Here is a 47,879-nt window from a genome sequence, read left to right as displayed (position 1 = left end):
CCCCCCCCCCCCTGCAGCACCGCACACCCAAGCCATCACCCGCTGCCAAATCGGCTGATATGGGTATCGGTAGATTTGTGCCTATGGCAATCAGCCTGTCGCGCTAGCTCCCTAAGCTGCGGGCAGCCTCGTTGGCCCGGCAGCACGGGCAATGAGGCCTGCTTGCAGGGAGCCATGATCCTTGCGCCACAAGGGAGAGCAACAATGCATCGAAAACAGTTTACCCAGCGCCTACTACTGGCGGGCCTGGTGGGATTGAGCCTGGCTAGCCAGGCCGCGCCCAAGGCGGTACTGATAGGCATGGACGGAACCCAGTACGAAAAATTGCAGGCGCTGAACTTGCCGCACATCAGCCGCTTCTATCAGACCAAGGCCTACACAGGGGGCGTGCAGGGGAGCGGTAGCGAGCAGGCTACTGTCAGCGGGCCGGGCTGGACCACCATGCTCACCGGGGTATGGGCCAACAAGCATGGTGTCACATCCAATGAATCGGGCTTGGCCAACGCCCAGTTCCCCAGTGTGTTCAAGCGCATTCGGCAAGCCAAACCAGGCGCCTACATCGCCAGCATCACCAATTGGGCCAGTATCAACCAGCGCTTCCTGACGCAGGATGTGGCTGGAAACAACTTCAACGCCAGCGGCCTGAGTGACCAGGCCGTGACGGACAAAGCCGTTGAACAGATACGAAACACAGCGGCCGATTTCATCTTCGTGGCACTGGATGATCCGGATCATGCTGGCCATGCCAGCGGCTTTGGTCCGGCCTACAACCAGGCTATACGCGACAGCGATGCCCGCCTGGGCCAGATCATGGCCGCGGTAGAGGCCAAGCGGGCAAGCACCGGTGACGATTGGCTGGTTTTGGTGACGACCGATCACGGCCGCGAGGCCACGCTGGGTTATGGCCATGGCAACCAGACGCTGTCTGAGAAGACCATCTTCATTGCCAGCAACCAGCCTTTGAATGCTGAGTTCAGCCAGCCAGTAGGCAATGTGTCCAATCAGGGCTTTAGCGGGCTGTACGGCTATGCGGCCCATACCTCGATAGCCCCCACCCTATTGCGTCACCTGGGCATAGAGCCACAGCCGCAGTGGCTGCTGGATGGCATACCGCTCAAGGGCGCACTAGGCGTACAGAAGCTGCTTCCAGCATCGACCAACCAAGCGACACTGAATTGGTACAGCACCGCTGGCGGCATGGTGGATATCCAGCGCAATGGCCAGAGCGTGGCAACCGTACCGGCAGCCCAACAGGGTTGGCTGGATAGCGCAGCCCCCATGGGGATGGCCGATTACAACCTGATCTACAACGGCACACCGGCTGCTTTGCGCCTGAATCGGCGGCAGATACAGGCCACGCTGGATTGGGATGCGACCCGCAGCTATTTCTTCCTCGATGATGGTAGCTATGTGCGATACAACCAGGTACTGGACAAGGCCGACAACGGCTACCCGGCCACCACTAGCGACACTAGCTGGCCAGGCTTGGGTAGCTACGCCAGCAAGCTGGTGTCCGGCTTCAGCAAGGATGCTGGGGTGGCCTATCTGTTCCTGAACGACGGCCGATACCTGCGCTACAACAAGATTGCCGACAAGGTCGATAGCGGCTATCCCAAGGCGATCAACGACAGCACCTGGCCCGGCCTGGGCGCCTACGCCACCCAGATTCGCGCCACCTTGCGCTGGAGCGGCAGTACCGTGTATTTCTTCCTGCGCGATGGTCGCTACCTTCGCTACAACCTGACCTTGGACAAGGTTGATGCCGGCTACCCCAAGCCGGTGACCGACGCCTTGTGGCCGGGGCTGGGCGCCTATGCAGGGCAGATCGAGTCGACCATGAAGTGGGATGATACCCGTGCTTATTTCTTCCTCAGCGGCAAGCGTTACATACGCTACAACATCACGCTTGATCGCGCCGAGAGTGGATATCCCAAGGCCGTGAACCAGTCGACCTGGCCAGGCCTGGCCGTGCAGTAGTGGCGCTTGGTACGTCATAGCTGGCCGGCGCACCATGGCAACAACGGGAGCTCAAACGCGCTCCCGTTGTTGCCATTCAAAGGGAAGCACGCTTGCGAAATGCCCACCAGCCTGCCAGCAGGGTAAAGGTCGCCACCAGTACGACCAATATCCAGAATCCACTGGGGTGATCTGCCAGCGGTACACCCCCCACATTCATGCCAAAGAAACCCGCCGTGATATTGATAGGCAGGGCTAGGACGGTGACCATGGTCAGAGTGAACAGCGTGCGATTGCTTTGCTCGCTGAGCTGTGCCGCCAATTCCTCCTGCAGGAGCTTGATGCGCTCCGCTAGCGCAATCAGATCATTCAGCACCAGCGAGAACTCCTCGGTGGATACGCGCAGTGCCTGTATGTCCTGCGCACTCACCCATACAGGTGGATGGTTGAGCAGGCGGAACAATGAGCCGGGCTCTGGAGCCATCAATCGCTGCAGGCGCACCAGCGTACGCCGCATGGCGGCAAGGTCGGCGCGGCTGTCGTGGGTGCGCAGCGCCAGTAGCCTATCCTCTATGCCATCCACCTTGGCACTGGTATCACGCACGATGCGCAGCAAGACATCCGCCTGGTCCTGCAGCAAATGCACCAGCAAAGCCAGTGGCGAGCGGAACACTTCGCCTTGCTTGACGGATGCCTTGAGCTGATCGACCGAGCGCAACGGCTTGGCCCTTGCCGTTACCAGCATGCGGCTGTTGGCGCAGGTCCACATGGTCGCCACATCGGATGAGGCCATGCCAAAGCTGAAGGCGACATCATTGATGACAGCAAGCAGGTAGCTGTCAGCCTGCTCTATGCGGGTGGAGCGGGATCCTTCCCGCAAGGATGCAAAGAAATCGTCGGGCAATCCGAGTTGTGACTGCATCCAGCGCTCGCACGCGGTGTGGGTCAGATTGAAATGCAGCCAGATGAACTCACCACTCTCACCGCCCTGGTGCAGCCATGAGAGCGCCGCCGCCGAATCGATTTCCCGCCCTGGCTCACCAGCCTTGAAGTGGAAACCGCTGACCAGGCCGACCTGATCGGAACCATAGCTGGATGGAGTAATGGACATGGTCAACAGGGTTCCATTTATAGGGTGGACAAACGCCATGCTAGCCAGCGATGCTGACAATAGTGTTGCATCCTGATGCCAAGTACCTTGCCGTCACCTCACTGTAAAAAGCCCGTAACCGTCCACCGCTAGCGTTCTGCCCTTTTGCGCTGCCACCGCCGCCGCGCAGCCACAACGATAAAAGGGAATAGCGAGATGCATCGAGCCAACCAAGCAGATAGGGCCAACCAGGCACATGACCGATCGCGACTGCACCGGCTGTGCCTGCTGGCCGGCCTGGTGGCCGCAGCCTTTGCCCCACCCGCCATTGCAGCGGGTTTTACTGCCGGCAATGTGGTGGTGTACCGCGTGGGTGATGGCAGCAGCAGTTTGGGGAGCACAGGCGCTGCGGTGTTCCTGGACGAATACACGCTAGCCGGTGCCCTGGTACAAAGCCTGCCCTTGCCCACGGCAGCCAATGGCAGCAATCAGCCCCTTAGCGCAGCAGGCAGCGCCAGTTCAGAGGGCCTGCTGAGTCGCTCCAGCAACGGTGAATGCCTGCTGCTGACGGGCTATGCCGCCGTACCAGGCACCACCGGGCTGGCGGCGACGACTTCAGCCAGCGTCCAGCGGGTTGTCGGTGTGGTCGGTAGCGACGGCAGTGTCGATACCCGGTCGGTGCTGGGCACTGGCAGCAGTGGCAGTTTCAGCGCCACCAATCCGCGTGGTGTCGCCAGCGATGATTGCAGCCGCGCCTGGATTACCGGTGGCAAGGATGGTGTGATCTACCTACCGGGCCTGGGGGCTACCCCGACCGTCGTGGCCAATGCGACCACGAATCTGCGCTCGGTGGTGATTGCCGATGGCCAGCTCTTTATCAGCACAGCCTCAGGCAGTGTGCGCATTGCCAGTGTGGGCACTGGCCTGCCCACTGCGGCGGCCAGTGCCATCACCAATCTTGCCGGTATCAGCAGCACCGCCAGCGACCCGGCCTATGTAAATGGCCCCTATGGTTTTGCGCTGCTGGATGCCGACAGCAGCACACCTGGCGTCGATACGCTGTATGTCGCAGACAACGGCGCCAACCTGGTGCGCAGGTTCAGCTTCAGCGCTGGTAGCTGGGTGGCTTCCGGCAGTGTGGCCCTGAGCGGGGTGGTGGGGCTGGCGGCAGGGGTGAACGGCAATACCGCCACCCTGCTGGCCTCCAGCGGCAGCAAGCTGTATAGCCTGAGCGACACCAACGCAGGTGGCGCCAGCGCAAGCTTCAGTACGCCCGCCGTGCTCGCCTCGGCAGCCAGCAATACAGCCTTCCGGGGCGTCGCTTTTGCGCCGGCAGCCACGACTGTCAAGCCCACCGTGCAGTTAAGCGCTTCCACTGCACAAGCCAGTGAGGCAGGCATGACTGTCATTACCCTAAGCGCCACGCTTTCCGCACCGGCCGTACTCGATCAAACCGTGTCCGTGCAGGTAGGCGGCGTTCAGATCGATGCCAGTGACTATGCACTGAGCAGCGCTGTGATAACCGTACCTGCCGGGCAATTGTCGGCAAGCGTCAGTTTCACGGTGCTGGATGACGCGGCTGAAGAAGGCGAGGAAGTGGCCACCCTGACCTTGCAGCATCCCAGCAGCGGGCTGACCCTGGGTGCAGACAAGTCTGTCAGCATCACGATTGCCGACAACGATGATACGACGGCCCCCACGGTCTCCAGCGTAGCCGTGCCTGCTGCGGCTACCTATACGGCAGGCCAGGTACTGCGTTTCACCCTGAACTGGAGCGAGCCTGTCACGATCAATGGCTCGCCCTACCTGCAGCTCGATGTGGGCGGCACGGCCCGTCAAGCCACACTGCTGGACGGTAGCATCAGCAGTACGCATCACTTTGACTATACCGTGGCAGCAGGTGACGTAGATTCTGATGGCCTGGCCTTGCTGAGCCTGAGCGGCAACGCCGCAACCTTGGTGGACGCAGCCGGCAATGCCGCCAACCTGACGCTCCAGCAGATCGGCAGCCTGGCAGGCGTCCAGGTGAACAGCAGCCTGGGCTTGCCTGTGCTGGCGCCGCCAGTTGTGCTGGATGCGACCAGTGAGAGTGCCGAAATCAGTGTCAGTAGCAGTCTGGCCGGCATGGCCTACTACGTGGTTCTGCCAGCCGGTGCAGTACCGCCATCAGCAGCCCAGGTGCTGGCTGGCCAGGATGCCACCGGCGGCAGCGCGCTGCGCGCGGGCCAGCTCGCGGTGGCCAAGGATCAGTCGGCCAAGCTGGTCATCAATGGCCTGGCAGCCGACACGGCCTACAAAGTGTATTTCGTGGTCAATAGCGGGGGGGTCAGCTCTGCCGTCGCGGCGGCTACGCTGGCCACTACGCCTACCATCACCCGCATCCATCAGATACAGGGTGCCGGTGCAGCCTCGCCACTCGCCAACCAGGTGGTGTCGGTGGAGGCCATCGTCACCGGTGTCTTCAAGGGTACTGGCAGCTTGCAGGGCTTCTACCTGCAAGAAGAAGATGCCGACACGGATGCCGACCCTCTGAGTTCCGAAGGCCTGTTTGTCTACACCGGTGCATCGATGCCGGCATTGAGCAAGGGGGACAAGGTCAGGGTGACGGGCAAGGTGGTCGAGTTCAACGGCCTGACTGAGCTGACCAACACGCCTGCGCTGGTGATTTCCGTGTTGGCCCAAGGCCAGGCGCTACCCAAGGCCACCAGCTTGACGCTACCTGTCGCCAATCTCGCCGATTGGGAGCGCTATGAAGGCATGCGGCTGCAGTTCAGCCAGACACTGACCGTCAGCAATAACTTCGAGCTGGGGCAGTATGGCAAGGTCACCCTGTCTAGCGGTGGCCGTCTGCTGCAACCCACAAACGTGCTTGACCCCAACGACGCAGACCCCTCGGGCACCAGCAGCAGTGGCAACAGCAACAAGGCCGCCATCGAGGCCATGGCGAATGCCAATATGCGCCGCGCCATCGTGCTCGATGATGGCTTCAGCAAGCAGTACCCTGACCCGGTACCGTATGTCGAGGCCAGCAGCAGCAGCCTGCGACTGGGCAGTACCGTGAGCCAGCTCAGCGGGGTGCTGCACTACGGCAACAATGTCTATGCCTTACAGCCCAGTGATGGTGCCCCGGCCTTCAACTATGCCGCCCGCCCGGCCGCGCCTGACCTGGCGGGTGCAGACCTGCGGGTAGCGGCAACCAATGTGCTGAACTACTTCACCACGCTGACCGCCACCAACAAGAATGCCCGAGGTGCCGACAGCGCAGCCGAGTTCACCCGTCAGAATGCCAAGATCGTGGCCGAACTGCAGGGTATCAATGCTGACGTACTGGGCCTGATGGAACTGGAGAACATCGACCAGGGCGCGCAGGATGTGCTGCTGGGCAAGTTGAACGCCGCCGTAGGCGCTGGCAGCTATGCCAGGCTTGAGGACGGCATTGCTGCTTATCCGGCCAGCGATGCCATCAAGGTAGGCATGTTCTACAAGCCCGCCGTAGTCCAGCCCGACGGCAAGCCCAGCCTTCTGGCGGATGCCATGTTCGAGCGGCCGTCACTCGCCCAGGTGTTTGTGCACAAGGCCAGTGGCAAGCGCTTCATGGCGGTGATGAATCACCTCAAATCCAAGAGCTGTGGCAGCGCCAAGGGCCTGGATGCCGACCAGGGCGATGGTCAGGGCTGCTATACCGAAAAGCGTCGTGAGCAAGCCAAACGGCTGGCTGCCTGGCTGGTGACGCTGCGGCAGCAAAGTGGCCTGGACGAGGTCATTCTGCTAGGGGATTTCAATGCCTACGCCGAGGAAGACCCCATCGACATACTGCGTGCTGCGGGCTACCAGTTGCAGCATGCGGCGACCGAGTCCTACCAGTTCGGCGGACTGACGGGATCACTGGATCATGCGCTGGCGACACCCGCCCTGGCCAGCAAGATAGTGGGGGTAGCGCACTGGAATGTGAATGCCGATGAGCCTGTCTTCCTGGACTACAACCTCGAGGACAAATCGCCGGCACAACAAGCCGGGCTGTACCAGCCGAATGCTTACCGCTCCTCCGATCATGATCCCGTTATTGTCGGCCTCAAACTGGGCACGGATGTCGCGCCGCCAACACCCAGCAATCCCTTCAATGGCGGTGTTACCGAGCAACCCAACCCTACCAGCCTGCTGGGGGTTACTGGCACCCCAGCGACGGCCGATACCCTGGACAATGCAGGCGCACTGGCCGGACAGGTCGGGATAGCCGACAACGGCAGCCTTGTGGTGCTCTCGCCTCCCAAGGGCCCTGTCGTGTTCAGCCGCAGCGCACCCGACAACATCGTGCTTTCCTTGCCGGCCAAGGCCCCCGTCGCACTTAGTGTAGCCGGTGGCCTGGTCACCCTCGAAACCAACCCGGAATCCGACAGCAGCAAGCGAGACACCTTGCTGGCGACAGCCAGTTTTCCGCGTGACGATGGCTCCGTGCAGCAAGGCGTGCGGCTCTTGCTGGGCCAAGCCTATGCGACCACTGGGTCTATGGGCGCCCTGCTGGGTGGCATGAGCCTGTCCGCCGATGGTGCCGGCCCCCTGCTTACCGTGCAAGCCGGCAGCAGCACTGCAAAGGCAGGCATGCAGCGCAGCGCCGACGGCCAGGCCGCAGTGTCGGCAGAGCACGGCGAGATCAGGCTGAACATGCCTGCATCCGCCAGGACTGCCAGCCTGGATCGGAGCACCAGCACACGCTTGACCATGACGCTGCAAGCGGGTGAAGTGGCGCGTTTTGATGCCCTTGGCAAGCTGACCGGTATCTACCTGGGATCGGTCAGCGGCAGTGCCGGCAAGGTGGGCGATACGTTTGTCCTGCAACGTCCTGCCGGGGTGACAGACTACCCCTGGCAGCTACCTCGGCTGAAGGGCAGCAATCTTCCTGCTCGCACGGGCAGCCTGGTAGATGGCCTGAGCAAGGCACTGGGCGCCAGCATCGTGCAGCGCGCTGACGGGGTGGTGGAGGTCAATGCCGGTACGGAACGCTACCGGGCATTTTTCGCTGATCGCTTCGAGATAGTCCATGGTGCCAGCGACGCTTTCGCAGTTCAGGACGACGGCGGCTATCTGCTCACGGTGGCAGGTGTACGTTACCGCATTTACCCTGCACTGGATGATGTGCCAGGTTTGCTGGCAACCCTGCCCGGAGCCAGCCTGACCGTAGGCCAGACAGGGCTATTGCGTATCTACCACCAGGGCATGAGCTACATGGCCCAACCTGCCCTGACGCTGACTGCCGCCACGCCAGCAGGCGCACCAGCCATTGCCATGGAGAACGGGGGGTTTCAGCTGCTATCGGCCAGCGGTCAGCGCCAGCAGCTGCTGCCCACCTGGTTTGATCGGGCTGAGCTGGCAGCGGCAGCTCGCAAGCTGGGTTGGCAATTGATGCTGTTCGGCGAGACCACTACCCTGCTTGACCCCAGCGGTAAGCGTTGGCAAGCCCGGCCAGATTACGGCTTTGGCTACACCTACCCGGTGCAGGCGACTGATCTGGGGCATGGCTTTCTCCTGAGCCCCCAGCATCAGCTGTTGTTCCGCTTCAGCAATCCCAATTATCTACCTGCCTATCAGCGCTTCGAAATACTGCCCTGAGAAGCAACTTGGATAGCCAGAAAGCACCGGTTTAACCGGTGCTTTCTTGTTTTCCGGCGGTAGGGGTTGCTGCCAACCTCGCACAGTCATCTAGACGTCACGATGACGTAATGCAGACCTCGTAAAGTGCCACGGCTGGTCGACTAACGACCTGCCTTTCCACCCACGAGGAGTTTCCATGCAGGTTCGCCACATTCTGAAGCCGCTTGCCACGCTCGTCGCCTTGCTGGCAGGCGTTGCGCACGCCAATACCACCCTGACTGTCTATACCGCGCTGGAAGCAGACCAGCTCAAAGCCTACCAGGCGCAGTTCGAAGCAGAGAACCCCGATGTCAAAATCAAGTGGGTTCGAGATTCCACCGGCATCATCACCGCCAAGCTGCTGGCCGAAAAAGCGGCCCCACAGGCAGATGTCGTGATGGGCGTGGCGGCCAGTTCCCTGCTGGTACTGGCTCAGGAAGGCATGCTGCAGCCGTATGCGCCCAAGGGCGTGGAAAAGCTCAGCAAGCAATATGTGGATACCGCCAAGGTACCAAGCTGGGTAGGCATGGATGTCTGGGGAGCCACCCTGTGCTTCAACACCGTCGAAGCCGCCAAGCAGGGCATCAAGAAGCCTGAGTCATGGCGTGATCTGCTCAAGCCGGAATACAAGGGCAAGATCGTGATGCCGAATCCAGCCTCCAGCGGCACCGGTTACTTTGATGTCACGGCATGGCTGACCCTGTTTGGCGAGAAGGAAGGCTGGGCCTATATGGACAAGCTGCACGACAACATCGCGCAGTACACCCATTCAGGTTCCAAGCCATGCAAGCAGGCTGCTGCTGGCGAGTTTCCCATCGGTATCTCCTTTGAGTACCGCGCCGCCAAGCTCAAGGAAGGCGGCGCACCGCTTGATCTGGTCTTTCCCAAGGAAGGCCTGGGATGGGATGTGGAAGCGACTGCCATCATGAAGGGGGCCAAGAATCTCGAAGCGGCCCGCAAGCTGGCCGATTGGTCCGCCTCACGCTCGGCCAATGAGCTGTACGAAAAGAACTTCGCTATCGTCGCCTATCCCGGTGTCGCCAAGCCGAATGGCTTTATCCCGGCCAACTATGAGCAACTGCTGGTCAAACAGGATCTGTCCTGGTCTGCCAAGCATCGCGATCGCATCCTCGCTGAATGGACGCGCCGCTACGACGGCAAGTCTGAACCCAAGAAGTAAAGCCGTCTGGCGTGCCATAAGCCAGCAAGCTGGCGCATGGCACGCCGCTATCCCTACCCATCTGCAGCTCACGCCATGTCATTGACCATACCCACCATCGCCTCCCTGTTTGCCAGCCACGGTAGCCAACTCTATGGCGGTGAGGCCATCAGCCAGGCAGAGCATGCATGCCAGGCGGCCTGGCTGGCTGAACAGGCCGGCGAGGACGATGCGCTGATCGCGGCCTGCCTGCTGCATGACCTGGGCCACCTGCTGTTTGAGCAGGGAGAGCAAGACCTGGCGCAAGGCAAGGACGATCTGCACCAGTACAGGCTGCTGCCTTTTCTGCGCCATTGGCTGCCCGACGAGGTCGTGGTGCCCATCGGATTGCATGTGGATGCCAAGCGCTACCTCTGTGCTACCGAGCCCGGCTACCAGGACCGACTGTCCGAAGCATCCAGCCTGAGCCTGGCCTTGCAGGGAGGCGCCATGGATGTGGGGGCGGCCGCACGCTTTGCCGCGCAGCCCCATGCAGGGCGCGCCATTGCGCTACGACGTTATGACGATGCGGCCAAGCGAGTGGGCTGGGTCGTTCCGGATATTGATTATTTCCTGCCACGCCTCGCGGCGCTGGCGAGTGAGTAGGCCATGAAACGCCAGGAGTTTCCTACACCAGCCGAGCAAGGGCACCCGTCTGCCGACTGCTTGCGCTTTACTGGTATTCACAAGCGCTTCGGCAGCTTTAAAGCGCTGGATGGCATAGACCTCAGCATACGCAAGGGAGAATTCCTGTGCCTTCTTGGCCCGTCAGGCTGTGGCAAGACCACCCTGCTGCGCATTCTGGCCGGGCTCGAGACCCAGGATGCCGGCAGCCTCCACATGGCCGGGCGCGACATCAGCCGCCTGCCCCCTGCAGCAAGGGACTACGGCATCGTCTTCCAGTCCTATGCGCTATTTCCCAACCTGACCGTCGCCGGCAACATTGCCTACGGCCTGCGTACAAGCAGGCAGGCGCAAAGTCGCCGTGTCGCCGAGCTGCTGGATCTGGTGGGCTTGCCCGGTTCCGAGTCCAGGTTCCCATCGCAGCTATCCGGCGGGCAGCAGCAGCGCGTGGCATTGGCCCGTGCACTGGCTACCTCACCTAGCCTGCTGCTGCTGGATGAACCGCTCTCGGCGCTGGATGCCCAGGTGCGGGAGCACCTGCGTGCAGAACTGCGCCTGCTGCAGCAAAAACTGGGGGTGACCACCATCATGGTGACCCATGACCAGGAAGAGGCACTTGCCCTGGCGGATACGATTGCGGTCATGCGCCACGGTCGCATTGAGCAGGTAGGTAGCCCCGAGCAGATCTATCGGCAACCCGCCAACCGCTTTGTGGCCGAATTTGTCGGCCATGCCAACTGGCTGCCCGTGCATTGTGACGATATGGGTACGCTAAGGCTGGCTGGCGTACCGCTTGCCAGCAGCTTGGCATTGCCGACAGGCATGGCGCCGGCAGAGGCTACGCTGTTTTGCAGACCAGAGGATGTGCGGGTCGAACCGCACTGGCAACCAGCTACCAACACCCTGATGGCGGTAGTGGAGCGGGTGGATTTCCTCGGTGGCCTGCGCCGGGCCAGCCTGTCGCTTTGCGCAGCGCGCGAGATCGTGCTGGTGGCGGATGTAAGCCCAAACGATGCCGGATTCAGTGCGCTTGTGCCGGGGCAGCGAGTACCCGTCACGCTTCCCGCCGACCGCCTGCGGCTATTCCAGGGGCCGGTTCTATGATGGCCTGGGCTTGGCAACGATTCCACCCTGTGGGGCTGAACATAAGGCGTAGCGCGGATGAGCAACTGGCTGTCGCGCTGGTATGGCTGCTGGCTGCCCTGCTGCTGGTCTTCCTGGCCTGGCCACTGGCCAGCATCCTGATCAAGGCAGTAGAGGCACGTGACGGCAGCTTTGTTGGCCTGGATAACCTGCTAGCCTTGCTGACCGAACCCCGCCTGCTTGAGGCCTCCTGGAACAGCATACGCCTGGCCCTCATGACGCTGGCCCTGGTTCTGCCCATGGCCTTGGCGTTCGCGTTTGCCTTGACCCGCTCGCGCCTATGGGAGCGCCCGGTGTTTCGCCTGATCGCGCTGGCCCCCCTGCTGGCACCGTCCCTGATGCCTGCCATCTCGCTGGTCTACCTGTTTGGCAACCAGGGCGTGCTTAAGGACTGGCTGGGAGACAGCAGCATCTACGGCCCCTTGGGCATCGTCCTGGGCGAGGTGTTTTACACCTTTCCCCATGCACTACTGATACTGGCGACGGCACTATCGGTGGCGGATGCCCGGCTGTACGAAGCGGCCGAGGTGTTAGGTGCCAGCAAGCTACGACGTTTTATGACGGTCACCTTGCCGAATGCTCGCTATGGTCTTCTATCGGCCGGCATGGTGGTATTCACCTTGGTGGTAACGGATTTTGGCGTGCCCAAGGTGATCGGCGGGCAGACCAATGTGCTGGCACTGGAAGCTTACAAGCAGGTCATCGGGCAGCAGAACTTCGGCAAGGGGGCCGTGATCGGCCTGTTGCTGCTCCTGCCGGCTGTCCTCAGCTTTTCGGTGGAGCGCTGGCTGGCGCGCAGCCATGGTGCCGCCATGAGTGGCCGCTCAGTCAGTTACCAGCCAGGTCGCAATCATGTGCGTGATGTACTGCTAGGCGTGTGCTGTAGCGGAATATGCCTGTTTCTCCTGGCCATGCTGGGGGTGGCAATCGCTGCGGCCTTCATGAAGCTTTGGCCCTATGACCTCAGCTTTACGCTTGATCATTTCGACTTTGATCAGGTCGATGGCGGTGGCTGGCTGGCGTTTTACAACAGCCTGAAGCTGGCCGCATTGACTACCCTGGTCGGCACCGCCGTGGTGTTTTTCACCGCCTACCTGATTAGCAAAACCCCGGCACCCCGTTTGCCCGCCAACCTGATACGTAGCCTGGTGTTGCTGCCGATGGCAGTGCCGGGCCTGGTCCTGGGGCTGGGTTACATCTTCTGCTTCAATGACCCCGCCCATCCTCTGCACGGACTCTACGGCAGCATGACCATTCTGGTGGCGGCCACGGTGGCGCACTTCTACACCACCGCCCACCTCACCGTTGCGACGTCATTGCGGCAGATTGATGCGGAGATCGAGGCTGTGGCGCGCAGCCTGCGTCGCCCCTGGTGGACTGCCTGCCTGAGGGTCACGCTGCCTATCAGCCTGCCTGCCTTGCTCGATGTCGCGCGCTATCTGTTTGTCTCCAGCATGACTACCGTCAGTTGCGTCATCTTTCTCTACACCCCCGATACCGTGCTGGCCTCGGTGGCGGTGCTGAACATGGATGACGCAGGAGATACCGCCCCTGCCGCCGCGATGGCCAGCCTGATTGTGGCCAGCTCCCTGTTGGCCACGCTGCTGATCAATCTTCTGGGCTGGTGGTTGAACCGCCATGCCCAGGCTTGGCGGACAGCCTGATTATCTATTTACTTCCTGACTGGATTTGACTCTATGCGTGATCCCCTATTGCTCACCCCAGGCCCCCTGACCACCACGCTGGCAACCAAGATGGCCATGCTGAACGATTGGGGCTCCTGGGACAGCAGTTTCAATGCCCTGACCGCTAGCGTATGCCAACGGCTGGTTGACCTGGTTGATGGCGGTGAGGACTTTGTATGCGTGCCCTTGCAGGGCTCGGGCACCTTTGCGGTGGAGGCTGCGATCGGCACCTTGCTACCCCGGGACGGCAAGCTGCTGGTGTTGGTCAATGGCGCATACGGAAAACGTATGGCGCGGCTGACTGAGGTCATGGGGCGTGCGGTCTCGATACTGGACTTCGGCGAAACCTCACCGGTCGACCCGGTGCGGGTAGCCGCTCGCCTGGCCGCCGACCCACAGATTACCCATGTGGGTGTTATCCACTGTGAAACCAGCACCGGCATACTCAACCCGCTGGAGGCCATTGCCGAGGTTGTCGCCTTGGCAGGCAGGCGCCTGATCATTGATGCCATGAGTGCGCTGGGCGCCCTGCCCTTGTCTGCGCGCGAGACGGCATTTGATGCGGTGATAGCCAGTAGCAATAAATGCCTGGAGGGGGTGCCGGGCATGGGCTTTGTACTGGTGCGCCAGCGCAGCCTTGCCTTGGCGCAGGGCAACGCCCACTCATTGTCACTGGACCTGCACGACCAGTGGCGCTATCTGCAACAGACGGGTCAGTGGCGCTACACGCCACCCACACATGTCGTGGCAGCCCTGGCCTCAGCACTGGATCAATACCAGGCCGAAGGCGGGCGGCCGGCACGCTTTGCACGCTACAGCAGCAACTGTGCGGCTTTGATCGAAGGCCTGCATGGCCTCGGCTTACGTCCATTTCTCCCTGCTGCCATACAGGCCCCCATTATCGTTACCGTACAGGCACCCGAGCATGCCAATTGGCAATTCGGCGAGTTCTATCAACGCGTCAAAGCCCAGGGGGTGGTGCTCTACCCAGGCAAGCTGACGGAGCTGGAGACCTTCCGCGTGGGCTGCATAGGCGCCATAGGCAAGGCCGAGATACAGATGGCGGTCGATGCCATTGCCCGCGCCCTGACCGAAATGCGCATACGCGCCTGATTCCTTATCCCTATGGAAAACATCATGCTGCAAACGCCCTACCGCCACAGCCGCCACTATCACGGCCCGGTGCAAGCCGTTGTGTTTGACTGGGCAGGTACCCTGGTCGACTTTGGCTCTTTTGCGCCTACTCAGGTGCTGATTGATGCCTTCAAAGGCTTCGGCATAGACATCACGCTGGCTGAGGCCCGCATTCCCATGGGCCTGGCCAAGTGGGACCACATAGCAGCGCTGGGACAACTGCCGTCAGTCGATGCCCGTTGGCGTGCCCGATTTGGCCATAGCATGCGCCGCGAGGACGTTGATGGTCTCTATGCGGCCTTTATGCCCTTGCAGGTAGAGCGCGTCGCGCATTACTCCACGGTCATACCTGGCGCGCTACCCGTATTGGCCAGCCTGCGTGAACGAGGCATCAAGATAGGCTCCTGCTCGGGCTACCCGCGCGTAGTGATGGACAAGCTATTGCCACATGCAGCTGCGCAGGGGCTGGAAGTGGATCATGCGGTCGCCACCGATGATCTGAAACCAGGGGGCAGGCCCGGCCCCTGGATGGCACTGGCGAATGTGATCGAGCTGGGCGTGAGCGAACTGGCCAGTTGCATCAAGGTGGATGACACGGTGCCAGGCATAGAGGAAGGTTTGGCTGCCGGCATGTGGACCGTGGGCCTATCGCTTTCTGGTAATGAGGTTGGGCTGAGCCTGGACGAAGTCCAGGCCCTGCCTGCTGCCGAGGTGGAAACCCGTCGCCGCCGCGCCGCCAACAAACTGGCTCAGGTGGGAGCGCACTACGTGATAGACAGTATTGCCGACTTGCCGGCCGTGGTGGCCGCGATTGCGCTGCGACTGGCGCGTGGCGAACGCCCATGAGCCGCCCCCGCTTGGCTGTGGTGGGGGCCGGCGTGGTGGGCTTGGCCCATGCCTGGGCCGGTGCACGCCTGGGCTATGACGTCACGGTGTTCGAACGTGATGCTTTCGCCTCTGGCGCCTCCGTGCGCAACTTCGGGCTGGGCCTGCTGCTGGGGCAACCCCAGGGTGACCTCTATGAGCTGGCCCGGCATAGCCGCAACCTGTGGCTGGAGCTATTGCCTGCAATGGGCTGCTGGTACAAGGCCCAGGGTAGCCTGGTAGTGGCTCGCAACGCAGCCGAATGGGCGGTGCTAGAGGCATTCCAGGCGGAGCTGGGTCAGCAGTATGGGACCCGGCTGCTGAATGCTGCGGCGCTCAGCACACATCACGCCTTAGGCCTGGGCGCACTGCAGAGCGGCAGCGAGATCGCCTTCGAATCGCGCCAGGTCGTTCCAGCGCTGGCAGGCTGGCTGGCCCAGGTGCATGGCGTGCGTTTCCACTACGGCACCCAGATCAACGCAGTTGAATTACCGGTGCTACACACCAGCCAAGGCCGCCATCATGCAGATAGAGTGATTGTCTGTACCGGGCACGATTTCCAGACACTGTATCCCGCACATTTTTCGGCACTGGATTTGGCGCGCTGCGGGTTGCAGATGCTGCGGGTAGCCAACCCTGGTATTGCGCTAGGCCCCGCACTGATGACAGGCTTGTCCACCCTGCATTACGGGGCTTTCACCCAGAGTGCGGCCTTGGCCGAACCGCTTGCCAGGCTGCATGAACAGCTTGCTTGCGAGCAGCCAGAACTGCTTGAGCATGGCATACACCTGATCATCCAGCAGGTGGGCCTGGACGGCGATCTGATCATCGGCGACTCTCACCACTATGGCTCGGACATCACGCCCTTCAGCTCTGCTGAAGTAGATAGGCTGTTGCTGGATCTGGCGGAAAATCTGCTGGAACGGCGCTTGCAAGTACGGGCGAGGTGGCAAGGCGTCTATGCCAAAGGACCACGCCCCTATGAAATCATGCAGCCCGAAACAGGTGTGCAACTGGTCACGATCACGGCTGGCGTGGGTATGAGTATCGCCCTGGCGCTGGCAGAACGGGTACTCTCTTCATAATATGGCCCAAGCAACCCCCTCCTCCGCAACACCCCCGACCCCCTTGGTACGCCGCGCCGGTACCGCTATCTGGCGGCAGATAGAAGAAGCCCTGGCCAGCGACATTCTGTCGGGTGTACGCAAGGGCCGTTTACCCAACGAAACCGAACTGGCTGAACAGTTTGGCGTAAACCGCCATACGGTGCGCCAGGCGGCAAAGGCCCTGGCAGAACGTGGCCTGGTCGAAGTAGTACATGGTCGTGGCACGTTCGTGCGTGAGAACCTGATTGACTATGAGCTGGGTCGCCGAACCCGTTTAGCCCACAGCCTGGACAAAGCCCGTCGCGTGGGCGTCAGCCGCGTGCAAGGCCATCGCGAACTGATTCCCAGCCCTGATGTACTGGAGCTGCTGGCCTTGCCGCCGGGAAGCAGTGTGATCCAGATCGATACGTTGGACGTGGTAGATGAGCGAGTCGTGGGCGTATGTACCCAGTATTTCCCCCTCCCACGCTTTGCCGGCTTTGCCCAGGTATATCAGACCCTGGGAAAAACCCACCTGGCCCTGGCGCATTTCGGCGTGGCGGAGTTCCAGCGCAAGCTGAGTCGTGCAAGCGCCAGGCTGCCCGAGCGTGAAGTGGCGTTGCAGCTGGACCAACCAGCCGCACAACCCATACTTTACGTCGAGACCATCTATGTCGATGCCGCTGGCAGCCCTATCGAATACGGCATCTCTCGCTTCAACAGCACGGCTGTGCAGCTGGTGATCGAACCCTGAGAGCCTGTTGAAAGCAAGGTCCGGCCATGGTTTCAGGGCTCTCCGGCTTTGATGCTGATGGCGGCCTGCATCTCGGCGATGCGGCGACGCTTTTCCTCCGCCTGGGCAATCTGGGCCGCAGTCACCAGCCCTTCTGCCTTGGCGCGCGCAATGTCGGCATCCAGTTGCGGCAGCATTTGATCAGCGGCTGCGACATAGGCGCGATAGAGCTTGGCCTGCTGTCGCTCGGCGTAACGCTGGTATTGGTCGGGGTCTGCCAGCTCAGACTGGCTAGGCGGATCGCGCCACTGCGCGTCCATCCGTACCAGCGGTGGTGCACGGTCATCGCCGCGCTCACGGGCATCCGTCATGCTCAGGATGGCGGACGCTGATTGATCTATCACCGCTGGTTCGCCGGCCAAGGCCTGAGGCATTTCTGCCGCCCCGGCCGCAGGATGATCATCCAACCCACGAGTTTGCGCCAAGGGCGCTGTCACAGAGGGAGCATCAGCTGATCGCAGTGGCGGCGCTACCTCGCGCTGCCAATCAAGCAGTATGACGGAGGCGCAGACGGTGAGCAGCGCCGCGACCACCAGTCCAGTTCTACGCTTCATGGTTGCTCCTGGATATTCAGTGCGCTCTGGCCAAAACCCAGGGCCGTGGGATTAATCGCAATGTCAGCATCCCGGTAGAGCTTTTCGCGCAATGCCTTGAACTCGGCCAAGGCTTTCTTTTTGCCTATCGCCTGACTGGCGATATAGCGAACGGCCTCACTCTCTGGCGCTTGCATGCCCTCCTCGCGTGCCTCAACCAGCACTATCTGCCAGCCGCTGCCGTTGGGTTCGCGTATCAAGCGGGAGGGCTTGCCGGGCGGCAGGACAAAGGCCAGCTCGTGCAGCCAGGGTGCCGCGCCGTCTCTGGGCAGCAGCCATCCCAACGTGCCACCGTCAGCAGCATTGGCGGCATCTGAAAACCTGCGCGCCGCCTCGCCAAAGGGTACGCCCTTGCCCAGCGCTGCATAGGCGCGCTGGCAGACAGCCTCCTCCTTGCAATGGATATGGCTGGCCCGCACCCGCTCTATGCGCCGGAACTCCTGCTGGTGACGATAGTAGTAATCACGTATCTCAGCTGGAGTGACGGTAGCGATAAGCCTGTTCAAGTGCTCGCTGCTGTAGTGCATGTCTGCTGCAAGACCCAGCAGTTGCAAGAGCGCACCGCGGCGGTCGCGATCCTCGATGGCACGCTGCAGTAAAGCCAGGTCTGCCGGTGCCAGTCCGCTGGCGTGTTTTGCCCAATCCAGTACATATCGACTCGCCAGCAACTGCATGGCCTGCTGATCCCGATAGCCCGCATCCCCACCCACAAGCTGGGTCTTGCCCTGGATGTTCTGCTTCAACCAGATATCGGCCAGGGAAATCTGTCCGGCTTCGCCACCGGGAAGGCGATACGACAGCAGCACGATCTGGCGGGCCGCCGCCATTTGCGCCGTGCTGAGTTCCGAGTTCAAGCGCAGCCCCCGCTTGGGCGGGAACACCTGCTCCAGCATGGCCTGTGCCGGGACATGGCGGCGCTTCACCAGGGTGTCCAGCCCTCCCGCCTTGTCCAATGCCAAATCCAGCTGGGTTTTGTAGGCACGTCGCAAGGTGGCAACGAGCTGATCCTCTACTGCCGCCGCCCGGCTGAAGGCGACGCCCGTACCGGGGAACAAGGTGGCATCGTCGTAATGCCGCAGCGCGTACTCGCCCAGCAAGCGGTTATCTATCACCGAGGCGAGAACCTTGTTGAGCGGTGTATGCCTATCGCTGTGGACGGCAATGCTATGCAGTACGGTCAGACCGGCCAGGGGAATAGGCTCACCGTTCACACGGGCGGCCAGACCGGGGTCATTGAGGCTATCTCGGCTGACAGCGCTGACCGCCAGGCTGGCGATCAGCATTGCCATCAGCGCCAGCCATGTGGAGCAAGGCTGGCGCATCATCAGAAGCGCTCTGCTGCGCGATTGAGCAGATGCACCACCATGGCAATGGCGTGCGGCACCACCACCTTGCCGACAGTACGGCGGGTCTCATGATCGGTTGCCGATAATACGGCGCCGCCGCGTGAGTAGGAAATGCTGCCACCTTGCGTCAGCAATGGGCGGATATCCGTTGCTGTGCTGGCTAATGGGGTAAAGCTGGCCATGGCGTTCTTGACCAACGCTGGGTCGTTCAACCGCTCGCTATCGTAGTAGTCCTTGACCCAGCCTTCCCATTGCGCGTGGTTGAGCGCTGAGGTGGTCCAGGTATGGTGTGGCTGGAGCAAGTCGGTGGTGTGAAACACAAAGCCCAGCGACTGAGCGGTAGGACGGGCTAGAAACTGCTGAAACCAGTACTGACCAAGATTGTCGATAGGCTGAAACGGCATGGTTTCGAAATCGGCATACATGGCGGGGGTTGAATGGCCACCCAAGCGGTAGTTGGCCTCAGTAATACCATAGCTATTGTACTTGGACCCATCACCGAACCAGCCTTTCATACCACCACGGCCATCGTCCAGATGGTCGCCGTACAGCCAGGACGAGGCCATATTGTCGATATCGCCCCAGACAGTCAGCTTGTTATAGTTGTAGCCGCCCAGGTCGTTGCCATGCACGTCGGGACCGCCAGTATGGTTCTGAAAGTGCAGGTAGCTGGTGTACTTGACGATGCCTGCACCAAGACCCCAAACCGGCGCCATCTGGCAATCACCGGTCGTGGCACCGCACAGATAAGTATCGGCAAAATCGTCCACATCGTAGGCGCCCTGCCCTAACGCGGCCGCGAACTGATCGACTGTGTAGCCGGCACGGGTAGCACCCGACTGGAGCTTGGCGAAGTTGGTGGTGCCCGGGTTGGCCTGCATATAGGCCACGGCATCAATAACGATACGGCGATGGGTCTCTTGCGAGAAGGCATGGACTGGGGCGGTGAGACAACAAGCTACTGCTACACCGGCCAGTAGACGGGCGAGTTTCATTGCTATGTTTCTCCTTGATTTCTCGTTTTCTGTGGGGCCAAGGGGCCGCGACCTATTCTGGTCTGGCCATATGGCGCTTTTGTGAAACGCAATATCAAGTTCCCGGTGCCACGATGGCGGTTCCTGGCGCAGCTGTCCGGCTCGGATAGTCGGCAGACCAGCAAGCCCACGCCTTGCTCGCTCAGGCTCAACTTGATCACATACACCGGTGACCGAAAATCGGCTAAACCAGCCAATGTTGGCTACTGTGAGGCAGGAGAAGAAGCGGATGTCAGAGTTACGACGCTGTATTGGACGGCAAGTCAAGCAAGCAAGGCTGGCGGCCGAACTGGCCACCCAAAGGCTACATGCGGGAGATATCGAGGCTTTGCACGACATAAGGGTGGGTATTCGCACCGTCGATAGCGTGCTCACGCCAGTGTGGCGCTTGCCAGGGATGAAGCCGGTGAGGCAGGCCTTTGCCCCCCTCAGGCGCTGGTCCCGCAAGTACAACGCCTTGCGTGATATCGAGGCGCAACTGGCCCTGCTACAAGCCCTGCTGCCCACGCCGTGGCCGCTACGGTTACAAGATTGGTTCCACGCAGAAACGGCCCGGGTAGCCGCCAGCCACCGTCAGCTGGTACAGGATGCCGACGACAAGCGGTTGTTGGCGGGATATCGCTGGCTTCGCAAGGTATGCCGCCAGCGACTGTCCAAGACGCGAGAGGTGGATCTGAGGGCAGCGCTGGAGCAGCAGATGGGTAGCTTGCTGGCTCAGCTCTACGAAGATTGCACGTTGGGTATGGCCCTGTTTGCGCATAGTGGCCATTGGCACCAAACCCGGATTCGTGCCAAGCGGCTACGCTATCTGATCGCGGGCTACCCTCGTCAATTCGAGGCGATGTCGGCGCTACAGAAACGGGCCGGATCCGTGCAATCCACACTGGGGCAACTAAGAGACTGGCTGGCTTTGCGGCCCAAGATTCAAGGCAGGCTGGGCGCGCAGGAAGCCGCGAATTGCGACCTCATACAGGCTCGTTTGCTGGCAGCGTCTGCCGATGCATTGGCGGCGCTGGGCTTGTTGATCGCAGAAGAAAAAATCCTTCATCGCACCGCTAGAACCGCCGTCTCAGCTTGTGCTGAAGCCGTTTGAACAGGTTGCTGGGTCGATGGACGGCTGCCTGCAATCGGGTACAGATGGCTTCGGGCTGCACCCCCTGCTCCGACAGCTGCCAAGCAAGATCCGCTTCATTCGTTGTGAGGGGACGCCCCATCAGGCTGCTGACCATCGCATGCTGTCGCTCGCGCTCAAGGCCATCCAGCACCTGGGCACAGTCCTGTATCGAGAAATCTGAGCCGCCCAGAAAAAGCACCACCGTCTCATCCTGCATGCTGAGTGGCCGCTTCATCAGCGTACTGACCGCTTGCAGATACTGTTCTGGTTGCATCGCACCTCTCCTCAGACATGCTGCAATGCAATATAACATGGTGCTTACGATGGCCGTACTAGCAAGGTGGAGATGGACAGCGCCAGCAGACTCAGCTAGTACGGCAAAGCCGCTTTCACAGGCCATTTGATGGCGGTACGGCCGTCCGTCGGCGTGCCGTATAAGCCCATACCAGGCCTTTCATCCCTGTTTTTGATGGAAAACGACAGGTAGCTGCCGCTTTTCCCGGTGGCTCTCCCCCTGCGCGAAACCCGCATCAGCGTGCAGCGGCATGCGCCTGGGTACCGGAAAAACAAGCCACATGTCACTAATTTGAAATACATCCTAAATATTATTAGCTGCTGATATGCAAATTGGCGATAGCGATGAAATGGTCACTCTCCAAGCAGCTGATGCTGGTTAGCCTTGTCACCGTTGCCGTGCTGGCGGTAGCGATCTTCATGACGGCACAGCGCGTTACTAGCTTGCGTGCCAAGGTACAGCAGCTGGAACAGGGGCAAATGATCGTGACCCGGCTTCTCACCATCAAGTCCACCGCACTGGCAGTCTCGCGTGCCGACCCGGTCATGCCGGAGACCAAGCAACGCCTGGATGAGGCGAATCGGCAGATTGTTGCCAGCACGGCAGCGCTGTTGGACAGCATGGAGGCTGACGCGGTCAAACAGCTGGCGCAGCAGTTTCAGCCTGCCTGGCAGGACTACCTCAAGCAGTTCCTGAGCGCCGTGCAGATTGCCGAAACGAGCCCACAGGATGCCCTCTCCATCCCCGAACAGATCTACAAAGGTGCCCTGGAGCCCGCCATCACCCTGCTGGATGGCCTGGTGGTACAACAGGAAAAAGCAGCAGAACGGCGCAAGGCGGATATCGACAACGAGCTTTCTCAGGTGGTGATGGTGGTCGTTGTTGTACTGATGCTTGCCGCTGCAATTGTCATCAGTTTTCAGTTACTTTTCGCACGCAGCCTGAATCGACAAGTACAGCAGACCAGCCTTGCCGCCAGACATCTGGGACGCGGAGACCTGTCGTTCCGCCTGCCCGAGTTCCGAAATGAGCTGGGTGCCATATCCAGCGCGATCAATCAGTTCGTGAGCCAGCTGAATCACCTGCTGGGCGAGGTAAAGCAAGCCAGCCAGCGCTTGAGGCATGAGTCCGAGCAGCTGAGTGAGCATGCCGAAGCGGTACGGCATAACACGCAACTGCAGTCGGATGAGGTGACCAGCATCGGCGCCGCCGTAGAGCAAATGAGTACCGCAATTGACAGCGTGTCGAGCTTTGCCAAAGGGGCATCGGATAAATCGGCCTACTCCGTCACCCTGGTCCGATCGGTGGCCCAGCATACCCAGCAAGCCATGAAACAGATGGGCAGCTTGGCAAATGACATCGGTAGCGCCAGCACGACGCTGGGTGAACTGAGCAGCGCAATCAATGAAGTCACCCAGGTCAGCAGCCTGATTACCGAGATCGCCAGCCAGACCAATCTGCTGGCCTTGAATGCCGCCATCGAGGCCGCGCGTGCCGGCGAGGCAGGACGCGGGTTTGCCGTGGTTGCAGATGAGGTGCGCTCGCTGTCTGAACGTACTGCCAAGGCCACCACACAGATCAATCAGCAACTGGAACGCTTGTCGTCCAGCATGGGCATGACCCGCACGGCAATGGATATTGCCTTGGAGAAGACACGCACGGAAGCCCAGCAGATTGCGGCAGTAGTCGATATGAGCGTGGGCGTTGAGGCAGCAGTCAGCGAGGTTGAAACCCTCATGCTCAGTATCGCAGAAGCCACGGTGCAGCAAGCCAAGGGCGCCTCGCAGATTGCCATCGAAGTCGCGGCTATCAACAACTTGGCTGAACGCAACGTGTTGGCCATGTCCAAAACGCTGCAGGATGCCCAGGAACTGGTTGGAACAGCGGCGTTACTGGATCAGGCAGCCAGCCAATTCGTCATCAGCAAAGCTTGAGTCCCAGTCGGGGTACGCAGGTGCCGACATGATGACGGGGCTTGCACCCAAGCCACTTCACGGCATGGGACGTTCGGTTCACTGGTTCAGTCATGCAAGCTGCTGGTTCTCAACATCAAAGGTGCGCAGCTGTAGATTTGTACGCACAGTGAGGCTAAGCATGGCAGGTCACGTCGAGCCCATCATCACACGGCTCGATCTACGGAAATTCAGGCTATAGGCCCCAACCGTAGCAAATACAGCCTATTGGCTCTGTTTCGTTCGGCGTTTTGGCTCATCACTAATCTGTAAGCCATTGAAATGCAAGGTGCCGGAATTCCGGCATCTGCGACAACTTACAAATATAGGCAAGGGCGCTGCCGAGTAACCTAAGCTCCCGTGGTGAAGCAGAGCACGATAGGCAAATTTCTATCTAGCATCCGTTTGATAAAAAAGGAGAAACTCGCCAAATTGCAGCAACCGTAAGGGTTCAGGCAGCGTCCTGATCCGGCAAGAAGCTGTTCAGGCGCTACCGGTGGTATCCGGCAAAGCCGCCCAAACTCGAGCCTTGAAAATCGCCTCCGAAGATGGCATGGTGTTGTCACCATGGCATCTGGGGAAATCTCAGAAACCTCGATCTCCAAAAACCGCCAGTAAAACCCAGCGCAACCGTGCTGGCTAGGTGCGTGCAACAACCTCAGAGAGTTTTGTTAGCGGCGCCGAGAAGACTTGGAAGGAACGAGAACGGGGCTTCTATCCCCCCTTTGGCTCATGCGGTGCTGGGCACCAAGACAAGATAGCGGTCAACTGATAGCTGCAAAAAGGGCTTGGCGCTTCGCAGTTTCCCAGTCCTAAATTTAAACCTTTTCACTCCACATTACCCGTGATCTCGAGCCAACTACTATTTCTCTTCAGCGCCCTTGGCTCGATTAATGGCATCTTCCTGGCGCTCTACCTCTTCACCCGGCAATCGCATCGATTGACGAATGGCATGCTGGGTGCATTACTACTCGCCATAGGTTTCCGTACAGGAAAATCAACATTCTATTATTTCTACCCTGACATCGCAGTCGAGTTCCTTCAGATCGGAATGTCGGCCTGTTTATTGATCGGGCCACTGACTTATTTATATGTCGGTTTCCATCTCGCAGATTTAAGACAAAGCGCCCCAGGAAAACACTGGCGCTGGCATCTTCCCTTATCGCTGTTTATCATCGTCATTGGGCTTATTTTCCCATACTCCCAATATCCGTACATCTGGCACCATGTCATGCGATGGATACATGTCTACTGGCTCACCTATTTACTGCTGACCGGAAGGCAGCTATGGAAATCACGTATTTTACTGACCAACACAACAGGCTGGGTATCTCGCCCTGCCCTATTACTGCTCAGCGTCTATTTTAGCAGCTGCGTGATTCTCATCGCCTATATGAGCACCCCATTTACATCGTATATTGTCGGTGCACTGTCGTTTACCTTTAGCATACACCTTACGGCGCTGACCTTTATACTGCAGAACGACGCCAAAGTTGATGCAAGTAAAAAGGAAAGGTATCAAAATCGAAAACTGATCGAAGAAGACGCGCTTGCATTACTGGCATTGCTGAATCAAACAATGCATGAGCAGCAGCTATACTTGAACCCCAACCTGAGCCTAACGCTGCTGGCCAAGAAGGTTGGCAATCTGCAAACGACCGTTTCCCAGGTACTCAATGAGCATCTGAAAAAAAGCTTCAATCTCTATATCAATGAGTTTCGCATTCAACATGCCAAGAACCTGTTGATCAACGAATCTCACTTGAACATGGAACTCGTTGCCGAACGCAGCGGTTTCAATTCCAGCTCCACTTTTTTTGCCGCCTTCAAGAAAATCACCGGGCAGACGCCTGCAAGCTATCGCGCTGCATTAGCGTCGGCGCCATCTTCAGCCTCGCCAACAGGTCTCGACACCCCGTCAGCATCGCCACAAAACCACCAGGTTTCCAGTCTCCCCTGAGAGCCGCTTCATCGCTGTTTCTTCTCCTTACCGTCGCGCCCAAGCAGACCTTGCAGGCCGACGGTAAGCGCTTGGCATACGCCTCGCCTACGGTTCAGCACCGACCTCCCCTAGGCTTGCGCTATCCCTCCCTCGGCCTGCCGCGTGCGCCCGCGCTAACTGCGGCTGCTTCACCCGCTTTGGCGGCCTGCACCTAGCTGTTTCCCCATCAACCCGCTACGAAATTATGTATCCGGAGTCCGAAATCATGGTTCGAGACTTCAGGTATCTGCACCCAGACTACATTGGCATCCGGCAAAGCGAGGCTTCATCGCTGCCGCACAACCGTACTTACCTGCGGTAAACAGGTACATGTCCAAGTCTAGGTCAACTTATGAGCCCACATCGTTCTCTCAGCGTCATCCTCCTCAACATCTGCCTTGTTCTCGGTGTGCCTGAACAAGCCATCGCCTCCGCTGCATCATCCACCCCAGCGACCGAAGTAAAAACCCAAGCGGGGAGCAGCTACACTGATACGGAGCAAGTCACCAGAACGCTGACGGATTACCTAGAAGGTACGGCGAATAGCGAACCAGAAAAGCTGCGGAGGGCTTTTCACCCCGACTTTAAGCTCTATGTCGTCAACGAAGCCAATGAATTAGTCACTCGCTCCGGTGAGCAGTACATCATGAACTTCAACAATGGCAAGAAAAACAACCGGGTTGGTCGGATATTATCCATCGACATCGAAAACAATGCCGCCATGGCGAAGGTGGAAGTGCTGGCGCAGAATCAAAGGCAATACACTGATTACTTCATGCTGATGAAGTATCAAGGTGCCTGGAAGATCGTACAGAAGAGCTATACCTGGAAAGAAATCCCCAAACAGGGTAACAAGATATTATTCGTCACCTCCAACCAGCACACCTACGGCAACACGAATCTTAATGCGGCCAATCATTTTGCGGAAATCGTCATCGCCTATGACATTTTCAGGAAAAATGGCTACACAGTAGACTTCGTCAGCCCCCAAGGTGGTGCAATCCCCCTTGGTTATATCGAAACATCGAACAGCATACAGAAAGCGCATTTATACGACACCGACTTCATGCGCATGCTGAAAAATACTTTCAAGCCCACGCAGATCAACGCAAGCGACTACAAAGCGGTGTATTACAGTGGTGGAGGCTCGGCCATGTTTGGTGTCGCCGACAACAAGGAAATCCAAAACATCGTCGGCCAGATATATGGGAACGGCGGAGTTGTTTCAGCCATCTGCCACGGTACTGCCGGCATAGTCAACCTGAAGGATAGCAGTGGCAAATCCATCTTCTCAAACAAGAAGATCACTGGCTTCCCCGATATTTTCGAGAATACCAACGCCGAGTATTACAAGACTTTCCCTTTCTCCATAGACAAGGAAATCATACGAAACGGTGGCGATTTCGTTTATTCGAAGAAGTTTGGTAATAACTTTTTCATTACCGATGGCAACATCGTAACGGGCCAAGACCCCTCAGCCACCGCCTCTGTGGCGCAGCAAGTCATCAAGACCATCCAGAAAAACTGAACGGAGCCCCCAATGAACAATACTGTCAAGCACGCAATACTGGGATGTCTTGCCTCGCTTTCCTTTACGGCTAGCGCTAACATCGGCATAGACCCGGCCACCAATCAAGCCATTGAAAAAATACTCAGCGAATTCAACTCATCTGGCAAACCAGCTTTGGCTGTCACCGTCATCAAGGAAGGGAAACCCATATACGAAAAGGCCTTTGGCAGCGCCAACCTGGAGTACAAAACCCCGGCAACCGTCAACACAAAATTTCAGGTCGATGCATTTGCCTGGGAATTCATCGCCTATGCCACGTTAACGCTGGAAGCGCAGGGCAAGATAAAGCTGGATGATGACATCAGGAAATACCTGCCAGAGTTGCCTGACCTAGGCGAAAAAGTCACCGTCGATCACCTACTAAGCTCGACGGACGGCTACTATGGGTACAAAACCCTGAAGTCATTAGCAGGCTGGGAAACGAAAGATCCCGAACAACACAAATCCATCCTGCAAGTCATAAAGAGTCAAAAAGCATTGAACTTCAAACCGGGGAAGGCATTTTCACCCACTGGTGACACACGGCTGATCCTACTGGCAAGAATAGTGGAGTCGGTTACCGGACAATCGTTTGACGCTTACTGCAATAGCCAGATATTCGCACCCCTGGGAATGTCCAACACCGTATTTCTCTATGACAGCAATCAGGCACCAGACAACACCGCCGTACCGTATCGCAGTGATAGTAACGGAACCTACAAACGGGACTATGGCGACACCACTGCCCCAGGCCCGGTGAATCTTTACACCTCTATCCGGGACCTATCCATCTGGCGATCGCACATTTCGTTACGCACGCCCGGCATAAATTCACTGGTGAAAAAGATGAATTCGCCTATAAAACTGGACGGTGGTGCAATGATAAAAGACGTCGCCAGCATCTCGAACTATGGGCAGCAGCACGTGGGTAAGGAGAGAGGGATTCCCAAGGTTTACCTACGTGGGATCTCCGGTGGATACTCCAGTACCCTGTTCCGCTTCCCCGAACAGGACTTCTCGGTGATCGTATTGAGTTCCGGTCTTGCTTACAATGGTAGCTACGGTATGCAGATCGCCAACCTCTTCATGAACAATCACTTCCCCGAACCAGAGACCATCGATTACACCAAGATTGAAGGCGTAAAACTAAGCCGGCAGCAGTTGCAGCAATTTGTGGGGAGCTACTGGAACCCAATACGCGCCCTCTCCGCAAGAGTCCATTTGAAGGATGATGTACTGTATTACAGCAGAGTTGACGGCTCAGACGGCAACGCACTGATTCCACTAGGCAACTCAACCTTCCAGATAACCATCGAAGGTGACGACAAAATCTTGCTAAAGTTTATCGACAAAGCAGGAGGAAAGGATATGAACTATACCGTTAACGATAGTGATTCTGTTGTTTTTGAATCATACAAGCCAACCTCATACGCTAATAACGAGATGACCCAATTCACTGGAACATTCTATTCGAATGAACTCAATTCATCCTTCGTCTTCGATGTAAACAATGGCGTGTTAACCGCCAGCAATATCCGTTCAGGCACTATCAAGTTCAAGCCTCTCAGCCCCAATATGTTTTCCGGGGATAAAAGCTTCCTGAGGGGTATCAGATTCATTCGTGGCAACAACAACGAGGTAACGGGGTTCAAGGTCGCGGTGGATACGGTTCGTAGTTTGGTTTTCAAGAAGGTTCATGAGGATAACAACCGGAAATTGTCCAGCCTATAGGGCTCGTCATTGTTCCACCTTGGCATGGTGAACCCCATCGGCCTGCCGCCCAGGCACGCGAAGCCTCGCTGACGAAGCCGGCTTCGCGTCCCAGATGCTCGGGTGACCGAGGAGGAGATTTCGTGCCGCCCAGTCAGCGCACACCATTTGAGCGCCCCGAAACTTCAGTTTCCCTGCAAGGCAAGCTGCCAGCTAACACTTGCACGTAGCAGGGCGTCAGCCCCGTCCCCGGCAGACCTGATCCACCTTTTTCAGCAAGGTAGGTATCCGGTACGGGCCATGCATGCTAGCCACTTTCTGCTTGGCTTCCTCAATTGCCATGCCTACGCAGCTTACATACAGAGGCTTGCCGCTCTCGCCACGGTATACCTCACACTCCGGGCTTATGCCTGCGTAGGCAGTCTTGGCGACGCCAACCACGGGTACCGCACCCTGCAGGCTATGATAGAGATGCGCCCCCAAACCCGGCGCTGCTTCGCCATCCAGATAGACATGGCCATCTATCACGATCAAATCTGGAAAAAGTGCATACTCCTCCAACAATTTCAATATACAAGGTAGTTCCCGCTTATAAAACTGCCCGGGTATATATTCAGCAACGTCTGCGACCTCACTGACATAGATGGCATCAGGCACTGCATCTTGCCATTCCTTGAACATCACCCCCGCCACACGGGCACCGCTTTCAGCATAATCCACATCTACCGCAAGTATCATTGCCAATCAATCCTCAATCCGCACCGCCATTGCCCCTTGTACACTGCCACCACAGTAGCAACCAAAGTAGCAACCAGGAAATTCACCTTAACGCTTGATCAATCTATAAATGGGTTTAATCGCAGGTCGACAAGACAATATCAGTATGATAGCCGCGGGCATGGCAAACACCAACATGTCCATAAACGAACCGCCAAGCACATCCAGCACCACGCACAGCAACAAGACAGATGCACCCGATTGCAGCAAAGACACTGCCAAGTAGACATTATCCATCAGCCCCTGTGGGTTTATGTAAACTGAGCACATAAGGTTTATCACAGCACAAACCAGCAATGCCAACTGTGCGATCATGAAAAAAGCCATCGCTTCCATCAGAGCTAATACTCTCGATCTTATTATTACTTCGCCAAATCGATTGCCATCGGTAAAATTGCAAGCTCAGCTACTGCTGCGCAAAACAACCCCATTCGTCATTACATCCGCCTAGCGCCGCAGCACTCTGTGCCAGCCACTCTTCATAATGTCCGATATTTTCATGTGTTGGCGTAAGAATGGGATGTGCCTGTACCTGCCAAGGCATAGTTTCATGCTCTTCATAAGGGGAGAATGAAACCTTCTGGTTATTACAAAGCAAATGCACAGCAAATTTCAACGCCATCTCCTTATTGGAAAATATAACCGAGAAATCAATTTCTCGTGCCTTTGTCAAATTATCCCCCTGCTGGTGCATTCGCCAGAGAACATCACCATTTTCATCATCAGGAAATGCTTGGTTATTTCGCAGCATCAGCCCCCTCCTTACCCAGTCATCTGTCACCGGCGGCAACGATAGCACGCGACATAGGGAACACACACATAACTCCAGTTCCATACGCGCAACACCGTATTGCGACGGCTGAGAGCTTGCTGAAAGCTCCAAAATTCAGACTGTGGGTAACCGCAACGCATCGCTGGCAGGCCCGCTCCAAGCGCACATGGTCATCACAACCGGCGCCTCGCAAACGTCTTGTGCATGCAGCCGTGCAAGTTCAACGGCTCCCCCCACGAGTCAGCCAGAGGAAAGCCATGACCACCCCGCCCCCCACCAGCCTCAATCTGCAGTTCTTCAACCACAGCGGCATCGATCCGACTACGGTGTCCATCGGCTTCGTACCCGGCGCATCGAACGCCGCCTTTCACATCATCAACGCCTGCAACCACGCTGCATTGCAGCCGTTGAACATCTCCGGCACTGGCACCTATCCGTTTGCCGGCAACTGGTACACGCTCGATCAGCTGAGCGATGGTGTTACCGTCAACGCATTCAGCGGCCGCATCTATGTCGCTTACAACGGAGCATGGACTGTGCAGTCGCCAGCCTACGAGCCCGCCCAAGCCGTGACCGACCCGAACTTCTTTCTACGCTATGACAAGCTGGAAATGACTTTCAATGGTCAGCCCGCCGATGTGGCCAACCTCACCAGCATTGATTACTGGAGCATCCCGATCACGCTGGCCACCTCGCTCAATGGCAGCGTGGTTCAGACCGTATCTGGCTTGCTGGGCAATGCCAATTCGCAAAGCGTATTCGAGGCGCTCAATGCACTCACTACACCGCCCGTTTCGGGTGTAGTCGGGCCTGGTGGCATTGATGGGCAGCCACTACCAGCCACGGTGCCAGGGGCGTTCCAGCAGTATGGTACGGGACCAGCACCTGGCAGCAGCTTCGCCAGGGTGATAGGACCAACCTCCTATCCATCGATCTCGCCCACCGTCGGCCTACCCGTCATGCCTTACGACACGCTACGCAGCTACTTGGCCTACCTGCTTGATAATTTTGGCCCCGGCACAGCCGTAGGTTCGATCGTACCTGGCCTGGGCAACGCCGTGTTTGCCCATATCGCCGGGCAGTTTGCCGGCGTGGGCCCCAATGTACCCAGCAGCGGCCCGCTCAGCAGGCAGAGCTATACGCTGGAGGCCACCATAGACAGCCATCTGAACATCACCCTGAGCGGCGCCCTGAGTGGCGTGGCCGGCACCACCAGCATGCTGTACAAGCAGGCCGATCTCACCAATCCCTCGGGCATCTATGGCGGTAACGTGCCGTATTACCTTAACGGCGCCACCACGGCCACCAACCCAGGTAATGACGTCTACGGCTGGGTAGGCGGTGATCTGCTTTCTGGCCTCAACATAGGCGCAGTAGGTAGTACCGCCACGGTGGGTGGCGTCACTGGCGTGCCACTGCCTACCATGGTCGGCGCCATCAATAGCCAACTCTGGTTCAATATCCCCAGCAATTTTTTCTTTGCCAATATGCAATCCACCCCTAACTACAACCAATGGGCTGCTACGCTGGCCCCGCTGTCGCAAGCGTATAACTTCGCCTACTCCGACCGCTTCGCCAAAGTGTTCGCCAGCCTTGATACCGCAAACATAGACACCCTGACCGTGGTTTTGGAACCTGCTGACGTCAGCCTGCCAAGCTGATACAGAATGGCCGGCTCCTCCACAAGCAACAATGGAGCCGGCCACAGGGCAATGGATGGCCCCCTGCCAGCACCCCACCGCGCTATGATGCCGAGGCGCGCGGCAAGTACTGTCGTCGCCAACACCACCACCCCGCCAACAGACTAGCCATGTTCGCCATCATCCTTAGCTACAAGAAACCGCTCGATACCGTAGATGCCTTTGTCGCAGAACATAAACGCTTCCTGGAAGCCCACTACGCTTCGGGGCACTTCCTGCTGTCTGGCCGCAAGCAGCCACGCACCGGCGGCATCATCCTGGCCCAGGCAGGCAGCAAGCACGAAGTAGAGGCCATCGTTCGCCTGGATCCGTTCTGGCGGGAAGAAATCGCCGATTATGACATCATTGAGTTTGTACCCAGCATGGCCGCCAGCCACCTAAGCAGCCTGCTGACGGACTGACCGAGGCCGCTCCCAGCCCGGTAGGAATGAGTGGTGCTGTGACCATATGGGCTGCTCGATTTCGGTCTCGCCTACGCGCATGGGCTTGACCACCCTACAACACTTCCACTAACATAGAATCATGGAAAGTAAAACCGTCGTCAACCTGCTTGCCGCCCTCGCCCAGGACACCCGCCTAGCGATTTTCCGTCTGCTGGTGGTTCAAGGCCCGGCAGGCATGACAGTGGGCAAGATAGGCGAGATGCTTGCCGTGGCGCCTGCCACCCTCTCCTTCCACCTGAAGGAGCTGAATCGTGCCGGCCTGATCCAGGCACGGCAGGAAGGGCGGTTTATCCACTATGCCGCCAATTTCGACACCATGAACGACCTGCTGCGCTACATGACTGAAAACTGCTGCACGGCAGCGTCCTGTGCTGCCGTGCAAGAGAACAGCTGCTGTGGTTGATTTTTTGCAGTTCAATATTTCAATAAAATTTGAAACAATATCCCACCATGGACAAAATCTCCGCACTGCAGGTTTTTGAGGCGCTCTCCTCCAGCGCCCGCCTGGATACCTATCTGCTGCTGGTGGGCGCAGGCGGTACCGGCATTGTGGCCGGCGAGTTGGCCAGCCGGCTGGATATGGCGCCATCCAATCTCTCCTTTCACCTGAAGAACCTGGCGCATGCCGGCCTAGTGACGGTGGAACAAGAGGGGCGGTTTCAGCGCTATCGCGCCAACCTGGCCCTGATGCGGCAAGTGACCGGTTTTCTGACAGACCACTGCTGCGGCGGGCATCCCGAACAATGTGCTGAGCTGGCCGCACCGGCTACTAGTGCCAACGCTTCCCCTTCTTGCTGTGAGCCTTAGATGAATATCCTGATACTTTGTACCGGTAACTCCTGCCGCTCCATCCTGGCCGAGGCCACCATCAATGCCCTGGCGCCAGAAGGCATCCGCGCCATCAGCGCTGGCAGCAAGCCGGCCGGCTATGTCCACCCGCGCTCCCTGGCACTGTTGGAACGTGAAGGCATCTCGACCCAAGGCCTGCACAGCAAGTCTTGGGATAACCTGCCGATGACACCGGACGTGGTGATTACCGTCTGTGGCAGCGCCGCCGGCGAAACCTGCCCTGCCTACCTGGGCCCGGTGCTGCGTGCACATTGGGGAGTGGAAGATCCAGCCCATGCGACCGGTACCGATGCCGAAATCGATGCCGCCTTTGAAAAAGCCTACCGCATTCTGCGTGGCCGAATCGAAGCCTTCCTCGCCCTTCCTCCTGATCTGCTTGCCGACAAGGCCAGGCTCAAGCCCGAGCTGGATCGCATCGGTCTGATCGGGGCTTGAGGAGATCGCATGCCAAGTATTCAAATCTTTGATCCAGCGCTGTGCTGCAGCAGCGGCGTATGTGGCACAGATGTCGATCAGGCGCTGCTCACCTTTGCCGCAGACCTGGACTGGCTCAAGCGCCAAGGAGGCCAGGTGGAGCGCTTCAACCTGGCACAGCAACCGCTGGTCTTTGCGCAGCAGGCAGCCGTGAAGCAGTTTTTGGAGCGTTCGGGCCAGGAAGGCCTGCCACTGATTCTGGTCGATGGCGAGATAGCCCTGGCCGGTCGCTACCCACGCCGTGCCGAACTGGCACGCTGGGCCGGTATCAGCAGTTTGGCGGTGCAAGTCCAACCTGCTACCGGCAGTTGCTCTGGGCCAGGTTGCTGTTAACCAAGGGGATAGCCATGCAATTCCTGCTCAATGCACCACGGCATCTATTCTTTACCGGCAAAGGCGGTGTGGGTAAGACATCAATCGCCTGTGCAACGGCGGTGCAACTGGCAGACCAGGGTAAGCGCGTACTGCTGGTGAGTACCGACCCGGCATCCAATGTGGGTCAGGTGCTCAACCAGGCCATAGGCAACCAGATTGTCGCCATCGATTCCGTACCAGGGCTGTCCGCGCTGGAGATCGACCCACAAGGCGCCGCTCAGCAGTACCGCGACCGCATAGTCGGCCCCGTGCGTGGGGTCCTACCTGACAAGGTCGTTCGCGATATCGAGGAGCAATTGTCAGGTGCCTGTACCACCGAGATTGCCGCCTTTGATGAATTTACCCAGTTGCTCACCGACGCAGCATTGGTGCGAGATTTCGACCACATCGTGTTCGATACTGCCCCGACCGGTCACACCATCCGCCTGCTGCAGCTACCTGGTGCGTGGAGTGGCTTTATTGAACACAACCCCGAGGGGGCATCTTGCCTAGGACCGCTTGCCGGTTTGGAAAAGCAGCGAGCCCAGTATCACGATGCCGTGGCAGCACTGGCCGATCCCGCTCGCACCCGCCTGGTGCTTGTAGCACGCGCACAGCGCTCCAGCCTGGCAGAGGCGGCCCGCACACAGGCAGAACTGGCTGCCATTGGCTTTCAGCGCCAGCACCTGGTGATCAACGGGCTGATGCCAGAGACCGAGGGGCAGATCGACCCGCTCGCCCATGCACTGGCGAATCGCGAGGCCGCAGCCTTGGCGCAGCTTCCCCCCGCCCTGGCGCATTTGCCGACAGATCGCCTATCGCTAAAAGCCGACAATCTGGTGGGGTTGTCAGCACTGCGCCGGCTGTTTGCCATGGACGAAAGTATGGCAACGACCCAGGAGGTCAACAAAGCGATGCCGCCACTACCCAAGCTGGCAGGGCTGCTGAATGGCTTGGCGGCTGACGGGCACGGCCTGATCATGGTCATGGGCAAGGGCGGTGTGGGTAAGACCACACTGGCAGCCGCGATAGCCGTGGCACTGGCCGAGCGGGGCCTGCTAGTCCATCTGACGACGTCAGACCCTGCTGCCCATCTGGCCGATATGGTCGCAGGCACTTTGGACAATCTGGCGGTATCGCGCATCGATCCCAAGGCCGAAACCGAACGCTATCGTCAGGAGGTACTGGCCAGCAAAGGCAGGCATCTCGACGAGGCCGGCCGGGCAATGCTCGCGGAGGACCTGCGCTCACCCTGTACCGAAGAGATCGCCGTCTTCCAGGCGTTCTCGCGCGTGATCCGTGAGGCCGGGCGGCGTTTTGTGGTGATGGATACTGCGCCAACCGGGCACACCCTGATGCTGCTGGATGCCACCGGCGCCTATGACAGGGAAATCCGTAAAAAGATGGCCGGCGGCGGCCTGCACTTCACCACGCCCATGATGCAGTTGCAGGATTCAAGGCAGACCAAGGTACTGATCGCCACCCTGGCCGAAACCACGCCAGTACTGGAAGCCGCCAATCTGCAGGCCGATCTGCGCCGTGCTGGCATAGAGCCCTGGGCTTGGGTAGTAAACCAGAGCCTTGCGGCCGCCAAGCCCACATCGCCGCTACTGCAGCAACGGGCCGCCAATGAGCAAGCACAATTGGCTGCCGTCGCCAGTCAGCATGCAAGCCGCTATGCCGTGGTTCCGCTGCAGGTCCAAGAGCCGGTCGGGCTTGAGCGCCTGCGCCAGCTTACCCAGCCCTAAGCCCCTCAACACGGAGATGCCACCATGTCGGACAAGGTCTACAACGTCCTCTTCATCTGCACCGGTAATTCGGCACGCAGCATACTGGCCGAATCCACCATGAACCATCTGGGCAAGGGGCAATTCCAGGCATTCAGTGCGGGGAGCTTCCCCAAGGATGCAGTCAACCCATTGACGCTTGAGGCCTTGCGCCTGCATGGCTACGCCAGCACTAATCTGCGTAGCAAGAGCTGGGATGAATTCGCCACCCCCACCGCCCCGGCCATGGACTTCATCTTTACCGTTTGCGACAAGGCGGCGGGCGAAGCCTGCCCTGCCTGGCCAGGGCAACCGATTACCGCACACTGGGGGTTTAGCGACCCATCACAAGTGGAAGGCGATGACGCGGTAAAGCGGCAGGCCTTCAACAAGACCCTGATGGAAATCACCAACCGTATCCGTATCTTCCTGAGCCTTCCGCTGGAGAAGATAGACCGGATGTCTTTGCAGCATGAGCTGCGCAAGCTGGGAGAACAGTAAGTCATGGATTTGCATCGTCGATTATTTGCCGAGTGGCTGGGTACTGCCTTTCTGCTTGCGGTGGTTGTGGGCTCCGGCATCATGGCCGAGCGCCTGTCTGGCGGGAATACGGGCGTGGCGCTCATGGCCAATGCCCTGGCAACCGGTGGCGGGCTGATTGCCCTGATACTGACCTTTGGCGGTATATCCGGGGCACACTTCAATCCCGCCGTTACCCTGGCAGCGGCACTGCGTCGTGAACTGAGCAGCCGGGATGCCTCGCTGTATGTGCTGGCGCAGCTTGCCGGCGCATTCTGCGGCGTGGCTGCAGCCCATGGCATGTTTGGGGAGGCCTTGTTTTTCGCGTCACAGCATGTGCGTACCGGCCCGGCACAATGGTGGAGCGAATTCATTGCCACTTTTGGCTTGCTGGCGGTGATCTTTGGCTGCTCGCGCAGCCGGCCAGAGGCAGTACCGTATGCGGTGGCGTCCTATATCGTCGGTGCCTACTGGTTTACCGCGTCCACCTCGTTTGCCAACCCGGCAGTCACCTTGGCACGCGCAGCCAGCGATACCTTTGCTGGCATACGGCCCGTGGATGCACCCGGCTTTATCGTCGCGCAACTGGTAGGCGCGGTGACCGCGACACTGGTTTTTGGCTGGCTGCTGCGCGACAAGGCCGCCCTGTCGCTGGACTTGATGGCCAATGCCGGCGAGGATCGCCCGGTGCACCCCCTGAAGTAAGCCTTCGGAAAGACGCCTTCACCAAAAGCTATCAGCCATGGCAGCCCTGCCTGCTAATCCACCAGCACCCCCTCGACTGACAGTACACCCATGACCCAGATCACGATCTATCACAACCCAGCCTGCGGCACCTCGCGCAACACCCTGGCGTTGATACGCAATACCGGTATAGAACCCCAGGTGGTGCACTATCTGGAGACCCCACCCGACCGCGAAACCCTGGTCGCCCTGATTGCAGCCATGGGCATACCGGTACGCGAACTGCTGCGCAAGAAGGGCACGCCCTATGCCGAGCTGAATCTGGATGACACGGCCTGGACCGATGCGCAGTTGATCGACTTCATGTTGCAGCACCCCAGCCTGATCAATCGGCCGGTGGTGGTCACCCCCATCGGTACACGCTTGTGCCGGCCATCAGAAGCCGTGCTGGATATCCTGCCCTTGCCGCAACTGGGGCCGTTTACCAAGGAAGATGGCGAAGTCGTGATTGACGAACAGGGGCGGCGCGTCAGGTAGTGCTTGCCTGCTGCACGCCCCCTCCTCAAGCCGTACCTGGCTTGGCAATGGCCAGCAAGCCGGCCTGCAGCAACCATTGCAGGCCCAGGATGATGCGTTCATCGCCCACCTCGGTGCGCTGTGGATGGGCGGCCACCACGGCTGCTGCAGCGGTGGTCGTGCTGCAGGCACTGAGCAGGCTGGCAGGTTCAAGGGGCTGCAGATCAGCGGGCCAGGCCACTGTATCGACAGCCTTGGGCACCGACACCAGCTGGCAGTCCGGCGCCAGCGTCACCACTGCCTGACGCCGGCGCCAGAAATTGCTATCGGGCCAGCGCTGTTCCATCTGGTAGTAACTTGCCCGCGTGCCCAGGTATTGCTGATAGGCGCCCACATGGCGCTCTGCCAGTTGCGCCAGCGCGGCCCTATTGCCCGCCAGCGCCTGGACAACCGCCATGCCGGTATGGATGCCCGCATCCAGCGCCCGGACTATGCCGCTGGACGAAAGTGGGTCATAGCTGCCTGCCGCATCCCCCACCGCCACCCAATCCTGCCCATACAGCGGCTCAAGCAAGGCAGAGTGGGCACTCACCACCTGCAGGCGCACTGGTGCCTGCGCACCGGCCAGCCTCGCCATGGTATGCCGGGCGCCATTGAGCAAGCGCCACCATACCTCTGGCGCACGCAGTTCATGCTGCTGTATCAGGTCGGCATCCGTCATCAAGGCGACCCACCAGGTTCGCCCACCCGCCTCAGCCGGCAGGCAGGCTGAATAGAACCAGCCCTGAGCGCAGGGCTCTACCAGGGTAAAAGTGTCGGCATCGGGCATGGCCGGGTACTCGGCCACCAATGCCACCATATTGTCGATCAGCTGGCGTTCCGCCCCCAGCTTGCGCGCTACCACCTGACCCTTGCCACTGGCATCCACCACAAATCGAGCAGTCAGGCCCATCGTGTCCTCGCCTTGGCGCAAGCGCAGGCGGCAGCCACCGTCCTCGCGCTCTACATGCTCCAGAAGGGTATTGCGGTAGACCACCACACCCTTGTGCTCGGCCGTGGCCACCAGGTCGGCATCAAACCGGCGCCTATCCAGATGCCAGCCATGGCCAAATGGGGTGAACATGAAATCGCGCTGATAGATGGCATCGTTACCCCAGGCAGCTGCATTGCCATAGGCAGGGGCGTGGCCGGCCTGTTCAAACGCCTGCCACGCCTCCAGATACTCCAACAGGGAACGGGCGCCGGGCGAGAGGGTCTCCCCCACGCGCGGCTGCCCGTAATCTGTCTTCTCTACCAAGGCGACCGTCAGGCCGGATTGTCGGCGGATACTCAGCGCGGTAGCCGCACCGGCAGGTCCGCCGCCTACCACGGCGATGTCGAACGTCTTGTTCATACTTAGCCCTATTTGTTGCCCAACGCCGCACCCTGGGCGAGATAGGTGGTATTGCGCTCTTTCTCGACAAAATAGCGGTAGTCCTGCGGGCCGACATTGACGATGAAGCCCAGGTCCTTCCAGGCAGCCGTCATCTGATTGAAGGAATTGATCCCCCGCGCATACAGCACAGGCTGGCCGGCGGCCGTGATGCTGAAGCCCCCTTGCGACTGCACATTGAGCGTGAGGCCATTGACGCCTGAGAACTGCGCCGGCTGGCTGCTGACATAGCCATCCAGTACCTGGTTACCGGGGTCCAGATCCCCTGCAATGACGTGCATGGGGCTTTGTGGCGGCCACCAGTAAACGTAGAACGCGGGCGGCACTTCGACACCGTCATCGGCAGGGCTTTGATTGATGGCCGGGTTGTTGACGTTGGGCGTCTGCACCGTGCAGTCAAAGAAATCAGCCTGCCAGGGTATGGCCATGCGCTTGGTCAGGTCGCCCGGCTCGGCCCCATCCCCGTTTTGCGGATCGCTGGTCAGCGACAGGCCGTTGGTGCGGTAGTACTCGCTGAATGCCGCCTCGCTACCTGTCCAATGCGCAATATCATAGGCATACGGCGTACGGTAGAGCTGTGGCGTACGAACTATCCAGGTGGTCTCGATACCGGGCGAGAACGGCGCACCCACCAGGTTGCCGATCACCGCGCGGTCCAGTTCGGTCACACCCTGGCGCAGATCGGGTGGCGCGCAGCCAAGGTCGAACTTGCCCTTGGACCATTGATGCAGGAAGAAATACTGGGTTGGGCTCAGCGTCATGAACTTGTAGATCAGCTGATTGGTCACCGAGTTGTCGCCGGAATTGAGCGGCATCAGCGGTACGCCGTCCTCTGCAAACAGCGTATTGGGGCCGTTCTTGACCTGATCCATGAAGCGGTAGGACTGCGGCGGCACCGGCACCCGATAGTGGGCGAAGTAGTTCTCGCGATGGGCGCGATTACCCTCGGATGCATCGCGGATATCGAATGGCGGGTTGACGAAGTCCACCATGGATGGGGTTTGCGCCACCCAGCGATACCCTTCTGGCCGCTTGATGATGGGCAGGATATCGCGCTCGAAATTAGGCCGATAGTCCGGGTTGAAGCCGGCAAACGGGTCGTAGCGATCGGCAGGGATAGGCCACTTCTTGGCGTCGTAGATGTCGGGTGCATAGTTCAGGAAGCGCACCGAAATATCGTAGACGGTGTCGTCCAGCGTCACGATATTGACCAGCTCCGGCGCAAACTTGGGGCTGCCTACGATCACCCAGGCGGGCTCTAGCTCGACCTTGCTGCCGTCCTTGAAATACAGGGTTGCCTGGACATAACCATCGGAAACGTCATCCCACCAATCGCTGGCGCCACGGAAGCTCGATAGCGTGGTGGTGCCGGCTGAATTGCCGAAACCGCCCAGCAGGATAAGCCGACCCGCTGTATCCATGCGCAATTCGCCCAGCGAATTGATGGCCGGGTTTAGGCTATCAGGCGGGAAGGAGAAATGCGGGTAGTCGGCCGGCGGGTTATAGCGTGAGAACGCTACCTGCTCGCCAGGCTTGGCTATGCTGCGCGGGCCTGGGTCTATCATCAGCGCCTTGCGATCAGCCGGATTGGTCACGCTGCCGTTGTTGAGCGGTACATGCTGATCAACGTAGTTGTTCCAATCACCAAACTCGAGGTCACCGGTCAGCTCGGAAAAAGTAAACCAGATTGGTTTCTTGTTGGCGATATGCGATGTCCAGACGATCTTCTCGATACGCGGATCGGCCAGGGTGATCTCTGCGGCCTTGCCGTCGCTGTGCTCGAAAATCTTGAACCGTGCGGCCTGCCGCTTGATACCGCCGATAGCGTCCTTGAACTGCCTGACATACTGGATCTCGCCATCAACGACGACCGGATCACCGTTGGCGTGACAGGCTATGGGTAAGCCACCCAAGGTCTCCGGGCCAAGGTAGAAATCAGTCTGGCTGTTGCCAATACGCGCGACCCCCACCTTGGGGTGTATGGAAAAACTACTGGTCATGCTGCCCTCCTCTATGAACATGAATCCGGCGTTCGCCGGTGCTCTACTGGTGCCCGACACTTGCGCGTCGTGCGTTTGCTGCTCGCCTCTTGGGTGCGATCTGCGGCGGATAAAGCGCGCCCGCCAGCCTGCGCCGTGCCCACCCTTGCGCCCCATGCAGCCTGATTGGGCGCTTGGAGGCGGGGATAGGTTTAGGCAGTAGCGAAAGCTTACGGGGTAGTAACTGACCCAGGACGGCGCGACGCCGTAGTGGGGCTAGCGAAGATGGCTGGCCTGTACTCAGGCGCGGGAATGCTGCAGGTGTCGTATCTGACGGTGTCGATGGATGCCATCTTTGCCGTTCCTCCTTGTATATGGATAGAACCGCCGCTTTTTATGAACTACTGGCGCGGCTGGTCTTGGGGCTGAATCAGTGCAACGGTACGATGACTTGAGCCCCAATACGGCGCCTGTTGGCGCCCATCAGAGCCCGGCAGACTACATCGCCACCCGTCCAACAGGTATCGTAGGAGGGAATTACGGAATTGAAAGGGCAAGATGAAAAAAGTGGGTGTACGGCTGCTCGGGTTTGCCGGCATAGCTGGCTGCGATACACGCTACCCACGACATAACAAGTACCCAGCGCCCTCTGAGCCGCTAATCAAACCCAGCGTAGCGGTTCTGGCTAGGCGTGTGAGCGATAGCGTGCGCAGCAGACAGTACGTGGGTACGGTAAGCTCGCACAACAACGCCAGAAGGGTTTTTAGCGGCGCTAGCCATGACAGACATCAAACTGCATTGGGAATCGGTATACCAGGCCAAGGCGCCTGATGCGGTTAGCTGGTACAGCCCGCATCTGGTCACCTCATTGCGGCTTATCGGCGAACTGTCGCCGAGCAAGGACGCGGCCATCATTGATGTCGGCGGCGGCGAAGCCACGCTGGTGGATGATCTGCTGGCCGACGACTACACGCAGGTGAGCGTGCTGGATATCTCGCAAGCAGCTGTTGATGTAGCCCGGCAAAGGCTGGGCGCGCATGGCGCACAGGTACACTGGCTGGTGGCCGATATCGCGTCAGTCGGGCTGGACGCAGCGCACTACGATCTATGGCACGACCGGGCAGTGTTCCACTTCCTGACCACAGCGGCGGCCAGGCAGGCCTATGTCCGCCAGTTGGCCCACGCACTCAAGCCTGGCGGCCATGCCATCATGGCGACCTTTGGTCCCGACGGCCCGCTGAAATGCAGCGGCTTGGATATCGTCCGCTACGATGCAGCAAGCCTGCAGCGAGAGCTGGGCCCGCGGTTCACCTTGCTCGACAGCTTTACTGAGCCGCATCAAACACCTTTCGGCACGACCCAGCAATTCCTCTATGGGGTATTCAGGCGGGCCACGCCCTAGCAGACTGGGGCTTGGTCGATTGCAGATAGGCTGCCAGGTGCGGCATCAGCCGGGCTGCATCCGGTCCTACCCCGCGCAAGGTGGCCGAAGCGAAGTTACGTTGGCGCGACAGCCCGACAAAATACAAACCCGGCACATCCAGCGCAATGCCCTGATACTGACGTACCAAGCCCGCTGGCGTCACCACGCCCAGGTCAGCCAAATAGGGCATATGAGGCCGGAAGCCGGTAGCGAACAGCAGGGTATCGACTCGCTCCCGCTGACCATCGGCCCAAACCACCCCATCAGCCACCGCCTCGCGGAACATGGGCCGGCGGGCCGGCTTACCAGACTTGATAGCGCGGCGATAACGGCCATCATCCAGCACTGGCGTACTCTGGTCATCCAGCCAGCGGGTGCGCTCCAAGCCGGTAGCAGCCAGCCAGAAGTGAAAATCCAACCCCAGCACCCGCTGCGGAAAAAAACGTATAGGCCGGCGCGTAGCCAAGCTGACATCGGCCGTATCCGCCAGTTCGCAGGCAATCTGCACGCCCGAGTTGGCCCCACCCACCACCACGACCCTTTGGCCGGCAAAATCGGCAGGATCACGATAGTTGCCGCTGTGCAGCACACGGCCACCAAAATCGGCCAGACCGGGAATCGACGGCATGAAGGGCGTACCAAAAGCACCGGAAGCGGCAATCACGGCGCGGGCGAAATAGCCTTTACCCTCGGCCGTCTGCAGCCAGAAACCGCCACCTTCCCGCCTGACCGTGCTGACACGCTGACCATACCGTATGGGTAGGTCGAAATGACGGGCATAGTCCTCCAGGTATCCTGCTACCTCATCCCGGCTGGGATAGTGGCCCGGCGCAGCCGGAAACGCCAAGCCGGGCAAGGCGGAGTAGCGGGCAGGCGAGAACAGCGTCAGGCTGTCGTAATAACCCCGCCATGCGCCGCTGGCCTGGGTGCCTGCCTCCAGCAGCAGAAAACGGTAACCTGCCCGCTGCAGATGATAGCCCGCAGCCAGGCCAGCCTGGCCCGCACCAATGATGATGACGTCAACGTGTTCCATATGATCTCGCTTAAGTTTGTTTGGCTTGAACGCGGTGCAGTGGCGCCGTAGCGGGCCTGGCCCGATAGGCAAAGACGAAGGCAGCCCAGCCCAGTACACCCAGGCAGGTCAGGCCGAGCAAGGTAGCCGAGCCGCCCCACTGCGCCAGGCCATAGGCGGCCATGGCAGGTGCCAGGGCTCGGGCAAACAACCCTGGTGCAGATACCCAGCCCAGCGCCACGCCATAGTTGGCACTGCCCAGCAACTCAGCTGGCGCCATGCCGCGCACGATGGTGAGCACGCCATTGCTGGCGCCATAGAGGCAGGCAAACAGCACTGCCAGCCAAGGCGCCTGTTTGGCCAGCAGCAGGAGCACCATCGCCGTCGGCAGCATCAGATGGGCCACATAGCCACTCCAGCGCACCGACAGACGCTGTGCCAGCAGCATGTCCAGCAAGCGTCCTGCCACCTGCATCGGGCCAAACAGCGTGACACTGAGCATGATCAGCGTGGGACTCACCGCACGATCAGCCAACAGCAGGCCGGCGTGTGCCGACAAGGTACCCCCTAGCAAGGCCGTCATGCCGATGGCAACGGCAAGCCCCCAATAAGCCGGCGAGCGCAGCATCTGCATCCATGGCATGTCAGCGGGCGAGACCACGGTGGCAGCCGCTGCGGGCACCACCCTGGGCAGCGCACGATGCAAGGGCAAGCAGACCAAAACGTGCAATGCGGCATAGCCAAGCAGGGTAAGACGCCAACCCCACAGCCCCTCCAGCCAGTAGGAGAGTGGCCAGAACACCGTACTGGCAAAACCGCCCACCAGGGTAAGAAGGGTCATGGCCCGCCTGAACTCGGTATGCGCAAACTCGTGCAGCGCGGTAAAGGCCGCCTCGTAGAGGGTGAGCGCCATGGCCACGCCAGCCAGTAACCAGGCCAACAGGAAAGTGTACGGGCCCGATGCCGCCGCGAGGCCAGCCAGACTGAGGCTGGCAAGGACAGAACCCAGGCTGAGCCCCCAACGGCCACCATGGCGGGCCAGTAGCTGCCCAGCCAGCGGAGCACACAAGGCCGCCAGCAACAGGCCCGCCGAATACGCGCCGAATATACCCGGCAGGCTCCAACCCGTACTGGTCTGTATGGGTTGCGCCAGGAAGGTAATACCGTAGTAAAGCGTACCCCACGAAATCACCTGCCCTGGCGCCAGCAACCATAGCGCACGCATGCCGGGCGAGCGGGAATGAGTGTTTTGCACGGGCGGCACTCAGCAACAGCCTGTCACAGCACGCCCAGCCTTGTCGGCGGGCACACCGCAACCGCAGCCCGCCTTGCCGGTCTGCTTGGCGGCAGCGTCCTGTGCGCAGCAAGCGTCGATGCTTACCGGCGCGGCGCCACCACAGCAGGTGCTGGCCACCCTCGCCGCAGCCGGCATGGCAACGCAACAAGCGTCCTGCCCCGCCGTGCCAGGCAAGCCAGCGCTACAGACGCCGGTTTCGGGCAGGTCCAGCCGTACATCGTCGGCAGCAGCCAGGTCACCCGCCAGGGCGGCGGCCACCGAGCGCACCTGCTCGTAGCCGGTCGCCATCAGAAAAGTCGGTGCACGGCCATAGCTCTTGGCGCCCACCACATAGAAACCCGGTTCGGGGTGCGCCAACTCACGGTGGCCATGGGGGCGCACCGTACCGCAGCTATGCTCATTCGGGTCTATCAGCGGTGCCAAGGCTTCGGTGCTCTCCAGCCAGGCATCCAGCCGCACCCGTAGTTCGCGCGTCAGTGCTAGGTCAGGGCGCGAACCGGTGGCGCAGATCACCTCATCCACCCCCGTCAGTTCGGTCAGGCCCTGCGGAGTATGGGCGCGGACGGTGAGCCCGGTCAGGCCGGCCTGCATGGATGCAATACGGAACTCGGTATGCACTGTCAGGCGCCCCTGCTCAATCAAGCGCTGCAGGCGCTGGCCCAACTCGCCCCGCGCCTGCAGCTGGTCAGCTTCGCCCCCGCCAAATACACGGCGCAGATTGTTGCCCCGTACTGCCCAATGCACGCGGGTACGCTCGTCCTGCTGGCCGAGATCGGCAAGCGCCAGCAGCGCCTGGGCGGCAGAATGGCCAGCACCAACCACCAGCACGCACTTACCGGCATAGCGTGCGCGGTCCTTGCCCAACACGTCGGGTATGCCATAGCGGATACGGACGGCGTGTGCTGTCTCACCAGTCGCCGGTAGCCCATTGGCACCTAGCGGGTTAGGCATGGCCCAGGTCCCGGTCGCATCCAGCACGGCACCGGCCAAATGCTCGCTCACGCCGCCATCGCGCTCGATCTGCAGCAGAAAAGGCGCTTGGTCGCGGCCTGCCGTCTTGATCTTGTCCATACCGAGGCGCGATACCGCCAGCACTCGGCTATTGAGCTGGATCTGCTCGCGCAAGGCCCTACCCAAGGGCTGCAGATAGAGCTGATGCAGCTCGCCCGCCGTGGGCAAGGCATCCAGATCGGGGGCTGGCCAACCACCCCGTTCCAGCAGGCTGCGCGCAGCATGATCGATGTTGTAGCGCCAAGGCGAAAACAGCGGGACATGTGCCACCGCAAGCATGCTGCTGCCTACCGATTCCGCCGCATCAAATACTGTGGGCCTGATACCACGGGCGAGCATATGCGCCGCAGCGGCCAGGCCAACCGGGCCGGCGCCCAATATGGCAACACCGTATTGCTGAATCAAAGGGGAAGTCATCACAGGCTCCTTGGTCGGTTATGAGGGGGCGGCGACCCAATCGATAGACATCAAGTCGCCAAGCCATTATTTCTACACTTCTAGAATAATAGATGTAAAAACATCAAGTCAAGATAATTCCAGAAATATCAAATCAATCACCAGGCAGGCGCATCCGCCAAACCTGGGTTACGCCAAGGCGTACACTGGAGGCATCGTCATACTCAGCGCCGCAGACAAAAGCTTTCTGGCGCTATTGTGCGAACTTGCCGTACCCGCGTACTGTCCGCTGGGCTTGCTCCACTAGCCAGAACCCTGCGCTGGTTTGTGATGACGGCTCCCGGCGCACCCTTCGCACTCCCCCGAATACCGACCGATGACACCCGACCTGTTTGCCGATCAACCCGCCATCTGGCAGGAACAACTGATACCAGGCGCCGTGGTATTGCGCAGCCAAGCCCTGATGCAAGCCGACAGCCTGCTGGCAACCGTGGCTCAACTGCTGGTGGCGGCACCACTGCGCCATATGCTCACACCGGGCGGCCAGACCATGTCGGTCGCCATGAGCAATTGTGGCCACTTGGGCTGGATCAGCGACCGCCATGGCTATCGATACAGCGCGCAAGACCCCACCAGCGACCAGCCCTGGCCTGCCATGCCGCCATCCTTGCAGCAACTGGCAGCGCAGGCCGCGGATCTGGCGGGCTTTGCCGGGTTCGAGCCCGATGCCTGCCTGATCAACCGCTATCTGGCGGGCACCCGCCTGTCACTGCACCAGGATAAGGACGAGCGTGATTTCACCCAACCCATCGTGTCCGTCTCGCTGGGCTTGCCGGCAACCTTTCTGTTTGGCGGCGCGCGCCGCACCGACCCAATACTGCGTATCCCGCTCAGCCATGGCGATATCGTGGTGTGGGGTGGCCCAGCCCGCCGTCACTACCATGGCGTGGCGCCACTCAAGGCTGGCCTGCACCCCGTGCTGGGCGAGCAGCGCATCAACCTGACCTTGCGCAAAGCAGGCTGATAGGTGGCTACCAAGCCCTGGCGATTGCAGCGGCTTCTGTTCCGGGCACAAAGCCGGCAGAATGCCCGCAAGCCAAGCAAGAGAAACGCCCGTATGGTCTGGTCCAGCCTCGTCAACCGGCTATTGCCACAATCCTGCCTGCTGTGCGGCGACCACAGCGGTGCGCGCAGCCTGTGCCTGCCCTGCCATGCCGAGCTACCTTGGCATGGTGGCGAGCAATGTCCGGTGTGCGCCATACCAACGCTGCACGGCAGCCACTGTGGCGCTTGCATCAAGACCCCGCCTGCGTTTGACCGGACCACTGCGGCATGGCGCTACGGCTGGCCCGTGGACAGGCTGATTCCTGCCTACAAATACCGCAGCCAGTTGGAACTGACCCATGCCTTGGCCCACGGCCTGCTGCAGGCTACCGAGGGCGTAGACCGACCCGATATGCTATTGCCCATGCCCCTGCACCCTACCCGCCTGCGCGAGCGGGGGTTCAACCAATCGCAGGAGCTGGCCAGGCAGTTGGGCAGATGGCGCCAACTGCCCTTGGCCGACCAAGCCGTTGCCCGCATCAAGCTCACCCCGCCCCAGGCCAGCTTGCCGCACGACGAACGCCAACGTGCCATACGGGGTGCATTTGCAGTGCAGGGCAAGGTGGCAGGCCAGCATATTGCCCTGGTGGACGATGT

Annotated in this window: 40 protein-coding genes (1 of these 40 running past the window's edge); 28 read left to right on the top strand and 12 right to left on the bottom strand. The window is 59.7% G+C overall.

Annotated features, from left to right (window positions below):
- The first annotated feature begins 204 nt into the window (after positions 1-204).
- Positions 205-1,977, top strand: coding sequence for a hemopexin repeat-containing protein (locus tag QWZ03_RS10250; RefSeq protein ID WP_290332619.1), 1,773 nt, complete (start codon positions 205-207; stop codon positions 1,975-1,977).
- 76 nt (positions 1,978-2,053) lie between these two features.
- Here QWZ03_RS10250 and QWZ03_RS10245 read toward each other — a convergent pair whose 3' ends face one another.
- Positions 2,054-3,067, bottom strand: coding sequence for a transporter (locus QWZ03_RS10245; protein ID WP_290332618.1), 1,014 nt, complete (start codon positions 3,065-3,067; stop codon positions 2,054-2,056).
- Positions 3,068-3,262: 195 nt separating this feature from the next.
- Here QWZ03_RS10245 and QWZ03_RS10240 point away from each other — a divergent pair, with 195 nt between their 5' ends.
- From QWZ03_RS10240 to phnF, 9 genes are all read left to right on the top strand, one after another.
- Entirely contained in the window at positions 3,263-8,653 is a 5,391-nt protein-coding gene (locus QWZ03_RS10240) for an ExeM/NucH family extracellular endonuclease (protein WP_290332617.1), read from the top strand.
- 178 nt (positions 8,654-8,831) lie between these two features.
- A complete protein-coding gene (locus QWZ03_RS10235) occupies positions 8,832-9,854 on the top strand; it encodes a putative 2-aminoethylphosphonate ABC transporter substrate-binding protein (RefSeq protein WP_284196603.1) in 1,023 nt (340 codons plus the stop codon).
- 75 nt (positions 9,855-9,929) lie between these two features.
- Positions 9,930-10,478, top strand: coding sequence for a phosphonate degradation HD-domain oxygenase (locus tag QWZ03_RS10230; protein ID WP_290332616.1), 549 nt, complete (start codon positions 9,930-9,932; stop codon positions 10,476-10,478).
- A gap of 3 nt (positions 10,479-10,481) precedes the next feature.
- Complete coding sequence (locus QWZ03_RS10225) at positions 10,482-11,600, top strand: putative 2-aminoethylphosphonate ABC transporter ATP-binding protein (RefSeq protein WP_290332615.1); 1,119 nt, start codon at positions 10,482-10,484, stop codon at positions 11,598-11,600.
- On the top strand, positions 11,597-13,303 hold the full coding sequence (locus QWZ03_RS10220; protein WP_290332614.1) for a putative 2-aminoethylphosphonate ABC transporter permease subunit: 1,707 nt from the start codon (positions 11,597-11,599) through the stop codon (positions 13,301-13,303). The genes QWZ03_RS10225 and QWZ03_RS10220 overlap by 4 nt, the downstream gene beginning before the upstream one ends.
- 33 nt (positions 13,304-13,336) lie before the next feature.
- Entirely contained in the window at positions 13,337-14,437 is a 1,101-nt protein-coding gene (locus QWZ03_RS10215; protein WP_290332613.1) for a 2-aminoethylphosphonate--pyruvate transaminase, read from the top strand.
- A 24-nt stretch (positions 14,438-14,461) separates the two neighbouring features.
- Entirely contained in the window at positions 14,462-15,304 is an 843-nt protein-coding gene (phnX, locus tag QWZ03_RS10210) for a phosphonoacetaldehyde hydrolase (protein ID WP_290332612.1), read from the top strand.
- A complete protein-coding gene (locus tag QWZ03_RS10205) occupies positions 15,301-16,407 on the top strand; it encodes a TIGR03364 family FAD-dependent oxidoreductase (RefSeq protein ID WP_290332611.1) in 1,107 nt (368 codons plus the stop codon). Before phnX ends, QWZ03_RS10205 begins: the two co-directional genes overlap by 4 nt.
- A gap of 1 nt (position 16,408) precedes the next feature.
- Complete coding sequence (gene phnF / locus QWZ03_RS10200) at positions 16,409-17,161, top strand: phosphonate metabolism transcriptional regulator PhnF (RefSeq protein WP_290332610.1); 753 nt, start codon at positions 16,409-16,411, stop codon at positions 17,159-17,161.
- A gap of 32 nt (positions 17,162-17,193) precedes the next feature.
- Here the strand turns inward: phnF and QWZ03_RS10195 are convergent, their stop codons facing one another.
- The 3 genes from QWZ03_RS10195 to QWZ03_RS10185 are packed head-to-tail and all read right to left on the bottom strand — an operon-like array spanning position 17,194 to position 20,134.
- Positions 17,194-17,754 carry a hypothetical protein gene (locus QWZ03_RS10195; RefSeq protein WP_290332609.1) on the bottom strand — a complete coding sequence of 187 codons (561 nt, stop codon included), beginning with the start codon at positions 17,752-17,754 and terminating at the stop codon, positions 17,194-17,196.
- A complete protein-coding gene (locus QWZ03_RS10190; RefSeq protein WP_290332608.1) occupies positions 17,751-19,118 on the bottom strand; it encodes a peptidylprolyl isomerase in 1,368 nt (455 codons plus the stop codon). Before QWZ03_RS10190 ends, QWZ03_RS10195 begins: the two co-directional genes overlap by 4 nt.
- Positions 19,118-20,134, bottom strand: a complete 1,017-nt coding sequence (locus tag QWZ03_RS10185) for a phospholipase C/P1 nuclease family protein (protein ID WP_290332607.1) — start codon at positions 20,132-20,134, stop codon at positions 19,118-19,120. Before QWZ03_RS10185 ends, QWZ03_RS10190 begins: the two co-directional genes overlap by 1 nt.
- A gap of 268 nt (positions 20,135-20,402) precedes the next feature.
- Between QWZ03_RS10185 and QWZ03_RS10180 the strand changes: the two genes are divergently transcribed.
- Positions 20,403-21,266, top strand: a complete 864-nt coding sequence (locus tag QWZ03_RS10180) for a CHAD domain-containing protein (protein ID WP_290332606.1) — start codon at positions 20,403-20,405, stop codon at positions 21,264-21,266.
- Here the strand turns inward: QWZ03_RS10180 and QWZ03_RS10175 are convergent.
- The gene (locus QWZ03_RS10175; RefSeq protein ID WP_290332605.1) at positions 21,229-21,561 is read right to left on the bottom strand and encodes a hypothetical protein; all 333 of its coding nucleotides are present in this window, start codon (positions 21,559-21,561) and stop codon (positions 21,229-21,231) included. The genes QWZ03_RS10180 and QWZ03_RS10175 overlap by 38 nt on opposite strands.
- A gap of 365 nt (positions 21,562-21,926) precedes the next feature.
- On the opposite strand from QWZ03_RS10175, the gene QWZ03_RS10170 reads away from it, so the two are divergent.
- The 4 genes from QWZ03_RS10170 (at position 21,927) to QWZ03_RS10155 (ending at position 28,795) form a co-directional block, all read left to right on the top strand.
- Positions 21,927-23,516 carry a methyl-accepting chemotaxis protein gene (locus tag QWZ03_RS10170; RefSeq protein WP_290332604.1) on the top strand — a complete coding sequence of 530 codons (1,590 nt, stop codon included), beginning with the start codon at positions 21,927-21,929 and terminating at the stop codon, positions 23,514-23,516.
- 862 nt (positions 23,517-24,378) lie between these two features.
- On the top strand, positions 24,379-25,494 hold the full coding sequence (locus QWZ03_RS10165; RefSeq protein WP_290332603.1) for an AraC family transcriptional regulator: 1,116 nt from the start codon (positions 24,379-24,381) through the stop codon (positions 25,492-25,494).
- Positions 25,495-25,867: 373 nt separating this feature from the next.
- A complete protein-coding gene (locus tag QWZ03_RS10160) occupies positions 25,868-27,043 on the top strand; it encodes a nuclear transport factor 2 family protein (RefSeq protein WP_290332602.1) in 1,176 nt (391 codons plus the stop codon).
- A 12-nt stretch (positions 27,044-27,055) separates the two neighbouring features.
- On the top strand, positions 27,056-28,795 hold the full coding sequence (locus tag QWZ03_RS10155; RefSeq protein WP_290332601.1) for a serine hydrolase domain-containing protein: 1,740 nt from the start codon (positions 27,056-27,058) through the stop codon (positions 28,793-28,795).
- 216 nt (positions 28,796-29,011) lie between these two features.
- On the opposite strand, the gene QWZ03_RS10150 is transcribed toward QWZ03_RS10155, so the two are convergent.
- Positions 29,012-29,512: an endonuclease V gene (locus QWZ03_RS10150; RefSeq protein ID WP_290332600.1), complete on the bottom strand. Its 501-nt coding sequence runs from the start codon at positions 29,510-29,512 to the stop codon at positions 29,012-29,014.
- A 445-nt stretch (positions 29,513-29,957) separates the two neighbouring features.
- The gene (locus QWZ03_RS10145; RefSeq protein WP_290332599.1) at positions 29,958-30,302 is read right to left on the bottom strand and encodes a ribonuclease E inhibitor RraB; all 345 of its coding nucleotides are present in this window, start codon (positions 30,300-30,302) and stop codon (positions 29,958-29,960) included.
- 278 nt (positions 30,303-30,580) lie between these two features.
- Here QWZ03_RS10145 and QWZ03_RS10140 point away from each other — a divergent pair, with 278 nt between their 5' ends.
- From QWZ03_RS10140 to arsC, 10 genes are all read left to right on the top strand, one after another.
- Positions 30,581-31,984, top strand: coding sequence for a beta-1,3-glucanase family protein (locus tag QWZ03_RS10140; protein ID WP_290332598.1), 1,404 nt, complete (start codon positions 30,581-30,583; stop codon positions 31,982-31,984).
- A gap of 149 nt (positions 31,985-32,133) precedes the next feature.
- Positions 32,134-32,424: a YciI family protein gene (locus tag QWZ03_RS10135; RefSeq protein ID WP_290332597.1), complete on the top strand. Its 291-nt coding sequence runs from the start codon at positions 32,134-32,136 to the stop codon at positions 32,422-32,424.
- A gap of 121 nt (positions 32,425-32,545) precedes the next feature.
- Positions 32,546-32,869 (top strand): ArsR/SmtB family transcription factor, encoded by a 324-nt coding sequence (locus tag QWZ03_RS10130; protein ID WP_290332596.1) that lies wholly within the window; start codon positions 32,546-32,548, stop codon positions 32,867-32,869.
- Between the two features lie 47 nt (positions 32,870-32,916).
- Positions 32,917-33,273 carry an ArsR/SmtB family transcription factor gene (locus QWZ03_RS10125; RefSeq protein WP_290332595.1) on the top strand — a complete coding sequence of 119 codons (357 nt, stop codon included), beginning with the start codon at positions 32,917-32,919 and terminating at the stop codon, positions 33,271-33,273.
- Positions 33,274-33,750, top strand: coding sequence for an arsenate reductase ArsC (locus tag QWZ03_RS10120; protein ID WP_290332594.1), 477 nt, complete (start codon positions 33,274-33,276; stop codon positions 33,748-33,750).
- Positions 33,751-33,759: 9 nt separating this feature from the next.
- Positions 33,760-34,122 (top strand): arsenite efflux transporter metallochaperone ArsD, encoded by a 363-nt coding sequence (gene arsD / locus QWZ03_RS10115; RefSeq protein ID WP_290332593.1) that lies wholly within the window; start codon positions 33,760-33,762, stop codon positions 34,120-34,122.
- Positions 34,123-34,136: 14 nt separating this feature from the next.
- Positions 34,137-35,891, top strand: a complete 1,755-nt coding sequence (gene arsA / locus QWZ03_RS10110) for an arsenical pump-driving ATPase (protein WP_290332592.1) — start codon at positions 34,137-34,139, stop codon at positions 35,889-35,891.
- Positions 35,892-35,915: 24 nt separating this feature from the next.
- Positions 35,916-36,410 (top strand): arsenate reductase ArsC, encoded by a 495-nt coding sequence (locus tag QWZ03_RS10105; RefSeq protein ID WP_290332591.1) that lies wholly within the window; start codon positions 35,916-35,918, stop codon positions 36,408-36,410.
- A 3-nt stretch (positions 36,411-36,413) separates the two neighbouring features.
- Positions 36,414-37,133 carry an MIP/aquaporin family protein gene (locus QWZ03_RS10100; protein WP_290332590.1) on the top strand — a complete coding sequence of 240 codons (720 nt, stop codon included), beginning with the start codon at positions 36,414-36,416 and terminating at the stop codon, positions 37,131-37,133.
- A 90-nt stretch (positions 37,134-37,223) separates the two neighbouring features.
- Positions 37,224-37,649: an arsenate reductase (glutaredoxin) gene (gene arsC, locus QWZ03_RS10095; protein WP_290332588.1), complete on the top strand. Its 426-nt coding sequence runs from the start codon at positions 37,224-37,226 to the stop codon at positions 37,647-37,649.
- Positions 37,650-37,674: 25 nt separating this feature from the next.
- On the opposite strand, the gene QWZ03_RS10090 is transcribed toward arsC, so the two are convergent.
- Positions 37,675-39,021 (bottom strand): NAD(P)/FAD-dependent oxidoreductase, encoded by a 1,347-nt coding sequence (locus tag QWZ03_RS10090; RefSeq protein ID WP_290332587.1) that lies wholly within the window; start codon positions 39,019-39,021, stop codon positions 37,675-37,677.
- A gap of 8 nt (positions 39,022-39,029) precedes the next feature.
- Positions 39,030-41,060, bottom strand: a complete 2,031-nt coding sequence (lodA, locus tag QWZ03_RS10085; RefSeq protein ID WP_290332586.1) for a CTQ-dependent lysine 6-oxidase LodA — start codon at positions 41,058-41,060, stop codon at positions 39,030-39,032.
- Positions 41,061-41,817: 757 nt separating this feature from the next.
- On the opposite strand from lodA, the gene QWZ03_RS10080 reads away from it, so the two are divergent.
- Positions 41,818-42,441, top strand: coding sequence for a class I SAM-dependent methyltransferase (locus QWZ03_RS10080; protein ID WP_290332585.1), 624 nt, complete (start codon positions 41,818-41,820; stop codon positions 42,439-42,441).
- Here QWZ03_RS10080 and QWZ03_RS10075 read toward each other — a convergent pair.
- The 3 genes from QWZ03_RS10075 to QWZ03_RS10065 are packed head-to-tail and all read right to left on the bottom strand — an operon-like array spanning position 42,422 to position 46,199.
- Positions 42,422-43,495: an FAD-dependent oxidoreductase gene (locus QWZ03_RS10075; protein ID WP_290332584.1), complete on the bottom strand. Its 1,074-nt coding sequence runs from the start codon at positions 43,493-43,495 to the stop codon at positions 42,422-42,424. The two genes, QWZ03_RS10080 and QWZ03_RS10075, sit on opposite strands and share 20 nt — an antisense overlap.
- 10 nt (positions 43,496-43,505) lie before the next feature.
- A complete protein-coding gene (locus tag QWZ03_RS10070) occupies positions 43,506-44,729 on the bottom strand; it encodes an MFS transporter (protein ID WP_290332583.1) in 1,224 nt (407 codons plus the stop codon).
- Between the two features lie 9 nt (positions 44,730-44,738).
- Positions 44,739-46,199 (bottom strand): NAD(P)-binding domain-containing protein, encoded by a 1,461-nt coding sequence (locus QWZ03_RS10065; RefSeq protein ID WP_290332582.1) that lies wholly within the window; start codon positions 46,197-46,199, stop codon positions 44,739-44,741.
- A gap of 355 nt (positions 46,200-46,554) precedes the next feature.
- On the opposite strand from QWZ03_RS10065, the gene alkB reads away from it, so the two are divergent.
- Together alkB and QWZ03_RS10055 are read left to right on the top strand one after the other, a co-directional pair.
- Positions 46,555-47,202, top strand: a complete 648-nt coding sequence (gene alkB, locus QWZ03_RS10060) for a DNA oxidative demethylase AlkB (protein WP_290332581.1) — start codon at positions 46,555-46,557, stop codon at positions 47,200-47,202.
- A gap of 93 nt (positions 47,203-47,295) precedes the next feature.
- A protein-coding gene (locus QWZ03_RS10055; RefSeq protein WP_290332580.1) for a ComF family protein crosses the window boundary here: on the top strand, positions 47,296-47,879 show its 5' portion. The gene runs 97 nt beyond the window's last position; 584 of the gene's 681 nt are visible here — the first part of the coding sequence; it begins with the start codon at positions 47,296-47,298; the stop codon falls past the right edge of the window.

Source organism: Chitinimonas viridis (assembly GCF_030409555.1).
Lineage (GTDB): Bacteria > Pseudomonadota > Gammaproteobacteria > Burkholderiales > Chitinimonadaceae > Chitinimonas > Chitinimonas viridis.
Note: the sequence above shows the minus strand (reverse complement) of the source record. Positions and strands in the feature narration are given on the sequence as shown.

Bases quoted from the DNA above. Each gene is read 5' to 3' on its own strand.
- QWZ03_RS10155 (WP_290332601.1), top strand. From the start codon at position 27,056: ATGAACAATACTGTCAAGCACGCAATACTGGGATGTCTTGCCTCGCTT.
- QWZ03_RS10150 (WP_290332600.1), bottom strand. From the start codon at position 29,512: ATGATACTTGCGGTAGATGTGGATTATGCTGAAAGCGGTGCCCGTGTG.
- QWZ03_RS10245 (WP_290332618.1), bottom strand. From the start codon at position 3,067: ATGTCCATTACTCCATCCAGCTATGGTTCCGATCAGGTCGGCCTGGTC.
- phnF (WP_290332610.1), top strand. From the start codon at position 16,409: ATGGCCCAAGCAACCCCCTCCTCCGCAACACCCCCGACCCCCTTGGTA.
- arsA (WP_290332592.1), top strand. From the start codon at position 34,137: ATGCAATTCCTGCTCAATGCACCACGGCATCTATTCTTTACCGGCAAA.
- QWZ03_RS10140 (WP_290332598.1), top strand. From the start codon at position 30,581: ATGACCACCCCGCCCCCCACCAGCCTCAATCTGCAGTTCTTCAACCAC.
- QWZ03_RS10205 (WP_290332611.1), top strand. From the start codon at position 15,301: ATGAGCCGCCCCCGCTTGGCTGTGGTGGGGGCCGGCGTGGTGGGCTTG.
- QWZ03_RS10215 (WP_290332613.1), top strand. From the start codon at position 13,337: ATGCGTGATCCCCTATTGCTCACCCCAGGCCCCCTGACCACCACGCTG.
- arsD (WP_290332593.1), top strand. From the start codon at position 33,760: ATGCCAAGTATTCAAATCTTTGATCCAGCGCTGTGCTGCAGCAGCGGC.
- QWZ03_RS10135 (WP_290332597.1), top strand. From the start codon at position 32,134: ATGTTCGCCATCATCCTTAGCTACAAGAAACCGCTCGATACCGTAGAT.
- QWZ03_RS10090 (WP_290332587.1), bottom strand. From the start codon at position 39,021: ATGAACAAGACGTTCGACATCGCCGTGGTAGGCGGCGGACCTGCCGGT.
- lodA (WP_290332586.1), bottom strand. From the start codon at position 41,060: ATGACCAGTAGTTTTTCCATACACCCCAAGGTGGGGGTCGCGCGTATT.
- QWZ03_RS10160 (WP_290332602.1), top strand. From the start codon at position 25,868: ATGAGCCCACATCGTTCTCTCAGCGTCATCCTCCTCAACATCTGCCTT.
- QWZ03_RS10075 (WP_290332584.1), bottom strand. From the start codon at position 43,495: ATGGAACACGTTGACGTCATCATCATTGGTGCGGGCCAGGCTGGCCTG.
- QWZ03_RS10175 (WP_290332605.1), bottom strand. From the start codon at position 21,561: ATGCAACCAGAACAGTATCTGCAAGCGGTCAGTACGCTGATGAAGCGG.
- QWZ03_RS10225 (WP_290332615.1), top strand. From the start codon at position 10,482: ATGAAACGCCAGGAGTTTCCTACACCAGCCGAGCAAGGGCACCCGTCT.
- QWZ03_RS10105 (WP_290332591.1), top strand. From the start codon at position 35,916: ATGTCGGACAAGGTCTACAACGTCCTCTTCATCTGCACCGGTAATTCG.
- QWZ03_RS10250 (WP_290332619.1), top strand. From the start codon at position 205: ATGCATCGAAAACAGTTTACCCAGCGCCTACTACTGGCGGGCCTGGTG.
- QWZ03_RS10080 (WP_290332585.1), top strand. From the start codon at position 41,818: ATGACAGACATCAAACTGCATTGGGAATCGGTATACCAGGCCAAGGCG.
- QWZ03_RS10180 (WP_290332606.1), top strand. From the start codon at position 20,403: ATGTCAGAGTTACGACGCTGTATTGGACGGCAAGTCAAGCAAGCAAGG.
- alkB (WP_290332581.1), top strand. From the start codon at position 46,555: ATGACACCCGACCTGTTTGCCGATCAACCCGCCATCTGGCAGGAACAA.
- QWZ03_RS10170 (WP_290332604.1), top strand. From the start codon at position 21,927: ATGAAATGGTCACTCTCCAAGCAGCTGATGCTGGTTAGCCTTGTCACC.
- QWZ03_RS10235 (WP_284196603.1), top strand. From the start codon at position 8,832: ATGCAGGTTCGCCACATTCTGAAGCCGCTTGCCACGCTCGTCGCCTTG.
- QWZ03_RS10240 (WP_290332617.1), top strand. From the start codon at position 3,263: ATGCATCGAGCCAACCAAGCAGATAGGGCCAACCAGGCACATGACCGA.
- QWZ03_RS10100 (WP_290332590.1), top strand. From the start codon at position 36,414: ATGGATTTGCATCGTCGATTATTTGCCGAGTGGCTGGGTACTGCCTTT.
- QWZ03_RS10065 (WP_290332582.1), bottom strand. From the start codon at position 46,199: ATGACTTCCCCTTTGATTCAGCAATACGGTGTTGCCATATTGGGCGCC.
- QWZ03_RS10220 (WP_290332614.1), top strand. From the start codon at position 11,597: ATGATGGCCTGGGCTTGGCAACGATTCCACCCTGTGGGGCTGAACATA.
- QWZ03_RS10230 (WP_290332616.1), top strand. From the start codon at position 9,930: ATGTCATTGACCATACCCACCATCGCCTCCCTGTTTGCCAGCCACGGT.
- QWZ03_RS10130 (WP_290332596.1), top strand. From the start codon at position 32,546: ATGGAAAGTAAAACCGTCGTCAACCTGCTTGCCGCCCTCGCCCAGGAC.
- QWZ03_RS10145 (WP_290332599.1), bottom strand. From the start codon at position 30,302: ATGCTGCGAAATAACCAAGCATTTCCTGATGATGAAAATGGTGATGTT.
- QWZ03_RS10185 (WP_290332607.1), bottom strand. From the start codon at position 20,134: ATGAAACTCGCCCGTCTACTGGCCGGTGTAGCAGTAGCTTGTTGTCTC.
- QWZ03_RS10195 (WP_290332609.1), bottom strand. From the start codon at position 17,754: ATGAAGCGTAGAACTGGACTGGTGGTCGCGGCGCTGCTCACCGTCTGC.
- phnX (WP_290332612.1), top strand. From the start codon at position 14,462: ATGCTGCAAACGCCCTACCGCCACAGCCGCCACTATCACGGCCCGGTG.
- arsC (WP_290332588.1), top strand. From the start codon at position 37,224: ATGACCCAGATCACGATCTATCACAACCCAGCCTGCGGCACCTCGCGC.
- QWZ03_RS10190 (WP_290332608.1), bottom strand. From the start codon at position 19,118: ATGATGCGCCAGCCTTGCTCCACATGGCTGGCGCTGATGGCAATGCTG.
- QWZ03_RS10120 (WP_290332594.1), top strand. From the start codon at position 33,274: ATGAATATCCTGATACTTTGTACCGGTAACTCCTGCCGCTCCATCCTG.
- QWZ03_RS10125 (WP_290332595.1), top strand. From the start codon at position 32,917: ATGGACAAAATCTCCGCACTGCAGGTTTTTGAGGCGCTCTCCTCCAGC.